Here is a 54,712-nt window from a genome sequence, read left to right as displayed (position 1 = left end):
GACGGGGTCGAGGAAGACGTGCAGTTCCACCGCGCCATCGCGCGCGCGGCGGGCAATCCGTTCATGATCAACACGCTCGATTACCTGGCGCAGTTCCTCAAGGGGGCGACGCGGGTCACACGGGCGAACGAGGCCCGGCGCAGCGACTTTTCGCGCGCGGTCACGCAGGAGCACGAGCACATCGTGCAGGCCATCGAAGCCGGTGACGCGGTGGCCGCGCGCAGTGCGGCGGCCGAGCACATGCGCAACGCGCTGGCGCGCATCGCGCAAGCGGACCCCGGGTTCTGGACCCAGGACGGGGCCCGCCTGGCCGAGCCCTTGCTGGCGGCGGCCCCCGCAACGCCGCGGTAGTCACAGACCGCTGGGGTTTAGGGTTAACCCTTGGCGATCAGGGTGGCTAAATTTGTATGATAACCAGTCTAACGTACAAATAAGACCGCTTTCCCGATCGCGGCCAATCCATCGGAAACCTCTCGCATGTCCACCCTCGCGCTTCTCGGTATTGGTGCCGGCAGCATTGCCCTGCTGCTTCTGCTCATTGTTCGCTGGAAGGTCCACGCCTTCGTCGCCATGATGCTGGTGAGCCTTCTGGTGGCGCTGGCCACCGGCATGCCGACGGGCGACATCATCGGCACGCTGGTGGCCGGCATGGGCGGCACGCTGGGGTCGGTGGCGATTCTGGTGGCGCTGGGCGCCATGCTTGGCCGCATGATCGAAGTCTCGGGCGGTGCCGCCAGCCTGGCCAACCGCTTCACGCAACTGCTGGGGCCGAACCGCGTGCCCATGGCGCTCACGGCGTCGGCGCTGGTGCTGGCGATTCCGGTGTTTTTCGACGTCGGCTTCATCATCCTGGTGCCCATCGTCTACGGCTTCTGCAAGGCGGCGGGCGTCAACCCGGTGAAGTTCGGGCTGCCGGTGGCGGGCATCATGCTGGCCACGCACGTCGTGGTGCCGCCGCACCCGGGCATCGTGGGCGGTGCGGCCATCGTGCAGGGCGACATCGGCTGGATCACGCTGATCGGCCTGGGCATCTGCATCCCGCTGGCGGTGCTGGCCCAGTATGTGTCGGGCTGGCTCAACCGCAAGGGTTACGCCATGCTGCCGGCGACGGCGGAGCAGTTCGCTGCCTTTGGCAGCAGCGAAGAAAGCGCCGCCTCGGCGAAGCGCCAGACGCCCGGCGTGGGCACCGTGCTGGCGCTGATCCTCATCCCGCTGCTGCTGATCATGGGAGGCACCACCGGCGCCACCGTGCTGCCCAAGGGTGACGCGCTGCGCAATCTGCTCGGCTTCATCGGCTCGCCCATCTTCGCGCTGATGGTCGCCGTGGGCCTGGCCATGTTCCTGCTCGGGCGCCAGCAAGGCTGGAGCCGGGACCGCACCAACGCCGTCATGGAGTCCGCGCTGCCGCCGGCGGCGACCGTGATCCTGGTGACCGGTGCCGGCGGGGTGTTCGCCAAGGTGCTCACCGCCAGCGGCATCGGCGTGGCGCTGTCGCAGAGCCTCGCGGCGACGCAACTGCCGCTGATCCTGCTGGCCTTCTGCATGGCGCTGGCCCTGCGCGCCGCGCAAGGGTCGGCGACCGTGGCCATCATCACCACCTGCGGCCTGCTCAGCGACGCGATCACCGGCGGCGGCTATTCGCCCGTGCAGGTGGCGCTGCTCACGGTGGCCACCGGCTTTGGGGCCCTGGGCCTGTCGCACGTCAACGATTCGGGCTTCTGGATCGTGACGCGCTACCTCGGTCTGAGCGTGGGCGACGGCCTGCGCACCTGGACCGTGCTGACCACGGTGCTCGGCCTGGCGGGCTTTGCCTTCACGGCCCTGCTCTGGGTGGCCGTCGCCTGACCTGTTTTCCCTGCGTACGAAAGACCTTGTCATGACCCAACCTTCCGTCGGCATCATCGGCCTGGGCGCCATGGGCGCCGGTATCGCCAAGACCCTGCGCCAGAACGGCTTCCCTCTCCATGTGTGCGACGTGCGACCCGGTGTCGCCGAGGCCTTCGCGGCCGATGGCGGCACCGCCCACGCCACCCCGGCCGCGCTGGCGGCGGTGAGCGATGTGGTGGTGTCGGTGGTGGTGAACGCCGCGCAGACCGAAAGCGTGCTGTTCGGCGAGCACGGCGCTGCGGCCGCCATGCGCCCGGGCAGCACCTTCGTGATGTGTTCCACCGTGGACCCGAACTGGTCCGTGGCGCTCGAAGCGCGGTTGAACGCGCTGGGCCTGCATTACGTGGACGCGCCCATTTCGGGCGGCGCGGCCAAGGCCGCCTCGGGCCAGATGACGATGATGACCTCGGCCAAACCCGAGGCCTATGCCGCTGCCAACGCCGTGCTCGACGGCATGGCCGGCAAGGTGTACCGCCTGGGTGATGGCGCGGGCGCGGGCAGCAAGGTCAAGATCATCAACCAGCTGCTGGCGGGCGTGCACATCGCCGTGGCCGCCGAAGCCATGGCCCTGGGCCTGCGCGAGGGCGTGAAGGCGGAGGCACTGTACGAGGTCATCACGAACAGCGCCGGCAACAGCTGGATGTTCGAGAACCGCATGGCCCACGTGCTGGCGGGCGACTACACGCCGCTGTCGGCGGTGGACATCTTCGTCAAGGACCTGGGCCTGGTGCTCGACACGGCGCGCGCCAGCAAATTCCCGCTGCCGCTGGCGGCCACCGCGCACCAGATGTTCATGCAGGCCTCGACCGCCGGCTTCGCCAAGGAAGACGACAGCGCGGTGATCAAGATCTTCCCCGGCATCACGCTGCCCGAAGGAAAGGACAAGGCATGACGCGCGCACTGCTGGGCTGCATAGCCGACGACTTCACCGGCGCCACCGACCTGGCCAACAACCTGGTGCGCGCCGGCATGCGCGTGGTGCAGGCCATGGGCGTGCCCATGGCCCCGCTCGATGCCGAGGCCGATGCCGTGGTGGTGGCCCTCAAATCGCGCACCATTCCGAAGGACGAAGCCATCGCCCAGTCGCTGGACGCGCTGCGGTGGCTGCAGGCGCAGGGCGCCGAGCAGATCTACTTCAAGTACTGCTCCACCTTCGACAGCACGGCCGCAGGCAACATCGGCCCCGTGACCGATGCGCTGATGCAAGCCCTGGGCACCGACTTCACCATCGCCACGCCCGCCTTCCCCGACAACCAGCGCACGGTGTTCAAGGGCTACCTGTTCGTGGGCGACGTGCTGCTGAACGAGAGCGGCATGCAGAACCACCCGCTCACGCCCATGACGGACCCCAACCTCGTTCGTGTGCTGCAGGCGCAGACACCCAGCCGCGTGGGCCTGATCGACCACGCCGTGGTGGCGCAGGGCGAGGCGGCCATCAGCGCGCGCATCGACCAGCTCAAGGCCGAGGGCGTGCGCATGGCCGTGGTCGACGCGGTGTCCAACGCCGACCTGCTGCGCCTGGGCCCGGCGCTCAAGGACCTACCGCTGGTGACCGCCGGCTCGGGCGTGGCCATCGGCCTGCCGGGCAACTTCGGCGTGGCGCCCAGCCACGAGGCCGCCCGCCTGCCCGCGCCGCACGGGCTGCAGGCCATCGTGTCGGGCAGCTGTTCGGTGGCGACCAACCAGCAGGTGCTGCACTTCATCCAGTCCGGCGGGCCGGCGCTGGCCATCGACCCGCTGCGCATCGCCGCCGGCGTGGACGTGGCCGCCGAAGCCCTGGCCTGGGCCGAAAGCCACATTGGCCAAGGCCCGGTGCTGGTGTATTCCACCGCCGAGCCCTCGGCCGTGCGCGCTATTCAAGGCAAGCTGGGCTCTGAAAAGGCCGGTGCCATGGTGGAGGACACCATCGCCGCCATCGCCCGCGGCCTGGTGCAGCGCGGCGTGCGCCAGCTCATCGTGGCCGGTGGCGAGACCTCGGGCGCCTGCGTGCAGGCCCTGGGCATCACGCAAATGCGCATCGGTGCGCAGATCGACCCGGGCGTGCCGTGGTGCCACGCCGTGGCGCCCGATGCCACGGACGGCCTGCACATCACCCTGAAGTCGGGCAACTTCGGCAGCACCGACTTTTTCACCAAGGCTTTTGCACAATCGCAGGCATGAGCACCGCCACCGCCTTCATGGACGAAGCCCCGGCCCGCGCCGAGATCTGCCGCGTGGGCCGCAGCCTGTTCGAGCGCGGCTACGTGCACGCCACGGCCGGCAACATCAGCGTGCGGCTGGCCGACGGCTACCTCATCACGCCCACCGACGCCTGCCTGGGCACGCTGGCGCCCGAGCGCCTGGCGCGGCTGGATGCGCAGGGCCAGCAAACGGCGGGCGACCGCGCCAGCAAGACCATCGCGCTGCACCGGCAGATCTACGACGCCACGGCGGCGGCCGGCCAGCCGGCGCGTTGCGTGATCCACACGCACAGCACCCAGCTCGTCGCCTGCTCGCTGGCGGCCGACGGTGCCGCGGGCGGCCAACTGGCGGACGACGCCGAGCTGCTGCCGCCCATCACGCCTTACTTCGTCATGAAGGTCGGCCGGGTGCCGCACATCGCCTACCACCGGCCGGGCGATCCCGCCGCGGCCGAGGCCGTGGCGCGCACCATCGCGCGCCATGCGGCGCAGGGCCGGCGCCTGCGCGCCGTGATGCTGGCGCGGCTGGGCCCCAATGTCTGGCACGACACACCGGCCGAAGCCATGGCCGTGCTGGAGGAGCTGGAAGAAACCGCCCACCTGCACCGCCTGAACTCCCATGTGCCGCCGCTGGCCGAAGCCCGGATCGACGAGCTGCGCCAGGTCTTCGGCGCCAGTTGGTGACGGCCGACGGACCGCTTCGCTGATCCCCGACCGCACCGCCCGAACCGCACCGCGCCAGGAGCCTTTGTGACCGACCGCGCCGCCGACCCGTACCCGACGCCCCGGCAGGCCGAATGGGGGGTGAGCGACTTCCGCTTCCACACCGGCGAAGTCCTGCCGGCCCTGCGGCTGGCCTACACCACGGTGGGCGATCCGGCCGGCGAGCCGGTGCTGGTGCTGCACGGCACCAACGGCTCGGCCGAAGCCCTGCTGAACCCGGCCTTCGCCGGCACGCTGTTCGGGCCCGGCCAGCCGCTGGACGCGCGCCGGCACTTCATCGTGCTGCCCGATGCGATCGGCACCGGCCGCTCCAGCAAGCCGTCCGACGGGCTGCGCACCGCGTTCCCCGCCTACAACTACGACGACATGGTGCGGGCGCAGCACCGCCTGCTGACCGAGCACCTGGGCATCCGCCACCTGCGTGCCATCGTGGGCTACTCCATGGGTGGCATGCACACCTGGTTGTGGGCGCAGCACCACCCGGATTTCATGGACATCGCCGTGCCCTTGGCCGCGCTGCCGGCCCCCATGTCGGGCCGCAACTGGCTGCTGCGGCGTCTGGTGATCGACGCCATTCGCCACGACCCCGCCTGGCAGGGCGGCCACTACACGCAGCAGCCGCGCAGCCTGCAGGTTGCCTCGGTGTTCTACGGCCTGGCCACCAACGGCGGTCATCTCGGCCTGCAGCAGCTCGCGCCCACGCGGGCTGCGGCCGATGCGCTGCTCGACCAGCGCCTGCAGTCGCCGTTCAAGGGCGACGCGAACGACCACCTCTACCAGTGGGAGGCCTCGCGCGACTACGACCCGGAACCCGGCCTGGACCGGATCACGGCCCGCGTCCTGGCCATCCTGTCGGCTGACGACGAACGCAACCCGCCCGAACTGGGTGTGCTGGAACGGGCCATCGCCCGCATCCCGCACGCCGAAGCCCTGGTGATCCCCACCGGGCCCGACACCACCGGCCACGCCACGCTGGGCCAGGCGCGCTTTTACGCGCAGGCCTTGGCCCAGGTGCTGGCCACCGCGCCCCGGCGCTGAACCCTGTTTCAGAAGAGGAAACCCCCATGCCCCGTTTTGCCGCCAACCTGTCCATGCTCTACAACGACGTGGACTTCCTTGACCGTTTCGCCGCCGCCGCCCGCGACGGCTTCCAGGCGGTCGAATACCTGTTTCCGTACGCCCATCCGGCGCCAGAGCTGGCCGAGCGCCTGCGCGCCCACGGCCTGCAACAGGTGCTGTTCAACGCCCCGCCCGGCGACTGGGACGCGGGCGAGCGCGGCCTGGCCTGCCTGCCCGGCCGCGAGGCCGAGTTCCGCGCCGGCATCGCCCAGGCGATCGAATACGCGCAGGCCCTGCAGTGCCCGCGCATCCACGTCATGGCCGGCCTGGTGCCCCAGGGCGCCGATGCCGCAGCCGTGCGCGCCACCTACGTCGCCAACGTGCGCCACGCGGCCGAGCAGGCTGCGCCGCACGGCATCCGCATCCTGCTGGAGCCCATCAATGGGCGTGACATGCCGGGCTTCTTCCTGAGCCGCCAGGACCAGGCCCACGCGCTGGTTGCCGAGATCGGCGCCACCAACGTGCAGGTGCAGATGGACCTCTACCACTGCCAGATCGTGGAAGGCGACCTGGCCATGAAGATCCGCCAGTACCTGCCCACCGGCCGCGTCGGCCACCTGCAGATCGCCGGCGTGCCCGAGCGGCACGAGCCCGACGTGGGCGAGCTGAACCACCCCTACCTGTTCCGGCTGCTCGACAGCCTGGGCTACGACGGCTGGATCGGCTGCGAATACCGCCCGGCGCGCGGCGCCGCGACCCACGCCACCAGCGACGGCCTGGGCTGGCTCAAGCCCTGGCTGTAAAAGAAAACGGCGCCCCGCAGGGCGCCGTTTTTTTATCTCCTCGGCTCCGTGTGATCGTCAGGCCGCAGCCTTCACCTTCAGGCGCCAGGCGTGCAGCAGCGGCTCGGTGTAGCCGCTGGGTTGTTCCTTGCCCTTGAACACCAGGTCCAGGGCGGCCTGGTAGGCCTTGCTGGTTTTCACGTTGCCAGCCATCGGCTGGTAGAGCTTGTCGCCGGCGTTCTGCTTGTCCACCTTGGCGGCCATGCGCTCGAAGGTTTCGCGCACCTGCTTTTCAGTGACGACGCCGTGCAGCAGCCAGTTGGCCACGTGCTGGCTGGAAATGCGCAGCGTGGCGCGGTCTTCCATCAGACCGATGTCGTTGATGTCGGGCACCTTGGAGCAGCCCACGCCCTGATCGACCCAGCGCACCACGTAACCCAGGATGCCCTGGATGTTGTTGTCCAGCTCGGCCTGCTTCTCGGCGGCGCTCCAGTTGGCCTCGGCGGCCACGGGCACGGTCAGCAGGCCGGTCAGCAGGGTTTCGCGTTCCTTGTCGGCCTTGATCGTTTCCAGTTCCTTCTGCACGTCGGACACCAGCACCTGGTGGTAGTGCAGGGCGTGCAGCGTGGCGCCGGTGGGCGAGGGCACCCAGGCGGTGTTGGCGCCGGCCTTGGGGTGGCCGATCTTCTGCTTCATCATCTCGGCCATCAGGTCGGGCATGGCCCACATGCCCTTGCCGATCTGTGCCTTGCCGCGCAGGCCGCAGGACAGGCCCACCAGTACGTTGTTGCGCTCGTAGGCCTGGATCCAGGCGCTGGTCTTCATGTCGCCCTTGCGGATCATCGGGCCGGCCCGCATGGCGGTGTGCATCTCGTCGCCGGTGCGGTCGAGGAAGCCGGTGTTGATGAAGGCCACGCGGCTGGCGGCGGCGGCGATGCAGGCCTTGAGGTTGACGCTGGTGCGGCGTTCCTCGTCCATGATGCCCAGCTTGACGGTGTCGGCCGGCAGGCCCAGCACCTGTTCGACGCGGCTGAACAGCTCGGCGGCGAAGGCCACTTCGGCCGGGCCGTGCATCTTGGGCTTGACGATGTAGACCGAGCCCTTGCGCGAGTTGCGGATGGCGTCCTTCTTGCCCTTCTTCAGGTCGTGGATGGCGATGGTGGTGGTCACCATCGCGTCCAGGATGCCTTCGGGAATCTCTTTGCCCTCGGCGCCCCACAGGATGGCGGGGTTGGTCATCAGGTGGCCGACGTTGCGCACGAACATGAGCGAGCGGCCGTGCAGGCGCACGGTCTTGCCGTTCGGGCCGGTGTACTCGCGGTCGGCGTTGAGGCCGCGGGTCAGGGTCTGGCCACCCTTCTCGAAGGATTCGACCAGCGTGCCTTGCAGGATGCCCAGCCAGTTGCTGTAGGCCAGCACCTTGTCTTCGGCGTCGACCGCGGCCACGGAATCTTCCAGATCGAGAATGGTCGACAGCGCGGCCTCGACCACCAGGTCGCTCACGCCGGCGGCGTCGGTCTTGCCGATCGGGGTCTCGGGGCGGATCTGGATCTCCAGGTGCAGGCCGTGGTGCTTGAGCAGCAACGCCGAGGGCTTCTTGGCTTCGCCCTGGAAGCCGACGAACTGGCTCTTGTCGGCCAGCTTGCTGGTGCCGCCTTCGGCCAGGCTCACCACCAGCTCACCGTCCTTGTTGACCTTGTAGCCGGTGGAGCCGACGTGCGAACCCTTCTTCAGCGGGGCGCAGCGGTCGAGCACGTGGCGCGCGTAGTCGATGACCTTGGCGCCGCGCTTGGGGTTGTAGCCGCCCTTCTTGCCGACTTTCTCGCAGCCCTTGTCTTCGCTGATCACATCGGTGCCGTACAGCGCGTCGTACAGGCTGCCCCAGCGCGCGTTGGCGGCGTTGAGCGCGTAGCGGGCATTGAGGATGGGCACCACCAGTTGCGGGCCGGCCTGCGTGGCCAGCTCGTCGTCCACATTTTTGGTCGTGGCCTTGACCTTCTTGGGTACGGGCACGAGGTAGCCGATCTCTTCCAGGAAGGCGCGGTAGGCGGCCTGGTCGGCCACCGGGCCCGGGTGGGCGCTGTGCCACTGGTCCAGCGCGGTCTGCAGGCGGTCGCGCTCGGCCAGCAGGACGGCGTTCTTCGGTGCCAGGTCGGCCACGATGGCGTCGAAGCCCTTCCAGAACGTGGCGCTGCTCACGCCGGTGCCGGGCAGCACACGCTGCTCGATGAAATCGTAGAGCTCGGTGGCAACCTGCAGGCCGTGAACGGGGGTGCGCGCGGTGGTGGCGGTCATGGGAAACCTCGACGGATGAAAAAGGTGGTGTGGGGCGGCCGGCTGGTGGCCGCCGTGCGGGAAGGGTGGTGCGGGGCCACAAGGCGGCGCGCGCACGGGAGCTTCGGGCACCCTGATGTTATTCGATACCTCGATCGGTATTAAGTAACTGCATTTCTCTGGGGCTGTGACTGAAATGGATGTAATGAAGGGCGGTGCCCGCCTTCGTACCCGCATGGCGCAGTACAGTGCGGGCTGCCGGGTTCGCGCAGCAACGCCATGACGACAGACACAGAGACACATACCCCCCCATCCTCCCAGCACGCACTGCCCCTGGCCGGGCTGCGTGTGGTCGAGTTCACGCACATGGTCATGGGCCCCACCTGCGGTCTGGTGCTGGCCGATCTGGGGGCCGAGGTCATCAAGGTCGAGCCGCTGGACGGTGATCGCACGCGCTTCCTGCTGGGTGCCGGGGCGGGTTTTTTCCCGATGTTCAACCGCAACAAGAAGAGCATCGCCATCGACCTGCACACGCCCGAAGGCGCCGAGGTGGCGCGGCGCCTGGCCGCCAGCGCCGACGTGGTGGCCGAGAACTTCAAGCCCGGCACCATGGCCAAGTACGGGCTGGACTACGCGGCGCTGTCGGCGGTGAACCCGCGGCTCATCTACGTGACGCACAAGGGCTTCCTGCCCGGCCCCTACGAGCACCGCACCGCGCTCGACGAGGTGGTGCAGATGATGGGCGGGCTGGCCTACATGACCGGGCGCCCGGGCGACCCGCTGCGCGCCGGCACCAGCGTCAACGACATCATGGGCGGCATGTTCGGCGCCATCGGCGTGCTGGCCGCGCTCATCCAGCGCGGCATCACCGGCCGGGGCCAGGAGGTGCAGAGCGCGCTGTTCGAGAACAACGTGTTCCTGGTCGGCCAGCACATGCTGCAGTACGCCATGACCGGTCAGCCCGCCGCGCCCATGCCGGCCCGCATCAGCCCCTGGGGGCTCTACGACGTGTTCACCGTGAAAGACGGCGAGCAGATCTTTCTGAGCGCGGTCAGCGACGCGCAGTGGGCCACCTTCTGCCAGGCGCTGGGGTTTGCCGATCTCCAGAGCGAGCCGCGCTACGCCGACAACAACCGGCGCGTGCAGGAGAGGCCCACGCTGCTGCCGTTGCTGCGCGAGCGCCTGGCGGGCTGGCGGGCGGCCGACCTGGCGGCCCTGTTCGAGCGCGTGGGGCTGCCCTACGCACCCATCCGCCGGCCGGAAGAGCTGCTGGACGACGAGCACCTGCTGGCCACCGGCGGGCTGGCCGACATGACGCTGCCCGATGGCGAGCGCGCGGGCCAGACCGCCAAGGCCACCTTGCTGCCGTTCACGCTGGATGGGCAGCGCCTGGGGGTCTACCGCAGCCCGCCGCCCCTGGGCGACGCCACCACCGAGCTGTTGTCGGCCCTGGGCTACGACGCCGCGGCGCAGGTCGCGCTGCGCAGCGCCCACGCGGTGGGCTGATGGCGCTGTCGCCCTCGGTCTGTGACCGATTGGGTGGGAATAGGCAGGTTTGCTGATTGATTTGTGTCTCGATAGGCCCTAATCTGCCGGCGTGGACAAATTCAAGCAACTGGAGACTTTCGCGGCCGTGGCCCTGCGCGGCAGCCTGACCGCCGCCGCCAAGGCCGAAGGCGTGGCGCCGGCCATCATCGGGCGCCGGCTGGACGCGCTGGAGGCGCGCCTGGGCGTCAAGCTCATGGTGCGCACCACGCGCCGCATCACGCTCACCCATGAAGGCAGCGCTTTTCTGGAGGACTGCCAGCGCTTGCTGACCGATCTGGCCAATGCCGAAGCCAGCGTTAGCGCGGGCGGCGTCAAGGCCAGCGGCCACCTGCGGCTGACGGCCCCGGCCGGATTCGGCCGCCGCCACGTGGCGCCGCTGGTGCCCCGTTTTCGCGAACTGCACCCGGAGGTGACGATCTCGCTGAACCTGAGCGACCGGGTGGTCGACGTGGCCGGCGAGGGCTACGACTGCGCCGTGCGCGTGGGCGATCTGCCCGACTCCTCGCTGGTCAGCGTGCGCCTGGCCGACAACCGGCGCCTGTGTGTGGCCACGCCGCGTTACCTCCAGCAGCATGGCCGGCCGCAGACGCCAGCCGATCTGGTGCGCTTCGACTGCCTGACGCTTTCGTCCGACGCCTCGCAGACGCGGGGCTGGGCCTTCGCCATGCCGCGCGACGCGGACGGGGGTGGTGCCAACGCGCGCGAACTGGTCTACCTGCGCCCGGGCGGTCCGCTGGACTGCTCCGACGGGCAGGTGCTGCGCGAATGGTGCCTGGCCGGTTACGGCATCGCCTGGCGCAGCACCTGGGAGGTGGAGTCCGACATCGCGGCCGGGCGTCTGGTGACCGTGCTCGACGACTACGCCGCACCGCCCAACGGCATCTACGCGCTGTTCCCGCAGCGCAAGCACCTGGCGCTGCGCGTGCGGCTGTGGATCGACTTTCTCAAACACCACTACGCACAGCCCGATTTCTGGGGCAGCGCCGCGCCGGTGGCCGGCGCGGTCTGAGCGTCATTCGGGCTGGATACCGGCGGCGCGGATCACCTCGCCCCACTTTTTCGACTCGGCGGTCTGGAACTGCGCCAGCGCTTCGGGGCTGCTGAAGGTCACCTCGCCGCTGGTCTTGGCCTGGAAGCCCTTGACCTCGGGCGCCTCCGAGGCCTTGGCGAAGGCTTCGTTCAGGCGCTGCACGATCGCCGGGGGCAGGCCGGCCGGTCCGTAGATGGCGAACCAGAAGGTCATGTCGTAGCCCTTGACGCCCGCCTCGGCCACCGTCGGCACGTCCGGCGCCGCGCCCAGGCGCGTGGCACCGCTGGCGGCCAGCGCGCGCAGCTTGCCGCCCTGCACCTGCGGCACGGCGGTGGGCGCGTCGGCAAACATGAAGTCGATCTGCCCGCCGATCAGGTCGGTGATCGCCTGCGGGTTGCTCTTGTAGGGCACGTTGGTGACGTTGACGCCGGCCATCTGCTTGAGCAGTTCGCCCGCCACCTGGCTGGACGAGGAGCCGCTGCCGAAGTTGAGCTTGCCCGGGGTCTTGCGGGCCGCGGCCAGCAGATCGGCCAGCGACTGGTAGGGCGCGTTGGGCTGCACCAGCAGCAGCATCTGGCCCTTGGCCAGCAGCGCGATCGGGGTGAAATCCTTGACCGGGTCGTACGGCAGCTTCTTGAACAGGTGCGGGTTGGCGACCTGCGTGGTGTTGGTCGTCATGAACAGGGTGTAGCCGTCGGGCGCGGCCTTGGCCACCTGCTGCGCGGCGATGAAGCCGCTGGCGCCGCCCTTGTTGTCGACCACCACCGGCACCTTCAGGTGTTCGGCGATGGCCTGGCCGTAGATGCGCGCCGACTGGTCGGTGCCGCTGCCGGCCCCGAACGGCACCACGATGGTGATGGACTTGCTGGGATAGGCCTGGGCCCAGGCCTGGGGCACTGAGAGCAGCGCAGCGGCGCTCAGGCCCAGGGTGATGGCAAGCCGGCGGTGCGGGCGGGTTTTTGTCATGGTGTGGTCTCCTGTCGGGGTGGAACGGGGAAAAGGGACGCCTCGTGGCGGGCGTTGTCGGCACCGAGCTGCGGCGCGAGGCCGCGCACCAGCGGCCGCTCGCCGTCGATGCGCAGGGGCAGCGCGGTGAGGGTGGCGTCGGCGCCCGCCACCGGGGCCTGCATGCCCAGGGCCTGTACCTGCGGGTGCGCCAGCGCTTCGGGCACCGAATGCACGGGCGCGCAGGGCACGCCGGCGGCTTCAAAACGGTCGGTCCAGTCGGCGCGGGTGTGGGCGCGCAGGAGCGGGGCGAGCTGCTCGAACAGCGCCGCCTTGTGTTGCAGGCGGGCGCGGTTGGTGGCGAAGCGCGGGTCGTCGATCCAGTCCGGCCGCGCGAGCGCGTGGGCCAGCTTGGCAAACAGGCGGTCGTTGCCGCAGCAGATCAGCAGCGGTCCGTCGGCGGTGTCGAACGCCTCGTAAGGCACGAAACCCGGGTGGCCCGAACGGTGCCGCAACGGCAGTTGGCCTTCGTTGGTCCAGGCGTCGCTCTTCTGCGCGTTCCAGGCCAGCGCGGTCTCCAGCAGCGAGGTGGTCAGCAGGCCGCCGCGGCCGGTCTGTGCCCGCCGGTGCAGCAAGGCCAGCACGCCGATCACCAGCCACATGCCCGAGCCCTGGTCGCACACCGACGCGCCCGAACGCATCGGCGGATCGCCCTCGCCACCGTTGGTGCTCGACAGGCCGCTGAACGCCTGCAGCAGCGGTTCATAACCGGGCCGCATGGCCATCGGGCCGATGGGGCCGAAAGCCGAAATCTCGCCGTAAATCAGGCGGGGGTGGCGCGCGCACAGGGTGGCGCCGTCGATGCCCAGGGCCTCGGGCACACCGGGTCGCAGGTTGTGGATGAAGACGTCGGCCTGCGCCGTCAGGCGCTCCAGGTGCGCGCGGCCGGCCTCGGTCTTGAGATCCAGCGCGACCGACTGTTTGCCGCGGTTGAAGATGTGGAAATTGAGCGCGTCGCCGTGCCGGAAGGCCGGGCCCATGCGGCGCGCGTCGTCGCCGCCTTCGGTGCGCTCGATCTTGATCACCTCGGCCCCGAGGTCGGCCAGGATGGCGCCCGCAAACGGCCCCGCCAGCACCTGCCCCAGCTCCAGCACACGCACGCCGTCAAGCACGCCGGCCATACCGATCACCCATGGGTCTTGTCTCCTGTGTCTTTCGGGCTCAGTCTAGGCAGGCGGGATTGATCTGGGAAGCGATACATTCCTATTTCTGTGATAACCAAACTGGATCAATCGGATGCGCATCGATCTCAGCGTGCGGCAACTGGAAGCCTTTGTGCAGGTGGCCTCGAGCGGGAGCTTCCGCCAGGCCGCGCTGCAGCTCGGGCAGTCACAGCCTGCGCTCAGCAGCGCCATCCGGCGTGCCGAACAGTCGTTGGGCGCGCGCCTGTTCGACCGCGACACGCGCCATGTGCGCATCACCGCGACGGGGCAGGAACTGCTGCCCATTGCGCGCCGCGTGTTGCGCGACTTCGACCACGCGCTGGGTGACCTGGGCGAGTTCATGGCCGGGCGCAGCGGCCGCGTCACGGTCGCTGCGCTGCCGTCCACCAGCGTCTCGCTGGTGCCGCGCGCCATGGCCGCTTTCCTGCGCGCGCATCCGCAGGTGTCGCTGTCGCTGATCGAGGCGCCGGCCGACGCGCTGCTGGCGCTGGTGGAGGAGGGGCGTGCCGACCTCGGGCTGAGCGTGCGGCCGCAGCCGCGCCAGCGCCTGCAATACCGCCATTTGCTCGACGATCCGTTCGTGCTGCTGTGTCGCCGCGACGATCCGCTGGCTGCACGCGCGTCGGTGCCTTGGTCGGTGTTCGCCACGCGCCCGTGCCTCGTGAGTGCGCCGCACAGCAGCATCCGGCAAATCACCGACGCGGCCTTTCTGCGCCTGCGCAGTCCGGTGCGGCCGCTGATGGACTTTCCCAGCGTGGCCGCCTGCGGCGCCATGGTGGGGGCGGGCCTGGGTGTCGCCGCCCTGCCGGTGCTGGCGCTGGAGCTGGTGAACATGGCCGAACTGGCTGCGGTGCCCCTGGCGCGGCCGGGGGTGACGCGGCCCATCGGACTGGTCACGCGCGTGGGGCGCTCGCTGCCGCCGGCAGCCCGCGCCTTCATGGACAGCCTGATGCCGGACGCCCTTGCGTCTGGCCCTGCGTGAGCGGGGGTGCGAGGGCGCGGCCGGTGTGCGCCAATCCGGTGCTTTACATTACATTACGAACTTTTTTGGGGAGGACCGAATGCAGTGGATGGATATGCGCAAAGCGCTCGCTGGCCTGTGTGGTGTGGTGCTGGCCGCCTGTGGCGGTGGCGGCGGGGATGGCGGTGGGGTGACCGACTCCAAGCGCTACGACAACCAGCCCCAGCTCACCCTCCCGGCAGCCACCGTGTTGTGCGAAAGCCAGGGCATGACGCCCAAGATCGTGAACGGCACGGCGTGTGTGGCACCCGAGGCATCGCCGGTCGTGCTGTTGGTGATCCAGGAGCCTTCCGGGGCGACGTCGGCCTGTTCCGGGGTGCTGGTGACGCCCACCTCGGTGGTGACCGCTGCCCACTGTGTCGAAGGCAAGATCTCGCGCATCGTTGCGGCGCAGTGGAAGGGTGACGGCACGGCCGACCCGATCGACGCCAGCAGTTGGGTGCCGCACCCGGGGTATTCGTACACCGACGGGCGTCTGCTCAACGACCTGGGCGTGGTGCATCTGCGCAGCCCGCTGTCGAACCCGACCATGCCGGTGCTGACCAGCCAGCGTCTGTCGACGGGCCAGTCGGCCTACATCTCGGGCTGGGGCCGCCCGTCGTACGAGCTGTCGGTGGGGCTGGTCCGGGTCGATTACGTCGAGGATTCCCGGGCCGGGTTCGTGTTCGATGAAAAGCTCAGCAACACCTGCATGGGCGATTCCGGTGGCCCGATGTACCGCGTGATCAATGGGCGCGCCGGTGTGGTGGGGGTGACTTCGGGGGGCACGTCGGCCAACTGCGCCGTGGGCGAATGGTCGGTGTTCACCAACCTGCAGGCCGGCTCGATGATCGACTTCCTGCGCGGGCAGATTCCGGGCCTGCCGGAAATGTGAGCCCGTCCCGCTTCAGCCGGTGCGGGGCTGGCTGAGCGCGGCGTACAGCGCCGGTCGCCGGTGGGGACGCTGGTCGTGCGCCAGCGCCGTGCGGCGTTGTCCGGCGGCCAGGGTGACGGTCTGCAGGGCCTGCCCCCGCCCGGCGGCCAGCAGGGCGCGGCCATCCGGGCCGCACACCCGGCTTTCACCGCCATACACCGTGGCGCCCTCGGCGCCGCAGGCGTTGGCGTAGGCCACGAACAGCCGGTTTTCGCAGGCGCGCGCCGGCACCAGGATTTCCGGGACCTCGTCGAAGCCGGTCATGTTGGCGGTGGGGACCAGCACCGCATCGGCGTCCTGCAGCGCGAGCGCACGCACCGTTTCCGGAAACTCCACGTCGTAGCAGATCAGCAGGCCCAGCGTCCAGCCGCGCCAGGTGAAGGCCGTGGGGGCGGTTTCGCCCGGGCTGAACTGGGCGGCGTCGAGCGCGCCGAACAGGTGGCTCTTGCGGCCGTTCGCCAGCCGCTGACCGTCGGCGCCGATGGCTTGCACCGCGTTGAACGGCCGGCCCTGCGGATGGCGCTCGGGATACCCGTAGACGATGGCCAGGCCGTGGCGGCGCGCGATCACGGCCACAGCCTGGGCCAGTGGGCCGTCGGAGGCTTCGGCGAGCGCGGCCACCCGCTCGGCGCCGATGGCATAACCCGTGAGCGACATTTCCGGGCACAGCAGCCAGTCGGCGCCTTGTGCGCGGGCCTGTGCCGCTGCGGCGTCGAGCCGGCGCAGCGCTTCGGCGGTGCCGCCTGACGGAGGCGCATAGGGCGTTTGCCAGAGCGCGAGGCGCAGGTCGTGGTCGGGCACGTTCATGGCGGCACGGTACGCGAAGGTGGCGGGGGCGGCAAGGCGGTGGGGCGGCCGCGCGTCAGTCCGGCAGCGCGATGGGCCCGATGGCGGGATAGTGCTCGCCCGGCCCCGGATTGTCGGCCGGGCATTGGCCACCGAGCTGGTGTGCGATGCCCCAGACCGCGTTCAGCGCCGTTTGCACCGCGCCTTCCACCCAGGCCGGCGTGAAGGAGATGTCGTCGCCGGCCAGAAAGATGCCGCGTTCGGCGGCCGGCAGGCCGTCCTGCATGAAGTGGCCATACATGCGCTGGTTGTAGCGGTAGTGGCCGGGCAGGGCGCCCTTGAAAGCGCCCAGGAAGTAAGGGTCGGCTTCCCACGAGATGGTGATCGGGTCGCCGACGATGTGGCTCGCAATGTCCACGCCGGGGTAGATCTTGCGCAGCGCGTCGAGCGCGAGCTGCACGCGCTTTTCAGGCGGGTGCGGCAGCATCTTGAGCGCGTCGCTCATCCAGGCGTAGGAGAGACACAGCACGGCGGGCTGGTCCGGCCCGTTGTCGAACAGGTAGGTGCCGCGCGTGAGCCGGTCGGTCAGCGTCATGCTCATCGTGTCGCGACCGGTGGCGGGGTCCACGTCTTTCCAGAACGGGCGGTCGACCATGACGAAGGTCTTGCTCGACTGCATGTAGCGGGTACGGTCCAGCGCCATCCACAGCTTTTGCGAGAACAGGCTTTCCTGCACCGCGATCTGGGTGGTCAGCAGCCAGCTCTGGCAGGTCACGAGCACGACGGGGTAGGTGCGCTCGCTGCCCCAGGTGTCGGTCACGGCGATCCGGCCATCGCTGGCGCGGTGGATGGCGGTCACGCCCGGCCGCGTGGCGCCACCGTGCAGGCTGGCCAGCGTCGTGCCGGTCGGCCAGTGCGCGATAGATGCAGGTGCGTGTTGCCACAGGCCCAGCGGCACCTGCTGCGCGCCACCCACGATCAGGTGCTGGTTTTCGTCGCAGCCGGTCAGTACCACGCGCAGGATTTCCAGCAGGGTGTTGGGGAAGTCCGAGTCCCAGCCGCCGGTGCCGAAGCCGACCTGGCCGAAGATCTCGCGGTGGCGGAACGACAGCTTGGAGAACGCGGCCGACTGCGCCACGAAGTCGTAGAAGGTGCGGTCGTCCCACAGCGGAACGAGGGCGTTCCACAGCGCTTTCAGGCGGGGCACATCGCGCTCGCGCAGCGCCTGCTGCAGGCCGGAAAAACCCAGTTCTTCCAGCGCGTCGTTCCAGGCCGCGGCCACCTCGCGGAACACGGGCGGCAGTTCCTCCAGCGACCGCGCGTAGTGCGTCTGGCCTTCGAGGTCGATCACCGTGCTGCCGGCGGCGGGCGTGAGCGGGTTGGGAAAGGGGCGGGTCTGCAGGCCCAGCAGGTTCACGTAATGAAAGAAGGCGGTGGACGATGCCGGGAAGCGCATGCCGCCGAGTTCGGCGATCACGCCCTGGCCCCCTTCAAAAGCCTGTGATCGCAGGCGCCCGCCCATGCGCGAGGCTTCGTGCAGCACGGGCCTGAGCCCGAGCTTCATGAGTTCGTAGGCCGCCACCAGCCCGGCGACGCCGGCGCCCACGACCGCCACTTCTGTGCCATGTGCTGCCTCGGGCAGCGTGGCCAGGCCCCGGGGGTGCCGGAGCCAGTCGTCGTAGGCAAAGGGAAAGTCCGGCCCGAACAGGGTGACGGGGGCGTTGGCGGGGCGGGTGGGGCGCATGGAGCGGCTTTCTCAGAACAGGCTGCCGACCAGCACGGCGGCCGTGCCCCACATCATCAGGGCCACGGCACCGTCGAGCGCGCGCCAGATGCGCAGCGCGTTCAGGCGCCGGCCCAGCCAGAACGCGGCGGTGCCCAGCAGCAGGAACCAGACGATGGAGCCCGTGACCGCGCCCAGGCCGAAAACGGTGCTGCCCTGGCCGTAGGCCAGCGATGCGGTGCCGATCAGCACGGCGGTGTCCAGCCAGGCGTGCGGGTTCAGCCACGAAAAAGCCAAGGCCGAGAGCACTGCTTGGCGGCGCGAGACGTTCGCCCCCTGCGCGGCACCGTCGCCGATGGCGGTGGCCGGGCGGGCTGGCTGGCGGAAGCGCTGGAAGGCCTGCCAGCCGTAGACGCCCAGGAACAGCACGCCGGCACCGATCAGGGCGCCTTGCAGCTTGTCCGACAGGCCGCCCAGCTGGGCGAGCCCGAGCACGCCCAGCGCAATGAGGGCCATGTCGGCCAGTGCGCACACCGCCACGGTCAGCCACAGGTGCTGGCGCTGCAGGCCCATGCGCAACACGTGCGCGTTCTGCGGGCCGATGGCCATGATGAGCGACAGGCTCAGCACCATGCCGGCGGTGAAGGTGGGGAAGGCGAGGGTCATGGGGTCTTCTCGGCGGTGGATCGCGGTTTGATGTGGCCGGGAGTGTGCAGGGCGACAGCTTTCTTTTAAACAGAGTTAACTTAAACTCTGATCAGTCAATAAAAATTAAACAGAATGCTCGACGCCCGCCAACTCGAAGCCCTGGCTGCCGTGGCCGAACACGGCAGCTTCGGGGCGGCAGCCCAGGCCCTGTCGCTCACGCTGGCGGCGGTGTCGCTGCGCATCAAATCGCTGGAAGCGGCGCTCGGTCAGCGCCTGCTGGTGCGCGGCAAGAGCGTGCGCGCCACGGCCGCGGGGCAGGCGCTGCTGGCGCACACCAAGCAGGTGCGGCTGATGGAAGCCGACCTGCTGGCAGGCCTGCAAGGAGGGGCGCCGGTGCGCGCTGGCGCGGCCTGGCAGAGCCTGAGCGTGGCGATCAACGCCGACTCGGTGGCGAGCTGGTTCCTGCCCGGCGTGGCGCCGTTGCTGCAGCGCCACCGGCTGTTGCTGGAAATCCTGATCGACGACCAGGACCATACGCACGACGCGCTCAAGAGCGGCGATGTGATCGGCTGTGTGACCACACTCGCCGATCCCATGCGCGGCTGCGTGGCCGAACCGCTGGGCGTGATGCGCTACCGCTGCGTTGCGGCGCCGGCGGTGGTGGAGCGCAGCCGCACGCCGCGTGGGGCGGTGTCGCCGCACCGGCTGCTGGCGCATCCGGCGATCATCTTCAACCGCAAGGACGCGTTGCAGGACGCCTTCCTGCTGCAGCACTTCGGGCTCAAGCAGCCGCACTATCCGCGCCATTACGCGCCCGCGGTCGAAGCGTTCGAGACCGCCATCGAACTCGGTCTGGGCTGGGGCATGGTGCCCGAGCAGCACCTGGCGCAGAGACCGGCGCTGCAGGAAGTGCTGCCTGGTGCGACGGTGGATGTGGCGCTGTTCTGGCAGCACTGGGCGCGCGAGCCGGCGTCGGCGCAGCGCCTGACGGCGGCGGTGAAGGCCGCCGCGGCCAAGCACCTGCATCCCTTTGGGCCGCACGGAGAGGCATAGAGGAAATCGGCCGCCCTTTCGGGCACGCCCCAATCCCTCTCACTCTCAGCCTCTGCGCTCGGTGCCGGGCGCGTTCATGCGTGCAGTTGCCGGCCACCGCCGAACGACCAGTTCTCCCAGGCGGTTTCCTGCAGGACGACCATGACCTGTTCCGTGTCGATGCCCAGGGCGTCCAGGCGCTGCATGAGGTCGGCGAGCAGGGCGCGTTTGATCCGCACGCTGCGGCCGACCGACCAGAGGATCTCGATCAGCAGGGCGTCGTCGGTGCGCGGGCGTGGCAGGTCGGGGTACCAGGGGTCCATGTGCGCGTCGGCGGCCTCCAGGGTGAATACGCGCTGAAAGCGGTCCGCCTCCGGGATGCCCGCCTGGACCAGTGCCGCGTGGATGGCGTCGAGCACCGCCTGTTTGAACACCGCCGGCCGGCGTTGTCGCAGGGTGAGGGTGACCAGGGGCATGGCGGCGGCTTTCAGGAGGCCAGCAGGTGCTGCTGCCGGCGCTCCAACCGGGCCTGCAGGCGCCGGGTGCTGCGCATCAGGCGGGCGTTGGCGTCCAGTTGCACGCGGGTCCACATGCTGTCGGCCTGGCGCCAGAGGCCGTCGAGGTGTTCTCGCCGCTCGTGCTCGGCCTGGTGGCGCTGGGCCGCCAGGTCATGGGGGTCGGTGTGGAAGAGGGGCATGTCCGTCTCCAGAAAAAGGATGGATTGACTCTAGGTGCAATGCCGGAAGCCGGAAACGGCGATTCAGATGAATGGGTATTGCAAAATAAGCAAAACCAAGCCGGAGAACCCCATGCACCTCGATCTGGACGATGCGGCCCTGTTTCTGCGGGTGGCCGAACTGGGCTCGCTCTCGGCAGCGGCGCGCGAGCGCCACGTGCCCGTGAGCCAGGTGTCTCGGGCGCTGGTGCGCATGGAGGCCCAGTGCGGCGTGCGCCTGATGCACCGCACCACCCACGGCCTGAGCCTGACGGACGAAGGCGACACCTTCGCAGCGCACGCGCGGCGCCTGGTGGATACCCGCGACGAGCTTGCCGCGGCCTTGCGCCTCAAGCGCGCCGGGCCCAGCGGCTGGGTCCGGGTCGCGGTCAGCCCGGTGCTGGCCGAAACCGTGATCGCGCCCAGCCTGCCCGCGCTGTACGACACCCACCCGCAGTTGCAGGTGGAGGTGCTCGCCGACGACCGCATGAGCGACATGGCGCGCGAGGGGGTGGACATCGCCATCCGCACCGGCACGCCGGCCGGTGACCACCTGGTGGCACGCCGCATCGCCGAGCATGGCCGGCGCCTGTGCGCCGCGCCCGCGTACCTGCAGCGCTTCGGGGTGCCGCAGCATCCCGACGACTTGGCCCGCCACCGGCTGATCACCAGCACCTCCAGCCCGGTGCTCAACCGCTGGCCGTGGACGCCGCAGGCAGGGCGCCCAGTGGGAAGCGTCTACGTGGCCCAGGGCCACACGCGCAGTGACAACACCGCGGTCACGCTGGCGCTGGCGGTGCAGGGCGTGGGCATCGCAAGGCTCAACGACCTGCTCAGCCGGCCGCATCTGGCCAGCGGTGCGCTGGTGCCGGTGCTGGACGACTGGTTCGAACGCGACCGGGTGCCGATCTATGCGGTCATGCTGCCCGAGCGGCACCGCCTGCCCAAGTTGCGCGCCTGTATCGACCACTGGGCCCGCTGGCTGTCCGGTCCTGAGGGGGTCGGCGCCGCCGGGGAGGTCTGAGCCTCAGCCCTTCAGGCAGGTGCCCATGAACTGCTTGCGTGCGTCGCCTGTGAGCGCCTTGGCGGTGGCCTCGGTGTTGCAGCTTTTCATGCGCTCCTGCGGCGTGGCCGGGGCGTTGCTCAGGCACTTTTTCATGAATGCCTTGCGTTCGTCGCCCTTGAGCGCCTGCGCGCCGGCATCGGCATTGCAGGCCTTCATCCGTTCCTGCTGGGGCGTGCCGGCGGTGGGCTCCGTCTCGCCCTTGAGGCAGCGGCTCATGAACTGTTTGCGCTCATCGCCCTTGAGGTCGGTTTCCCCCGCGCTCTGGTTGCAACGGGTCATCCGCGCCTGCTGCCCGGTGGGCGCCTTGTCCGGCGGGGTTGGGGCCTGGGCCGACGCCATGGTGGCGCACAAGGTCAACAGAATCAGCAGCGGTTTCATGGGGTTCCTTGCAAACGGTGCGTGGACGGGGCCCGCCAGCGCGGGTGGCGCAACGATAGCGCAGCCGCAGCCCTGTCGGCGCACAGGGTCGGCGCGCCCGCCTAAAATTCCGCCCCTATGCTGAAAATCAAACAAGAACTGCTGGCCGGGCTGGCCCAGGCCCTGGAACAGCTGTCGCCGGGTGCCGGCGAGAAGGCCGCCTTCGAATCGCCCAAGGTGGCGGCACATGGTGACTTCGCCGTGACCGCGGCCATGCAACTGGCCAAGCCGCTCAAGGCCAACCCGCGCCAGGTGGGCGAGCAGCTCAAGACCGCGTTGCTGGCTCAGCCGGTGTACCAGCAGTGGGTGGCCGAGATCGATATCGCCGGCCCGGGGTTCATCAACATCCGCCTCCAGCCGGCAGCGAAGCAGCAGATCGTGCGCGAGGTGCTGGAGGCTGGCACGGGTTTCGGCGTGCAGCCGGCCAACGGCCAGCGCCTGATGGTCGAGTTCGTGTCGGCCAACCCCACCGGCCCGCTGCACGTGGGCCACGGCAGACAGGCCGCGCTGGGCGACGCGATCTGCAACCTCTACAGCACCCAGGGCTGGGCGGTGCACCGCGAGTTCTATTACAACGACGCGGGCGTGCAGATCGGCACGCTGGCGACCAGCACCCAGCTGCGTGCCAAGGGCTTCAAGCCCGGTGACGAACAGTGGCCCGAGGCCGCCTACAACGGCGACTACATCCAGGACATCGCCAACGACTTCCTGGCAAAGAAGACGGTGCACGCCGATGACCGCGAATTCACCGCCAGCGGTGACGTCGACGATGCCGACAACATCCGCCAGTTTGCCGTCGCCTACCTGCGCAACGAGCAGGACAAGGATCTGCAGGCTTTCCAGGTCAAGTTCGACCACTACTACCTCGAATCCAGCCTCTACACCAGCGGCCGCGTCGAGGCCACGGTGAACCGGCTCATCGCCAACGGCAAGACCTACGAGCAGGACGGCGCGCTGTGGCTCAAGTCGACCGACTACGGCGACGACAAGGACCGCGTCATGCGCAAGGGCGATGGCACGTACACCTACTTCGTGCCCGATGTGGCCTACCACATCGCCAAGTGGGAGCGCGGCTTCACCAAGGTCATCAACATCCAGGGCACCGACCATCACGGCACCATCGCCCGCGTGCGCGCCGGCCTGCAGGCCGCCGAGGTGGGCATCCCGCAGGGCTACCCCGACTACGTGCTGCACACCATGGTGCGCGTGGTGCGCAACGGCGAAGAGGTCAAGATCAGCAAGCGCGCCGGCAGCTACGTCACGCTGCGCGACCTGATCGAGTGGACCAGCAAGGATGCCGTGCGCTTCTTCCTGCTCAGCCGCAAGCCCGACACCGAATACACCTTCGACGTCGATCTGGCGGTGCAGAAGAACAACGACAACCCGGTCTACTACGTGCAGTACGCGCACGCGCGCATCTGCTCGGTGCTCGCGGCCTGGGGCGGTGACAGGGCCGCTCTCCAGGACACCGACCTGTCGGCGCTGGAGGGGCCGCAGGCCCAGGCACTGATGCTGCTGCTGGCCCGGTACCCGGCCATGCTCACGGCCGCAGCGGCCGATTTCGCTCCGCACGATGTGACCTTCTATCTGCGCGAACTGGCGGCGGCCTACCACAGCTACTACGACGCCGAGCGCATCCTGGTCGATGACGAAGCCGTGAAAAAGGCCCGCCTGGCGCTGGTCGCGGCGACCGCCCAGGTGCTGCACAATGGCCTGGCGGTGCTGGGTGTGGACGCACCGCAAAAAATGTAAGGCACGAGTTCCGGATGAAACATTCTCCCCGGCCGCAGCGTGGCGGCACCCTGATCGGTTTTGTGGTGGGCGTTCTGGTCGGTCTGGCCATCGCCCTGGCCGTGGCGATGTACGTCACGCGCGTGCCGGTGCCCTTTGTGGACCGGGGCGTTTCCCGCTCGGCGGCGCAGGACGCGGCCGAGGCCGAGCGCAACAAGGGCTGGAACCCGAACGCCGGCCTCGCCAGCAAGGCCCCGCTGCCTGCGGCGGCGCCGGCGCCCGAATCGGGCGATCCCGCCGTGACGGCACCGGGCGTTGCCCCCGCTGCTGCGCCTGCTGCACCCGCCAGCTCGGCCGACCCGATCGGTGACCTGGTGCAGTCGCGCCTGGGCTCGCCGGCGCCCGCAGCCCCTGGCACGGTGACGGTCACCGTCACGCGCGACACCTCGGCACCAGCGTCCGCAGCCACCGTGGGCGGTGCCGAGCCTTTTGTCTACTTTGTGCAGGCGGGGGCTTTCCGCAGTCCCGAGGAAGCCGAGTCACAGCGTGCGCGTCTGGCCATGATGGGGTTTGCCGCCAACATCACCGAGCGCGAACAGGCCGGGCGACCGGTGTTCCGGGTCCGTGTGGGACCGTTCCAGCAGAAGGTGCCGGCCGACGCGACCCGCGAGCAGCTCGAGTCCGGCGGGGTGGAGGCGGCGCTGGTGCGCGTGCCGCGCTGACACCCCGCGTCCGCGGGAACTTTGCCGCGGCGCCGGCCACCAACCCGCTCATCACAGGAGTCCTTACATGCAACGTCGTCAGTTTTCCGCTTCCCTGCTGGCCTCCGGCGCGGGCGCCGTATCCGGTGCCTTGTGGTCCCCGCTGGCGCAGGCCCAGGTCGGGGGCTTCAAGGAAGGCAACGAATACCAGCGCCTGGGCCGCCCCGCGCCGGTGGATGCCCCGAACGGGCAGGTGGAGGTGATCGAGTTCTTCGCCTACACCTGCGTGCACTGCTTCAACTTCGAGCCCATCTTCAGCGCCTGGATTCAGAAGAAACCGGCCCACGTGACCGTGCGTCGTATGCCTGTCGCGTTCAGCGAAGCCTTTGTGCCGCTGCAGCGGCTGTTCTACGCACTCGAAGCGATGGGCCAGCTCGATGCCTTGCACGAAAAGGTTTTCAAGGCCATCCACGTCGAGCGGCAACGCCTGACCACCGCCGAGACCATCACCGCCTGGGTCGGCAAGCAAGGGCTGGACACCGCCAAGTTCACCGAGAACTACAACGCGTTTTCGGTGGCGGGCAAGGCGCGGCGCGCGGCCCAGATGCAGGAAGCCTATCTGGTGGAGGCCACCCCGTCGCTGGGGATTGGAGGACGTTTCTACGTCCCGGGTCAAGGTCCCAAGACCCTGCAGGTGGCCGACGCACTGATCGCCGATCTGCGCAAGGGCTGACCGGGTTTGGGTCACCTGGTGGCGGGGCCGGTCAAAGGCCCCGCAATTTGTTCGGCCATGCGCGCCGAACGCCGGCCGGTGAAGGCTACAATGAATGCAAGTTTCGTGCCCTCACCTGCCATGCCCGTGCTTCAAAACCCCCGCTTCCCGATCCGCTCCCTGTTGCTGGCCTTGGCCTGCGCGTTGCCCGTGGGCGCCGTGCATGCGGAGTTGGCCGACAAGGACAAGCCGTTGAACATCGAGGCCGACAGCCTGCGCTATGAAGATGCTAAGCAACTGAGCGTGTTCACCGGCAAGGTGGTGGCCACCAAGGGCACGATCATCATGCGCGGTGCGCGCATGGAGGTGCGCCAGGACCCGCAGGGCAACCAGTTCGGTCTGCTCGTCGGGGGACCGAATGCCTTGGCTTTCTTCCGGCAGAAACGCGAAGGCGTGGACGAATGGATCGAGGGTGAGGGCGAGCGCATCGAATACGAAAGCGCCTCCGAAACCGTGGTGTTCACCGGCAAGGCGGTGATGCGCCGTTACCGGGGCACCCAGCTCAACGACGAGAGCTCGGGCACCCAGATTACCTACAGCAGCGCCACCGAGGTCTACACCGTCAAGGGCGGCGCTGCCGCCACCGCGTCCAATCCTTCCGGCCGTGTGCGGGCCATGCTGACCCCGATCCCGGACGAGCAGGCGAAGCCGGCACCCGCCACAGCGCCCGCCCAACTGCGGTCCACCAACACCCTTCCCGAGCAGAAGCAGTGACGGCGGCGGAGGCCCCGGCGCCGATGGCGGTCCGCAGCCGGCTGGAAGCACGCGGCTTGCGCAAGGCCTATGGCAGCCGCAAGGTGGTCAAGAACGTCTCGCTCTCGGTCGACAAGGGCGAGGTGGTCGGTCTGCTGGGCCCCAATGGCGCGGGCAAGACCACATCGTTCTACATGATCGTGGGCCTGCTGCGGGCCGACGGTGGCGAAATCGAACTCGACGGCATGCGCATCGAGCGCCTGCCCATCCACCGGCGGGCCCGCCTGGGCCTGGGCTATTTGCCGCAGGAAGCCTCGATTTTTCGCAAGCTCACGGTGGCGCAGAACGTGCGCGCGGTGCTGGAGCTGCAGCACGATGTGAACGGCGAGCCGCTGTCGGCGGTCGATATCAACGACCGTCTCGACGAACTGCTCAAGGAATTGCGGGTCGACCACTTGCGCGATTCGCCCGCACCGGCGCTCTCGGGTGGGGAGCGTCGCCGCGTGGAAATCGCGCGTGCGCTGGCCACCCGGCCGCGCTTCATCCTGCTGGACGAACCCTTTGCCGGTATCGACCCGATCGCCGTGCTCGAAATCCAGCAGATCATCGCTTTCCTCAAGGACAAGGGCATCGGTGTCCTGATCACCGACCACAACGTGCGCGAAACCTTGGGCATCTGCGACCACGCCTACATCATCAGCGATGGCCAGGTGCTGGCCAGCGGGACCACGGCCGAGATCGTCGAGAACGCCGACGTGCGTCGGGTGTATCTCGGCGAACACTTCCGGATGTGAGGCCAGCATGCGGATGACCGGACCTGGCGGACAGCTTCCGACGGGCATGCGCCCGGCATGGCGTGATGCGGAGCGGGCGGCGGCATGAAACAGTCGCTCTCCCTGCGGGTTTCGCAGCACCTGGCCCTGACGCCGCAACTGCAGCAGTCGATCCGGTTGCTGCAGCTGTCCACGCTCGAAATGGCGCAGGAAGTCGAGCAGATGCTCGACGAGAACCCTTTCCTGGAGCGCACGGAAGAAAGCGCCGAGCGCGAGGAGTTTGGCCTGTCGGCCACCGACGCACCGGTCAGCGCGGGCGAACAGCTCAGCGAGTCGGGGAGCGGTGCGGATGATGGCGCCGCCGCTTCGGCGGGCGAGCGCCTGTCCGCCTCGGATGAAAGCGCCCCGGCCGACGACCTGGAAGGCCGGCTCGACGGCTCGGCCCCCGTGGAAGAAAGCTGGGAAGGCGACGGCACGGTCGAAATCGCGCCCGATGACAGCGAATGGGGCGGTGACGCGCCGCCGCGCAACGGCGCGTCGGACGACGACGAAACCGCCAGCGCGGCCGAGCTGGCGCGCAGCCTGATCAGCCTGCAGGACCACCTGCACGAACAGGCGCGCATGCTGCGCATCGGGGACGACGACGCGGCCGCGCTGTTCTTCCTCATCGAATCGCTGAACGATGACGGCTATCTGGATGGCGATCTGGGTGATCTGGCCCGCGCGTGGTGGCGCCTGGCCCATCCCGACACCGGTTTGCCGTCGCTTGAAGAGGCCGAGGAGGCCGAAGAGCAACTGCGCATCGCGCTGGGCTGGCTGCAGGCGATGGAGCCCGCTGGTGTGGGGGCGCGCGATCTGGCCGAATGCCTGCGGCTGCAGATCCAGGAACTGCGCAACACCCCGGCAGCCCGCATCGCGCTGGCGATCTGCCAGCAACCGCTGGAGCTGGTGGCCAAGCGTGACATCAAGCGCCTGTGTGCGCTCACGGGGGCGGACGACGAGACGGTGCGCGCCGCCCTGGGCCTGATTGCCGGGCTTGAACCCAAGCCGGGGCGGCGCTTTGTCGACGTGGAGCGCAACATCGTCGTGCCCGACGTGATCGTGCTGCGTGCCGGGCGCGGCTTCAAGGTGGTGCTCAATCCCGACGTCATGCCCCGCCTGCGCGTGCACGATGTGTACGCCAACGCGCTGCGGGGCCAGCGCGGAGGGCGCGACAGCGAAGGCGGCCACGCGGCGATGCAGCAGCGCCTGCAGGAAGCGCGCTGGTTCATCAAGAACATCCAGCAACGCTTCGACACCATCCTGCGCGTGTCCAGCGCCATCGTCGAGCGCCAGCGCAATTTCTTCATGCACGGCGAACTGGCCATGCGCCCGCTGGTGCTGCGCGAGATCGCCGACGAACTGGGCCTGCACGAGTCGACCATCAGCCGCGTGACGACGGCCAAGTACATGTCCACGCCGTTCGGCACCTACGAGCTGAAGTACTTCTTCGGTTCTTCGCTGGGCACGGAAACCGGCGGCAACGCGTCGAGCACCGCGGTGCGCGCGCTCATCAAACAGTTCATCTCGGCCGAAGACACCAAAAAACCGCTGTCGGACAACCAGCTCTCGGACATGCTCAAGGAGCAGGGCATCGAGTGCGCGCGCCGCACCGTGGCCAAGTACCGCGAGGCGCTGCGCATCGCCCCGGCCAATCTGCGCAAGGCGCTCTGACAGACCCGAAAAAACGCCGCCCAAAGGGCGGCGTTTTGGCAGGCAGGGCGCTCGGTGCGTGCTCAGGCAGTGCGCGTGCGCAGCGTGGTGGCGGGTGCGCCGCGGCTGGCCAGGCCCCACACCACCTGCCAGGCCATGGCCACGGCGCCAACGATGAACACCACGTCACCGAAGGTGCGCACCCAGCGCAGCGTCTGCAGCAGCGGCTGCTGCAGGAAGGCTTCGCTGCGGGCGTACCACAGGCCCTCGCTGACACTGGCGTGGAACTGCAGGATGCCGATGGGCAGCAGGCTGGTGGCGATCATCAGCACCAGGCCGACGTTGAGGCCCCAGAACGCGGTTGGCATCAGGACGGGGCTGAAAACGAACTGCGGGCGAAGGTAACGCAGCACCAGCAGTGTGAAGCCCAGTGCCAGGAAGCCGTACACCCCGAACAGGGCGGCGTGTGCATGCACCGGTGTGGTGTTCAGACCCTGCACGTAGTACAGCGAGATGGGCGGGTTGATCATGAAGCCGAAGACGCCCGCGCCCAGCATGTTCCAGAAGGCCACGGCCACGAAGCACATCAGGGGCCAGCGCAGGTTGTCCATCCAGGGCGCACGGGTCTTCAGGCGCCAGTTGTCCCAGGCTTCGTGGCCCAGCACGATCAGCGGCACCACTTCCAGCGCGCTGAAGGCCGCCCCCACCGCCATCACCGGCGTGGTGGTGCCCGCGAAGTACAGGTGGTGGAAGGTGCCCGGAATGCCGCCCAGCAGGAACAGCGAGGCCGAAGCCAGGCTGGCGGTGGTGGCCATGGGGCGCGAGACCAGGCCCATGCTGCTGAAGACGAAGGCCAGCGCCACGGTGGCGAAGACCTCGAAGAAACCTTCGACCCACAGGTGCACCACCCACCAGCGCCAGTACTCCATCACCGTGAGGCTGGTGCGCTCGCCGTAGAACAGGCCGGCGCCATAGAACAGACCGATGGCCCCGACCGAAGCGGTCAGCAGGGCGAGCAGGTTCTTGTCTTCGCCATCAGAACTGTTGGCCCCCAGGTCCAGGCTTCGCCCGGCCCGTCCCCCAAGGGGAGCAGAAGAGCTTGGGGCGGCCCGGCGCTCTCCTGACAGCAGCGCCGGCAGCACGCCGCGCAGCATCAGCACCAGCCACAGCAGGATACCGACCCACTTGAGAATCTGCCACAGGCGCCCGAGGTCGACGTATTCGTAGCCCTGGTGGCCGAGCCAGAAGCTCCAGGCTGGTGGCAACTTCTGCGCGATGGCCAGGTAGTTACCGATGAAGGAGCCGACGCACACGAACACCAGCGCCCAGAACAGCACATCCACCCCGAGCTTCTGGAACTTCGGGTCCTTGCCGCCGTTGATGACGGGCGCCAGGAACAGGCCCACGGCGAGGAAGCCGGTGGCGATCCAGAACAGGGCGCTCTGGATGTGCCAGGTGCGGGTGAGCGCGTAGGGAAACCACTGCGACACGTCGATGCCGTAGAAGTGCTGGCCTTCGACCGTGTAGTGCGCGGTGAACCCGCCAATGAAGACCTGAAACACGAACAGGGCCACCACCAGGAAAAGGTACTTGCCCAGAGCCCGCTGCGACGGGGTGAGCGCGCTCAGCGTCAGGGGGTCGTGTGTCGGCGCTGTGGGCAGCGGCGCCTCGTACGCGCGCAGGAAGGACCAGCCCCACACCAGGAAACCGATGCCGGCCAGCAGGATCACCACGCTGGCGACCGACCAGACCACGTTCTCGGCGCTGGGGGCGTTGCCGATCAGCGGCTCGTGCGGCCAGTTGTTGGTGTAGGTGACCGCCGAGCCGGGGCGTTCGGTGGCCGCGGCCCAGGCGGTCCAGAAGAAAAAGTGTGTCAGGTCCTGGCGCCGCTCGGCGCTGGGCAGGGTGTCTTCTTTCATGGCGTAGCTTTGGCGCGTGCCACGCAGCGCCGGATCGGCGGCGAACAGGCGCTCGTAGTAGGCCGCGGTGGCGGCCATCGCCTGCGCGCGCCGGGGACTGACCACCAGGCGCTGCGCGGCGTCGACACCGTTGCCGCGGTACTCGGCGCGCAGTTGTGCTTGCAGGGCGCCCTGGGCGGTGGTATCGAGTTGCGCGAAAGACTGACCGTGCGCTGCCTGCGCGGCCAGGTCCAGCCAGGCCGTCAGCTCGCGGTGCAGCCAGTCGGCCGTCCAGTCCGGCGCCTGGTAGGCGCCGTGACCCCAGATGGAGCCCAACTGCATGCCGCCCACCGACTGCCACGCCGTCTGGCCGTCGAGGATGTCGTCGCGGCCGAACAGCACCTGGCCGTCGGTGCTGGCCACCTGGGCCGGGATCGGCGGGGCCGAGCGGTAGACGTCGGCGCCGAAGTAGCCGAGCAGCGAGAACATCGCGATGAGCACGCCGATCAGCGCGAACCAGTGTTTCTTGTACGGACCCATGTCGGTGCTCCGGTTTCAGTGCGCGAGTGCGGGCGCGAAGCGCTCGAACAGCACGTTGTTTTCGAGGTGGATGTGGACCATCAGGTCGGCGCGGAAGGTGGCCAGGCCCAGGTAGAGAGCGCGCCAGGTGGTGCAGGCGCCGCGTGGGGGCGTGATGTCCTGCGTCAGCGCCATCAGATGCTGCAAAGACTCGCCGTGGTGGTCGTGTTCCCGCCGCATCACGCCGATGGGCATGCGCGCCAGCGTGCCCTGGCCGCGCGCGAACATCGGGAACAGCACCTGCTCTTCCTTCTGCATGTGGCTTTCCAGCGCCTGCTGCATGGAGCTGAGGTGGTCGGCCAGGCCGGTGGGGCAGTCCGGGCGGTCGCCGTGAACCTGCTCCACTTTGCGCGCCAGCCGCACCAGCTCGGGCAACTGTTCGCGGTGCACGGCGTGGAAGCGGGTCAGGAGGTGGTCGACCAGTTCGGTCGGGGTGGCGCTGTTCCAGTCGCGCTCGCCGGTGGGCGTGCCCAAGGCGGCGACGGCTTGCAGCGCCTGGGCAATCGGCTGCGGGTCGAGCCCGCGCGAGGTGGCGGCCTCGCGCAGTGTGTGGCGGCCGCCGCAGCAGAAGTCCAGGCCATGGGCGTCGAACACGCGCGTAGCGCCGGCGATGCGGCGGGCCAGTTGGCCCAGGGGTTGGTCGATGAAGGCATCCATGAGGTTCTCCAGGTCTTGGGATGCTCAGGACAGTGCGAATGGTGTGCCTGGAAAAAAACGTGCAAATTCAATATGCTGGGGCCATGAATGGTCATAATCACCGCATCTGATTGGGGTTGATTCAACCCTTTAAAGGTATAAATAACCGTGGATGCCGTCTTGTCGCTGCTGCTGACCGACCTGGCTGCCGAGTTGCCGCCGGCGGTGCGCCTGCAGCGCTTGGTGAGCAGCCTGCGTGAGCACTTCGGCTGTGGTGCCGTGGCCTTGCTGCAGCGCGAGGCCGAACATCTGCGCCCGGTCGCGGTCGACGGGCTGGTGCGCGACGCGTTGGGCAGGCGTTTCGAGTTGCAGGCGCATCCACGCCTGTCGGCCATCCTGGCCCGCTCGGGCGTGACCTGCTTCCATCACGACAGCACGCTGCCCGATCCCTACGACGGCCTGATCGACGAACACGCGGGCGAGCCGCTGCCCGTGCACGACTGCATGGGCGTGCCGGTGGCGGTTGAGGGTGAGTCCTGGGGCGCGCTGACGCTGGACGCCCTGCGGGTGGGCACCTTCGATGCCCGCGCCCAGGCGGATCTGCAGGCGCTGCGCCCGCTGGTCGAGGCGGCGGTGCGCATGTCGCGGCTGGAGGCCCAGGCGCGCGCACTGCGACTGGGCGGCGTCGACACGGCCGAGCGCCCGGTCGGCGAGGAGGGTGACATCCTCGGCCAGAGCGAGGCCATCGCGCGGTTGCTGCACGAACTGGCGGTGGTGGCCGACTCCGAACTGCCGGTGCTGCTGCTGGGCGAAACCGGGGTGGGCAAGGAGCTGTTCGCGCACCGCCTGCACCGCTTGTCGCGCCGCCACGGTCGCTCGCTGGTGCATGTCAACTGCGCGGCGCTGCCCGAATCGCTGGCCGAGAGCGAGCTGTTCGGGCACGTCAAGGGCGCGTTTTCCGGTGCGGTGAGTGATCGTCCCGGCCGCTTCGAGGCCGCCGAAGGCGGCACGCTGTTCCTGGACGAGGTCGGTGAGCTGCCGCTGGCGGTGCAGGCCAAGCTGCTGCGCACCCTGCAGAACGGCGAGATTCAGCGCCTGGGTGCCGACCGGCCACGGCGCGTCGACGTGCGCGTGGTGGCGGCCACCAACCGCAGCCTGCGCGAGCTTGTGCGCGACGGCGGCTTCCGCGCCGATCTCTACCACCGCCTCTCGGTCTACCCGATCCCGATCCCGCCCCTGCGCGAACGCGGCCACGACGTGCTGCTGCTGGCCGGACGATTCCTGGAGCGCAACCGCGCGCGGCTGGGCCTGCGCAGCCTGCGCCTGAGCACGGCGTCCGAAGAAGCGCTGCGACGCTATCCCTGGCCAGGCAATGTGCGCGAGCTCGAACACGTGATCAGCCGCGCCGCGCTCAAGGCCGTCAGCCGCGGCGCGGTGCGCACCGACCTCGTCACGCTCGGGCCGGAGCTGCTGGACCTGGAGGCCGCCTCGGCCGTGCTGGACCCGGTGCCCCCGGTGGCGGCGGAGGGGGCCGTCGCAGCGCTCCGGAGCGGTAGCCTGCGCGAGCAGGTCGAAGCCTGCCAGCGCCAGGCGGTCCGCACCGCGCTCGATGCCCACGCGCAGAACTGGGCCCAGGCCGCGCGCGCCCTCGGCTTGGACGCCAGCAATCTGCACAAGCTCGCCCGTCGCCTCGGGCTCAAATGAGGATGCGCCGAGCCCGGGGGCGCCGGTGCGCCAGGGTCTGGACGACAATCCGGGAATGAACCATCTCTCGCTTTTCCTGCCTTGCGCCGCTGGCGTGGAGGACTTTCTGGCTGCCGAGGTGCAGCGCATCACCGGCAGCACCGACGTGCGCAAGTCGCGCGCCGGCGTGGGGCTCATGGGGGCCTGGCGCGACGCGCTGGCGCTCAATCTGCACAGCCGGCTGGCCCAGCGTGTGCTGGTGCAGCTCTGGCACGGCCCCTACCGCAGCGAGCAGGATCTGTACACCGCCGCTGGCGATGTGGCCTGGGAAATCTGGTTCACGCCGCAGCAGACCATGAAGGTTGAGGTGACGGCGCAGCACAGCCCGCTGCAGAGCCTCAATTTTGCGGCGCTCAAGATCAAGGACGCGGTGTGCGACCGCTTCCGCGCCAAGCGCGGCGAGCGCCCCAGCGTCAACACCACCTGGCCCGACGTGCGCCTGTACGCCCACCTCACGGCCGAGACGCTGAGCCTGTACATCGACACCTCGGGCGAGCCGCTGTTCAAGCGCGGCTGGCGTGAAGACAAGGGCGACGCGCCGCTGAAGGAAACGCTGGCGGCGGCGATGATCGCGGCCACCGGCTGGAACGGGGCCGAGGCCGCGTCGCTGGATGACATCGCCCCGCTGTACGACCCCTGCTGCGGCAGCGGCACGGTGGTGATCGAGGCGGCGCAGATGGCGCTGCGCATCGCGCCCGGCCTGCAGCGCCGCTTCGCGTTCGAAAAGCTGTTGCCCTTCCAGCCGCACGTCTGGCACGGGCTCAAGGACGCCGCCGCGAAGCAACGCCGCGAATGGCCTGCCGGGCACAAGCCCATCGTGTTCGGCTCCGACGTGGCCTTCCGCATGGTCGACTTTGCCCAGCGCAACGCCGAGCGCGCTGGGGTGGCTTTCGCCATCGAGCTGCGCGGTGGCGACGCCCTGCAGCGGTTGCCCCCGACGACTCAGCCCGGCGTGCTGCTGCTCAACCCGCCCTATGGCGAGCGCATCGCAGCCGCCGGCGTGGCGGGCCAGAACGCCCAGTCGCGGGCGGCCGAACGCGGCGGGCGCGCACCGCGCACCTTCACGGTCGGCGCCAAGGCCGCCCCCGAGCCGGGACTGGGGCGCGAGAGCGCCCAGATGGCCGATGGCAGCGACGGCAGCGATTTCTTTGAGCGCCTCGCCGCACACTGGAAGAGCCATTACACGGGCTGGAGTGCCTGGCTGCTCACGCCCGACCTCAAGCTGCCGGGCAAGATGCGCTTCAAAGAATCGCGCCGCGTGCCGCTGTGGAACGGCCCGATCGAATGCCGGCTGTTCCGGTTTGACCTGACGCCGCGCCGTTCGCCGCCGCCTGCTGCATGAGGGCCGACGCATGAGGGCCGGCGCACTGGTGCTCGACACCAACATCGTGCTCGACCTCTTTGTCTACGCCGATCCCGCCGTGGCGCCGCTGTACGAAGCGCTGGCGCAGGGCAAGGCGCACTGGCACGCCACCGCCGCCATGCGCGAAGAGCTGGCGCGGGTCCTGACCTATCCGCACATCGTGCGCCGCCTGGAACGGCGGCCCGTGACCGCGTCGGCCGTGCTGGCGGCCTTCGACGAGCGGGCGAAGATCGTGCCGGCAGCGCCCAAGGCCGCCTACACCTGCAAAGACCCGGACGACCAGAAGTTCATCGACCTGGCCGCCGCCCTCGCCACCCCGCAGGGCGCGACCCTGCTGAGCAAGGACGCCGCCGTGCTGTGCATGGCGCGGCGTTTGGCGACGCTGGGCGTGGAAGTCGCGAGGGCCTGACGCCGGCCGTTCCGCGTCGCTGACGCGCGATCCGCTCGCTGTGGCTGTGGGAAAAGACGCGCCCTGACGGAGCTGTCCCAAGGAGGGAGACCCCGCGTCACCCACCTACACACTGCGTCGACAAAGGGCAGCCCAGCCCCACGGCCCTTCCGGCGCGAAGTGTCTTCACGAGCAGGGCAACGAGGGTCCGGCTCCGCCGGCCCAAGCTGCCGTCCCCCCTCCCAGCGGCGCAGCCGCGCCAGAGAGGGGGGAAGCCGCGTCAGCGGCGCAGGGGGGTGTCAGTGGACACTCCCGCCATCGATCAGCAGGTTCTGCCCCGTCATGTAGCCGGCGTAGCGGGACGCCAGGAAGGCACACCAGGCGCCCAGTTCGTCCGGGTCGCCGAAGCGGCCGGCCGGGTTGGCCGCTTCGCGGGCTTTCCAGAGGTCGGCAAAAGGTGTGTCCGTCTGGCGCGCGCTGTGTTCCAGGTGCACGCGCTGGGCGTCGGTGGCGAAGGGGCCGGGCAGCAGGTTGTTGATGGTCACGTTGTGGCGCACGGTTTCGCGGGCGAGCGCGTTGGCGAAGCCCACCAGGCCGGCGCGCGCGCCGCTGGACAGGCCCAGGCGCAGGTCGGGTGCGCGCACGCTGCGCGAGACGATGTTGACGATGCGGCCGAAGCGCCGGTCCATCATGCCGTCCACGGTGCGGCGAATCATCTCGATCGGGCCGACCATCATGGCGTCGAGCGCTGCGTGCCATTCGGCCGGCGCCCAGTCGCGGAAATTGCCGGGCGGCCAGCCGTCGGCGTTGTTGACCAGGATGTCGGGTGCCGGGCTGGCCTGCAGGGCGGCGTCGCGCCCTTCGGGCCGGGTGATGTCGGCGACCACGTACTGCACGGGGCGGCCCGTGGCCTCGCCAAGCCGGCGTGCCGCTTCGATGAGGGTGGATTCGGTGCGTGCGGCGATGCACACGTTCACGCCCGCAGCGGTCAGGTGCTGCGCACACGCGTAGCCCAGACCCTTGCTGCCACCAAAAACCAGCGCGCTGCGCCCGTCAATGCCCAGATTCATCGTGTGTGGCTCTCGTGTGTGACTGACCATTGGGGGCGCTGCGTCAGCGCGGCTGGAAGACGAAGCTGTCGCTGTAGATGTGGTCGACGCTGGCGCCGCGACCGATGAAGGCGGCCTTGGCGTCGGCGATCATGGCGGGCGAGCCGCAGAGGTAGAACGCGGGTTCGGACAGGTCGTCCAGATCGGCCAGCACGGCGTCCTGCACGTAGCCGGTGCGGCCGTTCCAGCCGCTGCCGGCGCGCGAGAGCACGGGCACGTAGCGGAACTCGTACAGGCGCTCGGCCCAGGCGGCGATCGCGTCGTGCAGGTAGAGGTCGTCCGGCGTGCGCGCGCCCCAGTAGAGGTGCACGGGCGGGCAGTCGTCGTCGTCCATCAGCGATTCGAGCATGCTCTTGATGGGCGCCAGGCCGGTGCCCGTGGCCACCATCACCAGCGGGCGCTCGTCTTCTTTGTGCAGGCGAAAGCTTCCCAGCGGGATCTCCACCGGCAGCCGGTCACCGGGCCGGAGCGCGGCGATCTGGCCGTCGGTGAAGTGACCGCCGGGAATGCGACGCACGTGAAAGTCCACGCGCTGCGCGTCGGGCCGGGAGGCCATGGAGAAGCTGCGGCAGCGCCCGTCGGGCAGGTGCACGTTCATGTACTGGCCCGGCTGGTAGATCAGTTCCTGGCCGTCCGGCAGTTGCAGTTGCAGGTGCGTCACATCGTGGCCCAGGGATACCACCCCGAGCACCGTCGCCTCCACCTGCACCGGGTCGCTGCAGTGGCCGGGCGGCATGACGCTGATCACCAGGTCGCTGCGCGGGCGGGCCTGGCAGGCCAGCCCCACGCCCCGTGCGACCTCGTCTTCGGTCAGCGCCATGGGCAGCTCTTCGTAGTCCACCGTGCCATCGCGCACCTGCATGCGGCAGGTGCCGCAGCCGCCGAACGTGCATTCGTGCGGCAGTGCGACGCCCTGGCGCAGCGCCGCGTCGAGCACGGTTTCGTCCGGGGCGACCTCGAAGCGCGTTTCGCGCTCGATCCACAGTACCTCGAAGCCCATGAGCTGCTCTCCTGTGCCGTGTGGCTTACTTCTTGATGTCGGCCTGCACCAGGACGTCCAGGCCGTCGGCGGCCAGCAGGTCCTTCAGAGCTTGCAGCGCGGCCACGCCGCAGGCGGTGTCCTGCTCGCCGTTGCCGCCGCTCAGGCCGACGCCACCGACCACTTCGCCGTTGACCACGATGGGGAAGCCGCCGACGAACACGGCGAACTTGCCTTCAAAGCTCCACTGGATGCCGAAGGCTTCGTTGCCGGGCAGGGCGGGGCCGTTGGGCGGCGTGTTGAACAGGTGGGTGGAGCGCTTGTGGCCGGCGGCCGTGAAGGCCTTGTTCCAGGCAATCTGCGGGCCGGTCACGCGGGCGCTGTCCATGCGTTCGAGCACCAGCGGGAAGCCGCCTTCATCGGTGATGCACACGGTTTCGGGCACACCCAGTTCCTGGGCTTTGTCGAGGGCGGCGGCGGCCATGCGGCGCGCTTCGGGCAGTTGCAGTTTGAGGCTGGATTTCATGGTTGTCTTTCTTTCTGTGAAGCAGGGCGTGGGCGACGCGGCGATGGCTCAGAGGCCGCGGTAGATCACCTTGGTCTGGGTGAAGAACTCCAGGCCGACGCGGCCGGACTCGCGGAAGGTCGAGGTGCTGGAGTTCTTCATGCCGCCGAAGGGCGCGTTGACCAGGTTGCCGGTGGTGGTGCGGTTGATCTTCACGGTGCCGGACTGGATCTCGTTGGTGAAGCGGTGGATGTAGCGCACGTTCTGCGTGGCGATGGCTGCGGACAGGCCGTACTCGCTGTCGTTGGCCATGGCCAGCGCGTGCTCGAAGTCCTCGGCTTCGATGATCGCGATCACGGGGCCGAAGATCTCTTCGCGGGCGATGCGCATCTTCTGCGTCACGTTGTCGAAGATCGCGGGCATCACGTAGTAACCGTGCTCGTACTCGCCGGTGTGCAGGTGCTCGCCGCCGCACAGCAGGCGCGCTTCCTGTTTGCCGACCTCGATGTAGGACAGCACGGTGTCGAGCTGCTTGGCCGTGGCCAGCGGGCCCAGGTCCATGCCGGGCTGGTCGCCCCGGCCGATCTTGAGTGTCTTGACCTTGGCCACCAGCTTGGCGGTAAAGGCTTCGCGCACGGCCTTGACCACGATCACGCGGCTGGTACCGGTGCAGGCCTGCCCGGTGAGCGAGAAGCCGCCCTTGATGGCCAGGTCAACGGCCTTGTCGAGGTCGGCGTCTTCCATCACCAGCAGCGGGTTCTTGCCGCCCAGCTCCATCTGCAGCCGGGTGGTCAGGTGCACCGTGCGGTGGATGTGCATGCCCGCCTGGGTGGAGCCGGTGAAGGAGATCGCGCGGATCGCCTGCGAGGTGGTGATGATCGGGCCCACGTCGCCGGCCTTGCCGGTGACGTAGTTGATCACGCCCTTGGGCAGGCCGGCGTGGATCAGCGCTTCGACCAGGCGCAGGCCGCTCAAGGGCGCGTCGGACGAGGGCTTGAACACCACGGTGTTGCCGGTGACCAGGGCCGGCGCGATCTTGCGCGCCGGGATCGAGGCCGGGAAGTTCCAGGGCGAGATGACCGAGACCACGCCCAGCGGCTCGCGCTGGCTGAACACGGCCATGTCGGCGTCGTCCTGGGGGTAGCTTTCACCACCGAAGGTCTGGCCTTCGGTGGCATAGAAGCGGAAGGTCTGGGCAGCACGCAGGAATTCGTCCTTGCCGAGCGCGACGGACTTGCCCTCTTCACGGCTGAGCTCTTCACCGAAACGCTGGGCGTTGTCTTCCAGGTAGTCGGCGGCCTTGTTCAGCAGGCGCGCACGCTGGCCGATCGGCGTCTTGCGCCAGAGTTCGAAGGCGGTGGACGCTGCGTTGACGGCGTCTTCGGCGTCGAGGGCCGACGACGACTGGAAACGGCCCACCACCTCGCGCGTGTCGGCGGGGTTGATGTTGTCGAAGGTGCGGCCGTTGCGGCACCGGATCCATTCACCGTCGATGAAGTTCAGGAATTCTTCTGTCTGCATGGCGTGCTGCTTGGGAAATCGAGGGAGGGGCAGCCGGGTGGCGCGCGGCCTGCGCGGAAGTGCTGTGCCGCACCGCGCGCCACCCGGTTGCATCAGGCGGCCAGGGCCGGTTCTTCCTTGGCGACGTAGTCGTTGTAGAGCGCGGTGGTGTAGAGCAGGCGCATCTGGGCACCGATCTCGCAGATCTTCAGGCAGCGCTGTTGCAGCTCGACCGTGTTGGCGTGCTCCAGCACGATCTGGTAGCCGCGCTCGCCGTGGATTTCGTCGGACACGATGTGCAGGTCGAAGAATTCGACCTCTTCATCGGTGAAGCCGTACTTCGCGCGCAGCGTGGGCGTCTGCTTGCGGTAGATGGAAGGCACCTGCGATTCCAGGCCCACCACCAGGCCGGCGACGGCCACCACGGGGTCTTCACGCATCGCCACGGCGTAGCACCAGGCTTGCAGGCCCCGGGTCGTGGGCGACATGTTGTCGGGGTCGACCACGCGCTCGCGGGTGGTGCCGCAGGCTTCGGCGAAGCGGATCAGCAAGTCGGTGTGGCGGTCGCCACCGATTTCCTCTTCGTACATGTTGGCCAGCAGGAAGTCCTTGGCCTCGGTCATGTGATCGGGCGTGCGGGCGTACAGGTACCCCAGGTAGTCGGCGAAGGGGCCGACGTAGTGGTAGTGGTTCTCGGCCCAGCGGGCGAGGTGGTCACGGCTGAGCGTGCCGCCGGCCCAGGCGAGGCTGAAAGGCGACTGGTTCGCGCTCTTGCCCTTGATGGCGTTTTCGAGGGCGGTCCGGAATTCGTCGCGGTTCATCAGTTGAGGCATGGAAGGACTCCTTGACAGAGGGTGGTGGGGTGGGGGGCGCTGCCGGTGCCGGGAGGCGATGGGATCCTAGCAACGTATACAGTATACAAATATACCTGGCGAAGTCGAGCGGTGACAGTGAATCCCGGGGAAATGACGGTCAGCGCTTGGACGTCGTTAAAGTATACTGTATACTGAAACCTTGCAGACGCCAAGAATTCTTTCAATCCCGGAGTGATTCCATGCCCATCGTCACGTTTCACAAGAACGGCCAGGTCTACCGCGACGAAGTCAAGAGCGGCGCCAACCTCGTCGTGCGCGCCGGCATCCGGGAGTTCCCGTTTCCGCACCTCAAGTACGAATGCGGCATGGGCAAGTGTTCCAAGTGCGCGACGCGCGTGCTGGCGGGTGCCGAGCACCTGCCGCCGCCCAACTGGAAAGAGAAGAAGCAGTTGGGCGACCGCCTTGCCGAGGGTTACCGCCTGACCTGCCAGCTCTGGCTGGAGCACGACATCGAGCTGGCCCAGGACTGAGAGGCCGAGAGGGAATCGATCGCGCCCTTGCGGGCAGGCCCCATTCCCTCCCGGCCTCTGAGCGCCACCGGATTCCCCTTCCCCACCTTCCAGGACATTGCCATGTATGTGATCTTGACTTCCAAGCCCGGACAGTTCCGCAGCGAACCCAGCGAAGGGCTGGTGCCGGTGGAGGCGTACGACTACGTTTTCTACGGCCGCGTGAAGGCGCGTTTTCTGGTGGCCGAGTTGCTGCAGCCGACCCGCATCCGGGTGATCGACGAGACCGAGCCGGTCACCATCAACAGCGTGCCGACCAAGTTCCTGGAACGTTTTGAAGACTTGGACAGCGCGCGCCGCGAGCTGCGCCATCTGTGCGCCTTCGGCAGCATGAAGGCCGAACTCGCGCCCATCGATCCGGCACGCTTCGCTGAACGGGTGGTGGCATGAGCACGGTGCAGATCACGTTCCTGACGAATGCGGGCAAACAGGTCCAGGCGCCGGAGAACAGCAACCTGCTGCGCGTGTCGCTGCGGGAAAAGGGCGGTATTCCGTTCAAGTGCGGGGGCGGCCTGTGCGGCACCTGCAAGTGCCGCATCGAGGAGGGCCTGGCGAACACCGACGACGTCAAGGCCAAGGAGCGCAAGCACCTGAGCGAAGCGGACCTGGCCGCGGGCTACCGCATGGCTTGCCAGACCTTCGTGAAGGGCGACATCGCCGTGTCGTGGTGATGGCCATGGACTGGCTGTCTGCCGAAGTGGCCCAGGGGGTGAGCGGTGGGCACTACCTGGCCGCCGGGGTGCTGGTGCTCATCGGCGCCTGCCTACAGGGCGTGAGCGGGTTGGGCTTTGCCATGTTCAGCGCGCCGCTGGCCGCGATGTGGTTTCCGGAGCTGGTGCCGGGCCCGCTGCTGGTGCTCAGTTGCCCGCTGGCGCTCATGGGCGGCCTGCGCGATCGCGAAGCGATCGAATGGCGTCTGGCCGGCATGGGCGTGGCCGGGCGGCTGGGCGGCACGGTGCTGGCGGCGGCCTGCCTGGTGTTGCTGTCGGTGAAGACGCTGTCGCTGATGTTTGCGCTGCTCATCCTCACCGGCGTCAGCCTGAGCCTCACCGGCTGGCGCGTGCTGCCAACGCGGCGCAGCATGGCCATGGCCGGCCTCGCTTCGGGAATGATGGGCACCATCACCTCGGCCGGCGCCCCCCCGTTCGCCATCGCCATGCAGAACATGGGCGCGGCGCAACTGCGCGGCACCATCGGCGCCATCTTCTTCATCGGCTCGGTGGTGTCCATCACCGTGCTCACGGCGGTCGGGCGCATGGGGGCGCACGAATACCTGCTGAGCGCCCTGCTGATGCCCTGGATGTTCGCGGGCTTCTTCGCCTCCAACCCCATCAAGCGGCACGTGCCGGCTCCGCTGGTGCGCAGGCTGCTGCTCGCCATGGCGGCCGCCGGGGCGCTGGTCGTGCTGTTCCGTACCTTGTTCGCAGCCTGAGGATTTCTGCCATGCAACACATTACCGACGCCATCGTCGACGCCACCATCACCCCGGAAGACGCGCAGGTCGTGCTTCAGGACGCTTTTGAACGCTTCGGCCGCAGCGAAGCGGCGATGCAGGAGCGTGTGCGCACCGAAGCCCAGGGCATCAAGCTGTCGACGCTGGGGGCGGTGATTCCTGGGCAGCAGGTGGCTGGCGCGAAGGTCTACACCACCATCCAGGGCCAGTTCACTTTCGTGATTCTGCTGTTCTCGACCGAGGACGGTCGCGCGCTCGCGTCCTTTGACGCGGGGGCCATCACCCGTCTGCGCACCGCGGCCTGTTCGGTGATCGCGGCGCGCCGGCTGGCGCGTGCCGATGCCAAACGGCTGGCGCTGTTCGGCGCGGGCGTGCAGGGCCGCATGCACGCGGTGCAGATGGCGGGGGCGTTTGCGCTGGAAGAGATCCGCGTGTTCGACCCCTACGCGCCGGCGGATCTGGTGCCGCAGCTCGAAGCCGCCTGCGGCACGGCGGTGCGCCTGGCGACCCCGGAGGAGGCGGTGGCCGGCGCCGACATCGTGGTCACCGCCTCGCGTTCGACGACGCCGCTGTTCGGGGGCGACCAGCTCGCGCCCGGCAGCTTCGTCGCCGCCATCGGCTCCAGCCTACCCCACACACGCGAACTGGACGACCGCGCGCTCGAACGGGCGAGCTGCATCGCGGTCGAGTGGCGCCCGCAGACCCTGCGTGAAGCGGGCGATCTGGTGCTCGCCGCCCCGGGCCTGGTGCGTGACGACCAACTGGTGGAGCTGGGCGAGCTGCTGACCGGCGTGCACCCGGGGCGCCGCCATGCCGACGAAATCACGCTCTACAAATCGGTGGGCGTGGGGCTGGAAGACATTGCGCTGGCCGGTCTGGTCTGGAAAAGATTGAGCTCCCCCCTGCGCCGCTGACGCGCATTCCCCCTCCCAGCGACAAAGGCGTGCCAGAGAGGGGGAAGGCGCGTCAGCGGCGCAGGGGGGGCTTCAAGGCTCCATCTGCGCCGCGTTGTACACGTGGCGCATGGCGAGCAGCGACGCGAGTTCGGCGTCGCCCTTGATCACGGCGCGCAGGATGGCGGCGTGTTCGTCCCAGTTCTGCTGCCCGCGCTCGCGGTTGAGCGGGGTGAACAGCAGCGCCGTGCGGTCGCGCAGCGAGCGCATGATGTCCTGCAGCACGGAATTGGCGGCGATGCTGCCCAGCGCGTCGTGGAAGCGCTGGTTCATCAGCAGCAGCGTGGCGTGATCGGCCGAGGTGGCCAAGCGCGTGCCTTCGGCCAGGATCGTTTCCATGTCGGCAATCTGCCGCTCGTCGTGGCGCTGGGCCGCGAGTTTGGCGTTCAGGCCTTCGAGCGTGGCACGCACCTCGACCAGTTCGCGCACCTGCTCGGGGCTGAAGGCGGTGACCGAAGCGCCGCGGCGCGGCTCGATGGTCACCAGGCCTTCGGCGGCCAGTTGCCGCAAGGCTTCACGGACCGGCATGCGGGAGACGCCCAGCTCGTCCGAGAGACGGCTCTCCACCAGCCGTTCACCCGGGGGAATGGCGCCGCTGAGGATGCGCTCGCGCAGGGCCTGGACCACCAGGGTGGTCAGCGGCGAGTGCGCTGCCCCCAGGGTTGCCTCCTTTTTGGGTAGGTTCATGGAGCCTTCGATGAACGTTCGAGAGTCGGGACGGGGCAGCCCATGCCGGCGCCGTCTTGGATACTGAATTCTATGCGAGCACCCGCTCTGCGCTCAGGGCTGGCGGTACCGTGAAGGATGACGAAAATCATGGGCCCATAAAAAAGACCGCGCCGGAAAGGCGCGGTCAAACGGTCATGAAAAAGAAAGCTGCGTGCCGGAAGCGGCTCAGAACATGTGCAGCAGACCCAGGGCGAAGACGTCACCGTCCTTGTCGGCGGCACCCGGGGTCTTGATCTTGTTGGCGCGGTAGCCGCCGTAGACCGAGGTGCGCTTGCTCAGGCTGTAGAAGGCCGCGATGCTGTAGCCGGTGCGTTCCATTTCGGGGCCGACGTTGACGAGCTTGCCGGTGTAGTTGGCGTCGCCGCTGAAGCCGGTGATCTCGCCCTTGGAGCGGGCCAGGCCGCCGGAGAGCAGCCAGCCGCCACCCAGCGGCACGTCGGCGCCGAACTGCCATTCGGTGGTGCTGGCATCGGCGAAGGCGACGCGGCCGTAGCTGGCCAGCAGCTTGGCCATGCCGAGGTCGTAGGAGCCGCTCAGGCGGGTGTACTTCAGGGCCGTGGCGTCGCCGTTGGCCTTTTCGGTCTGGTAGCCCAGGGCGGCAAACACCGGACCGTTGCCGTATTTGACGTTCAGGCTGGCCACGGAACCGCGGCCGGCGCCCGCGCTGGCGTTTTCGCGGCCGTAGCTGACGGCGCCGCTGACGCCGCCGAATTCGGGCGTGGCGTAGTACAGGCCGTTGTCCGGGTTGTCCTTGTACGAAGTGGTCAGCCAGGTGCCCTGGTTCGGGGCCAGCAGAGAGTTCTTGGCCGCCAGGGTCGAACCGCTGATGTCGTCGAACGCGCTCCAGGCGCGGCCGGCGCGCACTTCACCGAAGGCGCCCGAGAGGCCGACCCAGGACTGGCGGCTGAAACCGGTGCTGCCGGCGCCGCCGTTTTCCAGCGCGAAGCCGTGTTCGTACTGGAAGTTGGCCTTGAGGCCGCCGCCCAGGTCTTCACTGCCCTTGAGGCCGAAACGGGTCTGGTAGACGCCGCCGCTGGACATGGCGGTGGTGCGGTCGCCGGTGTCGGCGTCCTTGCGGCTGGCGACGTAGACGTCGGCCAGGCCATAGAGGGTCACGCTCGACTGGGCAAAGGCTGCGCCGGAGGCCAGCAGGGCGGAGGCAAGCGCCAGGTGTTTTTTCATGATGGAAGCGTCCTTGAAAGGGAGGGGATGGGAAAAAGGGGAAAACAGCGGAATGGGGTCAGAAGATCAGCACCCCGGCCACGGTGGCCACGGACAGGCCGATCAGCACAGGCAGGGTGAGTACGCGCACGAGGTCGGTGACCGAGACGCGGGCGAAGCCGGCCACAGCAATCAGCGACGACCAGGCGATCAGCGTGCCGCCGCCGGTCCAGATCGCGCCCATCTGGCCGATGGCGGCCAAGGTGGTGCTGTCGATGTTGGAGACCGGGCCCAGGGCGCCGGCCAGCGCGCCGGTCAGCGGCAGGCCGGAGAAGCCGGAACCGTCGATGCCGGTGACCATGCCCACGATCAGCAGGCCGAAGGCGACGAACAGCGGGTTGTGCGGAATCCAGTCCTGCACGCTGCGCACCAGATCGAACAGCAGGCTGGGGGTGGCGCCGGCGTCGCCACCGAAGATGGCGGCGGCGGTTTCGCTGGCACCCAGGAAGAAGAAGCCGGCGATCGGCAGCACCGAGCCCATGGCACGGAAGGCGAACACGAAGCCGTCGGTGACGTGGTCGGCACTGGCTTCGAGCATCTGCCGGCCGCCCTTCATGGCGAGCGTGGCCAGGATCATCAGCAGGGCGGCTGCGCCCCCCACCAGCGAGGCACCGGCGCCGCCCTTGAAGTCACCCAGCGGCACGCCCAGCTTGGGCAGCACCATCAGCACGATCACGGTCAGGAAGACCAGCGGCGTCACGACGGCAAACAGCTGGGACCACTTGAACTCTTCGGCCGGCACGCTCTTGAGCTCGCGCTTGAGGTCCTGGCTGGTCACGGGCTGGTGTTCGCGGCTGGTGCCCTGGGCAATTTCGGCCTTGTGCGTGGTGCCTTCGTGCGCGTGCTCGGCCAGTTCGCCCTTGACGGCGAGTTCCTGCCAGCGCTCCAGGTGGGTCGCGCTGGGTGCCTGGAACTTGCGGCGGTGGAAGACGAAGATCAGGGTCAGAGCGACCAGGCCGGTGATGACCGAGAGCGCGAGGGCACGGTCGGCCACGATGGCCGCGGCGACACCGGCGGCCTTGGCGCTGATGCCGGGGGCGACACCGATCACGTAGTCCGAAGACAGGGCCATGCCCTGGCCGGCGACGGCGATGGCAGCGGCACCGACGATGGGTGGCAGGCCGGCGGCAATGGCGGCGGGCAGCAGCACGGCGCAGACCAGTGGCACGGCAGGCGTGGGCCAGAAGAACAGCGAGATGAAGTAGGTGATGCCTGCCAGCAGCAGGTACGACACGGGGCCGTTCTTCATCAGCAGGCGGAAGGGCCGCACCATCAGGATGTCGGACTTCAGCGCCTTCAGTGAGTTGAGCAGCGCCGTCATCAGCGCGATCACCAGAAAGATGCTGAACAGCTCCTTCGCCGCGACCAGGCTGGCGCCGTAGATGCTGCCCAGGCCGGCCAGCGGATTGCCGGTCCAGGCGACGCCGACGAGAAAGGTGGCGACGATCGACGGCACGAGCACGTTGGCGCGGAACATCATCGTCACGATGATGCTGACCACGCCAATCAGGTACATCCAGTGCGCCGCTGTGAGGGTTACGTTGGAATCCATGGTTGTCGTTCAGTGGGGTGGCCCTGCCAGGGGGCGGGGCGGGGTTGATACACCGGGTGGGCGGCCGGGTCAGGACCGTCTACCCCGAGCTCCTCGAAGAACCCTTGCTAGTCGGGGCTGTGTCTCTGTCGGACCCATGCCCTCGGTGTCTTCCCTGGTTTCGTCTTCGGTGCATGCGCCCTGATTTGGGGCGTGACCGTCGACAGAACTGATCGTATACAGAATACAAATAAGCCGGATACAGGGTTTTCCCATGGCTGATTTGTGCTGCTTTGGGGCTCTTTTAGGGATCTTGTTGGACGTCTTGGTGCATATCAGGCCTCGTTTCTGTTGTTTCCTGTTCTTTATGGATACGGTATACCGTTTCCTGTTCAGGTCATATGCAGGGATCGTGCCAGGTGTTAGATGGGGCTCTCTTGGTGAAATTCGGGTGTCGGTGGGATATGGCATCCTGGGTTCGGTAGGGGTCTGGTGGGCTGATAGTTCATTTCGTATACTGTATTCATCAAACAGTGGAGAAGACCATGCATGCTTCCAACCTCCTGGCGAAGGCCGGGGTGTCCAGTGCCTCGGCCATGGTGGCCACGGGCCATCCTCTGGCGGCCGCCGCTGCGGCGGCCTTGCTCAGCGAAGGGGGCAGCGCGGTCGATGCGGCCATTGCGGCCGATGCGGTGCTGGGCGTGGTCGAGCCGATGGCGACCGGTATCGGCGGCGACCTGCTCGCGATGCTGGTGCCCCCAAATGGGGCGCCCGAAACCTACAACGGCACGGGCCGCTCGCCAGCGGCGCTGAGCCCTGATGGCCTGGCCGGGCTGCCGGGTGGCAAGCTGCCCGAGCGGCACGCGCTCACGCACACCGTGCCGGGGGCGGTGCAAGGGTGGTGGGATCTGCATCAGCGCCATGGGCGGGCGCCCTGGCCGCGCCTGTTCCAGGCCGCGATCGAATGCGCCCGCGACGGCTTCGCGGTGGCGCCGGTGGCGGCCCGGGAGTGGGCCCTGTTCGAACCCGTGATCGCGGCGGATCCGGTGTCTGCCCGTCTGTACCGGGCGGGTGCGGTGCCGGTGGCCGGGGAGCGATTCAGCAATCCGGAACTGGCCGGCGTCCTGGCGGCGGTGGCGGCCGACGGGCCGCAAGCCTTCTACCGCGGCGTGCCCGCACAGGCCGCGGCGCGGGCCAGTCAGTCCCGTGGCGGGGTGCTCGCGGCGGCCGACTTTGCGGCCCACCACGGGCATTTCGATGTGCCTTTGCGTGCGCGCTTCCGGGGGCTGGATGTGCTGGAGTGCCCGCCCAACACGCACGGGCTGGCGGTGCTGCACGCGCTGGAAGCGCTGGAGCCGCTGCCACTCGATCCAGGCGACCCGGCGACGACGGTGGCCATGGTGGACCGCATGGGCGAGGCGCTCGCCCACGCCAAGCGGGTGGTGGCCGATCCGGCCGGCAACACCGTGTGCACCGTGGTGGTGGACGCCAGCGGCCTGGCGATCACCCTGATGAGCAGCGTCTTCAAGCGCTTCGGCAGCGGCGTGGGCGTGGCCGGCTGTGGTTTTGCGCTGCAGAACCGCGGGTTCGGCTTCTCGGCGCCGGGCCACATCAACGGGCTGGCACCGTCCAAGCGGCCCTACCACACGGTGGTACCGGGGGCGGCGCTGCGCGATGGGCGCTTCCACGCGGGCTTCGGTGTCGTCGGTGGCGCCATGCAGCCGCAGGGCCATGTGCAACTGCTGACGCGCATCGCTGCGTGGGGTGAACCGCTGCAGGCGGCGATCGACGCGCCCCGCTGGCGCCTGGAGGCCGACCGGGCGCTGGCCACCGAAACCGGGATGCCCGCTGCGGTGGTGCAGGCCCTGCGGGCCGCCGGCTACCGCGAACCCGACGGGCTGGGCGAACTGGGCGGCCGCAGCGACTTCGGCGGTGCCCAGGTGGTGCTGCGCCAAGCCGACGGCACGTTGCTGGGCGGCTCCGACCGCCGCAAGGACGGCCTGGCCCTCGCCTGCTGAAGGCGCCCGCGCCTGATTTCCATTCCCTGACTGCCGCCGTACCTTTATGACCCTCAAGATTTATGGCATTGCCGCGTCCCGAGCCCTGCGCCCCCTGTGGGCGGCGGAAGAGCTGGGCCTGCCCTACGAACACATCCGTTACCACTTCAACGGGCCGGAAACGCGGGAGCCGGCCTACCTGGCGCTGAACCCGAACGGCACCGTGCCGGTGATCGACGACGAAGGCCTGGTGGTCTTCGAGTCGCTGGCGATCACGCTGCACCTGGCGCAGAGCCGCGCACAAGGGGGGCTGTGGGCGCAGACCCCGGCCGGCGTGGCGCAGATCTATCAGTGGACGCTGTGGGCGGCGACCGAGGCCGAGACGCTGGCGCGCCAGTGGTTCCAGCACACGAGCTTTCTGCCGCCCGAAAAGCGCCTGCCGGCGCTGGCTGAAGAAGCGCTGGACCGCCTGCAGGGGCGGCTGCGTGTGCTCGACCAGGCCCTGCAAGGCCGTGACTACCTGGTCGAGGACCGCTTCACCGTGGCCGACCTGAACGTGGCGGCCGTGCTGCAGCGCTTCGAAGTCATGGCGCGCGAAGACTTCCCGGCGGCATTGGCCTGGCACCGCCGCTGCCTGGCGCGCCCGGCATCGCAACGCGCCTTTGCGTTGCGCCAGGCCGGCTGAGGCGCTGTCTGCGGGAGCGGCGCGATGGTGGCCGGCGGGTCAGGTGATGGCGAAACTGTCGGCGCGGGCCGAAGGCCAGTAGAAGCCGAAGACGTTGGACAGGTTGGACGCGCCTTGGAGCAGGGCGCCAGGGGGCACCGAAGGCAAGAGGGTGGCGAGCAGCCGGACCTCGTTCTCGCTGAGGCGCCGCACGATGTGGTGGGCGCTGATCTCGCTCGGGTGGGTCAGGCCGGCGGCCTGCACCAGTTCGAGCAGCGCCTTGAGGGTGTTCTGGTGGAAATGGAACACGCGATCGGCCTTGTCCGGCACCACCAGGGCCTGCTGGCGCACCGGGTCCTGCGTCGTGACCCCGGTCGGGCAGTGGCCGGTGTGGCAGTTCTGCGCCTGGATGCAACCCAGCGCGAACATGAAGCCGCGGGCGCTGTTGCACCAGTCGGCGCCCAGGGCCATGGCGCGCGCGATGTCGAAGGCGCTGACGATCTTGCCGGCCGCACCCAGGCGGATGCGGTCGCGCAGGTTGACGCCGACCAGGGTGTTGTGCACCAGGCGCAGCCCCTCCTGCAGCGGGGCACCGACGTGGTCGGTGAATTCGAGCGGTGCCGCACCGGTGCCGCCTTCGGCCCCGTCGACGACGATGAAGTCGGGCGTGATGCCGGTTTCCAGCATGGCCTTGACGATGGCGAACCACTCCCAGGGGTGACCGATGCAGAGCTTGAAGCCGGTGGGCTTGCCGCCCGAGAGCTCACGCAGCCGGGCGATGAACTGCATCATCTCGATGGGGGTCGCGAAAGCGCTGTGCGCCGAGGGTGACACGCAGTCGACACCGACCGGCACGCCGCGTGCGGCGGCAATTTCGGGCGACACCTTGGGCCCCGGCAGCACGCCACCGTGGCCCGGCTTGGCGCCCTGGCTGAGCTTGAGCTCGATCATGCGCACCTGGGGATCGAGCGCGTTGGCCTTGAAGCGTTCCTCGCTGAAGCGGCCGGCTTCATCACGGCAGCCAAAATAGCCCGAGCCGATCTCCCAGATCAGGTCGCCCCCGTGCAGGCGGTGCCAGGACGAGATCGAGCCTTCGCCCGTGTCGTGCGCAAAACCGCCGCGCTTGGCACCGGCGTTCAGGGCCTGGACGGCGTTGGCCGAGAGCGCGCCAAAGCTCATGGCGGAAATGTTGAACACGCTTGCCTCGTAGGGCTGGGTGCAGGCGGGGCCACCGATGGTCACGCGAAAGTCGTGCGAGCCGACCTGGGTGGGCGCCAGCGAGTGGTTGATCCACTCGTAGCCCTCGGTCTTGACGTCGAGCTGGGTGCCAAAAGGGCGCTTGTCCATCTCGCTCTTGGCGCGGGCGTAGACCAGGCTGCGCTGGCTGCGCGAAAACGGCGTGGCCTCGGTGTCGCTTTCGATGAAGTACTGGCGCATCTCGGGCCGGATGTACTCGAGCATGAAGCGCAGGTGCCCGATCACCGGGTAGTTGCGCAGCACCGAGCTGCGCGTCTGCCACACATCCCAGGCGCCCAGCGCCGAGAGGCCACCGAACAGCAGCAGCCAGCCGCCACCGAGGCCGAATCCGACCAGGGTGAACAGGCTCAGGATGGCGCAGAGCACACACAGGGCGAGCACGGTGTAGCGGATGGGGTAGAGGGCGTTCAGTCGTTCAAGCATGGGCAGGAAAGGATGGCAGGCACGCGGCTACACTGCCCCGCATCTTAATGAACCGCCCGCCGGACCATGAGCATCGAAACCCTGAACGCCCCCATGGAAAGCGCCGACTTCGACGCGCTGGAAGACATCCTCGACGAACTGCGCAGCCGCGACGAGAACGTCCCGCAGTGGGAATTTCTCGAAGGCGCCATCGCGGCGCTGGTCTGCACGCGCCGCGTGGTGCCGCCCAGCGAGTACCTGCCGGTGCTGATTGGTGTGGGCAGCGACCAGCCCAACCTCTTTGCCGACGGTGCGCAGGCCGGCCGCTTCATGGCCCTGTGGACGCGGCGCTGGAACGAGGTGGCGAGCGCGCTGGACACCCAGGTCGAGACCCTGGAAGACGAACGCACCTACCACCCCGAGGTGCTGGACGTGCGCGGCGCCATCGCCATGCTGCCCGAGGCCGAACGCGAGGCCGCGTCGGCCGAGCCCCTGCCGTCCTTCGGGCAGATCTGGGCGCTGGGTTTCCTGTCGGTGGTGGAGGACTGGGCGGACGACTGGGCCCCGCCGCGCGACAAAGAGGCTGCTGGCTGGATCGAAGACGCGCTGGACTGCATGGCCGAACTGGCGGGCGACGACACCGGCGAACCGGCGTTCAACATGCACGCCGAGGACGGCCCGCCCAGCGTGAGCGAGGCCCGCGCCAATGCGTATGGCGAAGCCATCTGGGCGGTGTACGACCTGCGCCAGGTCTGGCGCAGCCTGGGCCCGCGCACCGAGCCACTGCGCAAGAGCGCCGAGCCCGGACGCAACGATCCCTGCCCTTGTGGCAGCGGCAAAAAATACAAGAAGTGCCATGGCGCCTGAGGCGCTGCAGCGACCCCTGCGGGGGCCGTCGGCGCTCAGCCCTGTTGCAGGGTGCGCAGCAGGTCCAGCACGCGCAGGCGTTCCCGTTCGAACGCGGTGTTGAGCAGCGTACAGGCCTGATCGGTTTGGCCTGCGCGGTTGAGCTGCAGGGCCTGTTGCGCCAGGGTGTGCAGTTGGCGCTGGGCCTGGATCAGTTCCGCGAACCGGGGGTGTCGACCCAGTGGCTGCGGTGCCATGCGCACGAACCACAGGCCCAGGTCGCTCAGGTCTGCGTTCATCCAGTCGGGCAGGGTTCGCTGCTCGCCAGGGGGGAGCGTGAGCAGGTTGTTGAACTGCACGCACCACTCCAGGTGGTGGATGACCGCCGACTGCAGGTCCAGGCGTTCCGAGCGGGTCAGGGGTTTGTCCGGCGCGGGCGGCGGGCTGGCGGGCGGCGCGGTGGTCGGTGCTTTGCGGGTGCGCCGCCAAGGCAGGAATCGGTTCAAGGGCATGGCGCCGGCAGCATAGGACGCGTGAGCGGCCTGCCGATGCCCTGGCTGTCGAGATCGGGCTCGAGGGGTGACTTGCATCACGCCGGTGTTGCGGTCATGCCTCGCCCCATTCTGGGGTCCGCTCAGGCGGGCAGGAGCTCGAACACGGCTTCGGCCACGACCTGGCCGTTGATCTGCAGCTCGATCCGGTGTTCGCCCGGGTACAGGGTGCGGGTGGTCACGGGCCGCAGGCTGTGGCGTTTGGTCAGCGCGCGCTGTTCGCCTGGCGCCAGCGTGAGTTTCCAGCCCTTGAACACCTTGGGGGCGCTGCGGCCGTTGGCTTTGCGGTGGTGGACCGCGTAGTCGATCACCAACGCCTGCTCGCCCGGCGCGCGGCTGTGCAGCGCGACCTGCAGGCCGATGTCTTCGCCGATGCGGGCCTGTGATGCGTCCAGGCTGAGCGTGGCGCTGCCGGTCAGGCCCTGGGCCAGGCCCCAGGCGGCGAGTGTGGGCGCGTGACCCTGTTTGACCAGGCCGCGGCTGGCGTGGCGCAGCAGCGCCTCGCGCTGGGCGCTGGCACCGCGCCGGTGCCGCACCACCCAGTCGGCGATCAGGTCGGGGTGGTCCTTGGCAATGTCGTTGAGGTGGTTGGCCACGCTGCGGCGCACATAGCTGCTGGGATCGTCCTGCAACGCCAGCAGCAAGGGCAGGGTGGGCGAGGGGTCGGCCACCAGGGCCTGCAGGCGCAGGCCCCAGGGCAGGCGCGGCCGGCTGCCTTCGCTGACCAGGCGCCGCACGTGCGCACTGGGGTCGTGCTGCCACTGCGCCAGCGTGGCCAGCACCGCAGCGGGCTGGTCGCGCAGGAACGGCCGGATCGCGAACTCGGCCGAGAAACGCTGCGTGAGGGCGTGCAGGCATGCCAGGGCGCGGGCCAGATCGTGCTGGCCGTGGCGGGCCACGTACTCGCCCATGGCCCAGACCGTCCAGCCGGAGATGCCGAGTGCGCTCTGGGCGTTGCTCAGACCCGTGGGTTCGCCCTCGGCATCGATCGCGATCGGCGGCGCCAGGCTGGCTTCGAGCACGTCGGCGGCGGCCGCGAAAGGTGCGGGCAGCGTGGCGCCCAGGGCGTTGGCCAGTTGCATGGCGCGGGCCTTGAATTCCAGCGCGTCCAGGCCGTCCAGGGCCAGGCGTTCGAAATGGTGGCGATCGAATGCCGGCCAGGCGCGCTGCAGGTGGGCGCCGGCCTGCTGCACCGTGCCGGCGTTGATGAGGTTCTTGAAAGGTTCGGCCATATCGGGAAAGTCAGTCAGTCAGGCGGTCCAGCAGTCCTTGCAGGGCGCGCTGCACGGTGGCCTGGCGCACGGCGTCGCGGTCGCCGTCGAAGCGGTGGTGTTCGGTGAACACACCTTGGGGCGTGGCCCAGCCCAGCCAGACGGTGCCCACGGGCTTGTCGGCGCTGCCGCCCGTGGGGCCGGCGATGCCGGTCACGGCGACGGCGCAGTCCACCGGGGCGTGGGCCAGGGCCCCCGCTGCCATGGCGCGGGCGACAGGTTCGCTGACGGCGCCGTGGGTGTTGATCAGGGTGGCCGGCACGCCCAGCAGGTCGGTCTTGGCCGCGTTGGAGTAGGTGACGAAACCGCGTTCGAACCAGTCGCTGGACCCGCTCAGGGCGGTGCAGGCGCCCGCGATCAGGCCGCCGGTGCAGCTCTCGGCCGTCGCCATCCGGGCGCCGCTTTGCCGAAGCCGGGCGGCCAGGGCGTCGACGAGTTCGGGAACGGTCGGGCTGTGCATGGTCAGAACCTCCAGAAGGCGAGCACCAGCAGCGTGCAGAACGCCGCCGCAAAATCGTCCAGCAGGATGCCGAAGCCGCCCCGGGGGCCGAAGCCCTTGAAGCGCTGGTCGGCCCAGGCCATGGGGCCGAACTTCACCGCGTCGAAGAACCGGAACAGGCCAAAAGCGGCCAGCTCGGCCATCAGTCCCTGCGGCGCCGCCACCCACAGCACGAGCCAGAACGCGACGATTTCGTCCCAGACGATGTGGCCCGAATCGGCCACGCCCATGTGCCGGGCGGTGACGGTGCAGGCCCACCAGCCCACCAGGGTACCCAGGCCGATGAGGGTGGCCCAGGCGGCGTCGCCGAACCAGGGTGCGAGCACGGCGTGCAGCGCCCAGGCCCAGAGCGTGCCCACGGTACCGGGGGCCAGCCGCGACAGGCCGGAGCCGCCACCCAGCGCGATGAAATGGGCCGGGTGCGAGAGGGCAAATCGCCAGCCCGGGCGCAGCAGGGGAGGCGGGGATGTTTCGGTGCGGGGCGCGTCGGCAGGGGCCGTCAGATTCATGCGGCGATTATCCCGGGGCGATCCGTCCCGTCGAAATGGTCGTGGCCGCGCAGCGGGATGTCGGTCACCGTGCCGTCGGTCTCCACCCCCCGCAGGCCTGGCGCGGCGTCGATGTGGCCGATGCGCTGCACCGGGGTGCCTGCCTGGGTTGCGGCAGCGGCGACCGCGGCGCGCGCATCAGCGGGTGCGGTGAACAGCAGCTCGTAGTCGTCGCCGCCGTGCAGCAGGCATTCGCGCCGCCATTCGGGCGGCAGGTCCGCCAGGGCCGGCGGCACCGGCAGCCGGGCCAGTTCGAGCGTGGCGCCGACCCGGCTGGCCTGCAGCATGTGCCCAAGGTCGCCGGCCAGGCCATCGCTGATGTCCAGCGCCGCGTGGGCGATGCCGGCCAGCGCGCGGCCCAGCGCCAGGCGC

Annotated in this window: 55 protein-coding genes (1 of these 55 cut by a window edge); 30 read left to right on the top strand and 25 right to left on the bottom strand. The window is 69.0% G+C overall.

Features of this window, described 5'->3' with window-relative positions:
* From QQK43_RS13465 to otnI, 7 genes are all read left to right on the top strand, one after another.
* Positions 1-351, top strand: the 3' end of a protein-coding gene (locus QQK43_RS13465; RefSeq protein ID WP_284308184.1) for a FadR/GntR family transcriptional regulator. Its footprint begins 429 nt before the window's first position; 351 of the gene's 780 nt are visible here — the last part of the coding sequence; the start codon falls outside the window, past its left edge; it ends in the stop codon at positions 349-351.
* A gap of 126 nt (positions 352-477) precedes the next feature.
* Positions 478-1,845: a GntP family transporter gene (locus QQK43_RS13460; protein ID WP_284308183.1), complete on the top strand. Its 1,368-nt coding sequence runs from the start codon at positions 478-480 to the stop codon at positions 1,843-1,845.
* 31 nt (positions 1,846-1,876) lie between these two features.
* Positions 1,877-2,779, top strand: a complete 903-nt coding sequence (gene ltnD / locus QQK43_RS13455; RefSeq protein ID WP_284308182.1) for an L-threonate dehydrogenase — start codon at positions 1,877-1,879, stop codon at positions 2,777-2,779.
* Positions 2,776-4,047, top strand: coding sequence for a 3-oxo-tetronate kinase (otnK, locus tag QQK43_RS13450; RefSeq protein WP_284308181.1), 1,272 nt, complete (start codon positions 2,776-2,778; stop codon positions 4,045-4,047). Before ltnD ends, otnK begins: the two co-directional genes overlap by 4 nt.
* Before the next feature lie 17 nt (positions 4,048-4,064).
* A complete protein-coding gene (locus tag QQK43_RS13445; RefSeq protein ID WP_284308196.1) occupies positions 4,065-4,751 on the top strand; it encodes a class II aldolase/adducin family protein in 687 nt (228 codons plus the stop codon).
* A 66-nt stretch (positions 4,752-4,817) separates the two neighbouring features.
* Positions 4,818-5,828, top strand: a complete 1,011-nt coding sequence (locus QQK43_RS13440; RefSeq protein WP_284308180.1) for an alpha/beta fold hydrolase — start codon at positions 4,818-4,820, stop codon at positions 5,826-5,828.
* Positions 5,829-5,854: 26 nt separating this feature from the next.
* A complete protein-coding gene (gene otnI, locus QQK43_RS13435) occupies positions 5,855-6,652 on the top strand; it encodes a 2-oxo-tetronate isomerase (RefSeq protein WP_284308179.1) in 798 nt (265 codons plus the stop codon).
* A 57-nt stretch (positions 6,653-6,709) separates the two neighbouring features.
* On the opposite strand, the gene QQK43_RS13430 is transcribed toward otnI, so the two are convergent.
* A complete protein-coding gene (locus tag QQK43_RS13430; protein WP_284308178.1) occupies positions 6,710-8,926 on the bottom strand; it encodes a malate synthase G in 2,217 nt (738 codons plus the stop codon).
* A gap of 258 nt (positions 8,927-9,184) precedes the next feature.
* Here QQK43_RS13430 and QQK43_RS13425 point away from each other — a divergent pair, with 258 nt between their 5' ends.
* Both QQK43_RS13425 and QQK43_RS13420 read left to right on the top strand, forming a co-directional pair.
* Entirely contained in the window at positions 9,185-10,411 is a 1,227-nt protein-coding gene (locus QQK43_RS13425; RefSeq protein WP_284308177.1) for a CaiB/BaiF CoA transferase family protein, read from the top strand.
* Positions 10,412-10,502: 91 nt separating this feature from the next.
* Positions 10,503-11,462: a LysR family transcriptional regulator gene (locus QQK43_RS13420; protein WP_284308176.1), complete on the top strand. Its 960-nt coding sequence runs from the start codon at positions 10,503-10,505 to the stop codon at positions 11,460-11,462.
* A 3-nt stretch (positions 11,463-11,465) separates the two neighbouring features.
* Here QQK43_RS13420 and QQK43_RS13415 read toward each other — a convergent pair whose 3' ends face one another.
* Complete coding sequence (locus QQK43_RS13415) at positions 11,466-12,449, bottom strand: Bug family tripartite tricarboxylate transporter substrate binding protein (RefSeq protein WP_284308175.1); 984 nt, start codon at positions 12,447-12,449, stop codon at positions 11,466-11,468.
* On the bottom strand, positions 12,446-13,609 hold the full coding sequence (locus QQK43_RS13410; protein ID WP_284308174.1) for a CaiB/BaiF CoA transferase family protein: 1,164 nt from the start codon (positions 13,607-13,609) through the stop codon (positions 12,446-12,448). The genes QQK43_RS13415 and QQK43_RS13410 overlap by 4 nt, the downstream gene beginning before the upstream one ends.
* 115 nt (positions 13,610-13,724) lie before the next feature.
* Here QQK43_RS13410 and QQK43_RS13405 point away from each other — a divergent pair, with 115 nt between their 5' ends.
* Complete coding sequence (locus QQK43_RS13405; protein WP_284308173.1) at positions 13,725-14,633, top strand: LysR family transcriptional regulator; 909 nt, start codon at positions 13,725-13,727, stop codon at positions 14,631-14,633.
* Between the two features lie 88 nt (positions 14,634-14,721).
* On the top strand, positions 14,722-15,546 hold the full coding sequence (locus QQK43_RS13400; protein ID WP_284308172.1) for a S1 family peptidase: 825 nt from the start codon (positions 14,722-14,724) through the stop codon (positions 15,544-15,546).
* A gap of 12 nt (positions 15,547-15,558) precedes the next feature.
* Here the strand turns inward: QQK43_RS13400 and QQK43_RS13395 are convergent, their stop codons facing one another.
* From QQK43_RS13395 to QQK43_RS13385, 3 genes are read right to left on the bottom strand one after another with little or no spacing between them, the layout of a single operon-like run.
* On the bottom strand, positions 15,559-16,392 hold the full coding sequence (locus tag QQK43_RS13395) for a carbon-nitrogen hydrolase family protein (protein WP_284308171.1): 834 nt from the start codon (positions 16,390-16,392) through the stop codon (positions 15,559-15,561).
* 55 nt (positions 16,393-16,447) lie between these two features.
* Positions 16,448-18,115, bottom strand: a complete 1,668-nt coding sequence (locus QQK43_RS13390; protein ID WP_284308170.1) for a flavin monoamine oxidase family protein — start codon at positions 18,113-18,115, stop codon at positions 16,448-16,450.
* A gap of 12 nt (positions 18,116-18,127) precedes the next feature.
* Positions 18,128-18,760, bottom strand: coding sequence for a LysE/ArgO family amino acid transporter (locus tag QQK43_RS13385; RefSeq protein ID WP_234264519.1), 633 nt, complete (start codon positions 18,758-18,760; stop codon positions 18,128-18,130).
* Between the two features lie 114 nt (positions 18,761-18,874).
* On the opposite strand from QQK43_RS13385, the gene argP reads away from it, so the two are divergent.
* Positions 18,875-19,795 (top strand): HTH-type transcriptional regulator ArgP, encoded by a 921-nt coding sequence (argP, locus tag QQK43_RS13380; protein WP_234264520.1) that lies wholly within the window; start codon positions 18,875-18,877, stop codon positions 19,793-19,795.
* A 74-nt stretch (positions 19,796-19,869) separates the two neighbouring features.
* Here argP and QQK43_RS13375 read toward each other — a convergent pair whose 3' ends face one another.
* Positions 19,870-20,250, bottom strand: coding sequence for a tautomerase family protein (locus QQK43_RS13375; RefSeq protein ID WP_234264521.1), 381 nt, complete (start codon positions 20,248-20,250; stop codon positions 19,870-19,872).
* Between the two features lie 11 nt (positions 20,251-20,261).
* On the bottom strand, positions 20,262-20,471 hold the full coding sequence (locus QQK43_RS13370; protein WP_234264522.1) for a hypothetical protein: 210 nt from the start codon (positions 20,469-20,471) through the stop codon (positions 20,262-20,264).
* A gap of 112 nt (positions 20,472-20,583) precedes the next feature.
* Between QQK43_RS13370 and QQK43_RS13365 the strand changes: the two genes are divergently transcribed.
* Entirely contained in the window at positions 20,584-21,513 is a 930-nt protein-coding gene (locus tag QQK43_RS13365) for a LysR family transcriptional regulator (RefSeq protein ID WP_284308169.1), read from the top strand.
* Positions 21,514-21,516: 3 nt separating this feature from the next.
* On the opposite strand, the gene QQK43_RS13355 is transcribed toward QQK43_RS13365, so the two are convergent.
* A complete protein-coding gene (locus tag QQK43_RS13355) occupies positions 21,517-21,933 on the bottom strand; it encodes a PsiF family protein (RefSeq protein WP_348533532.1) in 417 nt (138 codons plus the stop codon).
* A 117-nt stretch (positions 21,934-22,050) separates the two neighbouring features.
* Here QQK43_RS13355 and argS point away from each other — a divergent pair, with 117 nt between their 5' ends.
* The 6 genes from argS to QQK43_RS13325 all read left to right on the top strand — a co-directional run bounded on the left by argS (position 22,051) and on the right by QQK43_RS13325 (position 28,355).
* Positions 22,051-23,724 carry an arginine--tRNA ligase gene (argS, locus tag QQK43_RS13350; protein ID WP_284308168.1) on the top strand — a complete coding sequence of 558 codons (1,674 nt, stop codon included), beginning with the start codon at positions 22,051-22,053 and terminating at the stop codon, positions 23,722-23,724.
* 14 nt (positions 23,725-23,738) lie between these two features.
* Positions 23,739-24,425 carry an SPOR domain-containing protein gene (locus QQK43_RS13345; RefSeq protein ID WP_234267135.1) on the top strand — a complete coding sequence of 229 codons (687 nt, stop codon included), beginning with the start codon at positions 23,739-23,741 and terminating at the stop codon, positions 24,423-24,425.
* Positions 24,426-24,492: 67 nt separating this feature from the next.
* Entirely contained in the window at positions 24,493-25,137 is a 645-nt protein-coding gene (locus QQK43_RS13340) for a thiol:disulfide interchange protein DsbA/DsbL (RefSeq protein WP_234267136.1), read from the top strand.
* A 120-nt stretch (positions 25,138-25,257) separates the two neighbouring features.
* Positions 25,258-25,890, top strand: a complete 633-nt coding sequence (lptA, locus tag QQK43_RS13335; RefSeq protein ID WP_284308167.1) for a lipopolysaccharide transport periplasmic protein LptA — start codon at positions 25,258-25,260, stop codon at positions 25,888-25,890.
* A 23-nt stretch (positions 25,891-25,913) separates the two neighbouring features.
* On the top strand, positions 25,914-26,663 hold the full coding sequence (lptB, locus tag QQK43_RS13330; RefSeq protein ID WP_234267139.1) for an LPS export ABC transporter ATP-binding protein: 750 nt from the start codon (positions 25,914-25,916) through the stop codon (positions 26,661-26,663).
* 84 nt (positions 26,664-26,747) lie between these two features.
* A complete protein-coding gene (locus QQK43_RS13325) occupies positions 26,748-28,355 on the top strand; it encodes an RNA polymerase factor sigma-54 (RefSeq protein ID WP_284308166.1) in 1,608 nt (535 codons plus the stop codon).
* A 62-nt stretch (positions 28,356-28,417) separates the two neighbouring features.
* Here QQK43_RS13325 and QQK43_RS13320 read toward each other — a convergent pair whose 3' ends face one another.
* Both QQK43_RS13320 and ytfE read right to left on the bottom strand, forming a co-directional pair.
* A complete protein-coding gene (locus tag QQK43_RS13320) occupies positions 28,418-30,772 on the bottom strand; it encodes a nitric-oxide reductase large subunit (protein ID WP_284308165.1) in 2,355 nt (784 codons plus the stop codon).
* A 15-nt stretch (positions 30,773-30,787) separates the two neighbouring features.
* Positions 30,788-31,468 carry an iron-sulfur cluster repair protein YtfE gene (gene ytfE / locus QQK43_RS13315; RefSeq protein ID WP_284308164.1) on the bottom strand — a complete coding sequence of 227 codons (681 nt, stop codon included), beginning with the start codon at positions 31,466-31,468 and terminating at the stop codon, positions 30,788-30,790.
* A 147-nt stretch (positions 31,469-31,615) separates the two neighbouring features.
* Here ytfE and norR point away from each other — a divergent pair, with 147 nt between their 5' ends.
* Genes norR through QQK43_RS13300 form a run of 3 tightly spaced genes read left to right on the top strand, consistent with a single transcriptional unit; the run spans position 31,616 to position 34,962 of the window.
* Positions 31,616-33,151 carry a nitric oxide reductase transcriptional regulator NorR gene (norR, locus tag QQK43_RS13310; RefSeq protein WP_284308163.1) on the top strand — a complete coding sequence of 512 codons (1,536 nt, stop codon included), beginning with the start codon at positions 31,616-31,618 and terminating at the stop codon, positions 33,149-33,151.
* Between the two features lie 55 nt (positions 33,152-33,206).
* Entirely contained in the window at positions 33,207-34,532 is a 1,326-nt protein-coding gene (locus tag QQK43_RS13305; RefSeq protein WP_234267147.1) for a THUMP domain-containing class I SAM-dependent RNA methyltransferase, read from the top strand.
* A gap of 10 nt (positions 34,533-34,542) precedes the next feature.
* Positions 34,543-34,962, top strand: a complete 420-nt coding sequence (locus tag QQK43_RS13300; RefSeq protein ID WP_284308162.1) for a putative toxin-antitoxin system toxin component, PIN family — start codon at positions 34,543-34,545, stop codon at positions 34,960-34,962.
* A gap of 278 nt (positions 34,963-35,240) precedes the next feature.
* Here QQK43_RS13300 and QQK43_RS13295 read toward each other — a convergent pair whose 3' ends face one another.
* From QQK43_RS13295 to QQK43_RS13275, 5 genes are all read right to left on the bottom strand, one after another.
* Positions 35,241-36,011 (bottom strand): SDR family oxidoreductase, encoded by a 771-nt coding sequence (locus QQK43_RS13295; protein WP_284308161.1) that lies wholly within the window; start codon positions 36,009-36,011, stop codon positions 35,241-35,243.
* A 43-nt stretch (positions 36,012-36,054) separates the two neighbouring features.
* A complete protein-coding gene (locus QQK43_RS13290) occupies positions 36,055-37,050 on the bottom strand; it encodes a 2Fe-2S iron-sulfur cluster-binding protein (RefSeq protein WP_284308160.1) in 996 nt (331 codons plus the stop codon).
* Positions 37,051-37,075: 25 nt separating this feature from the next.
* Entirely contained in the window at positions 37,076-37,555 is a 480-nt protein-coding gene (locus tag QQK43_RS13285) for a GlcG/HbpS family heme-binding protein (RefSeq protein WP_234267152.1), read from the bottom strand.
* Between the two features lie 48 nt (positions 37,556-37,603).
* Positions 37,604-39,055: an aldehyde dehydrogenase family protein gene (locus QQK43_RS13280; protein WP_284308159.1), complete on the bottom strand. Its 1,452-nt coding sequence runs from the start codon at positions 39,053-39,055 to the stop codon at positions 37,604-37,606.
* Between the two features lie 92 nt (positions 39,056-39,147).
* Positions 39,148-39,867: an iron-containing redox enzyme family protein gene (locus tag QQK43_RS13275; RefSeq protein ID WP_284308158.1), complete on the bottom strand. Its 720-nt coding sequence runs from the start codon at positions 39,865-39,867 to the stop codon at positions 39,148-39,150.
* Positions 39,868-40,088: 221 nt separating this feature from the next.
* Between QQK43_RS13275 and QQK43_RS13270 the strand changes: the two genes are divergently transcribed.
* The 5 genes from QQK43_RS13270 (at position 40,089) to QQK43_RS13250 (ending at position 42,785) form a co-directional block, all read left to right on the top strand.
* Positions 40,089-40,379 carry a 2Fe-2S iron-sulfur cluster-binding protein gene (locus QQK43_RS13270; RefSeq protein ID WP_234267155.1) on the top strand — a complete coding sequence of 97 codons (291 nt, stop codon included), beginning with the start codon at positions 40,089-40,091 and terminating at the stop codon, positions 40,377-40,379.
* 102 nt (positions 40,380-40,481) lie between these two features.
* Positions 40,482-40,808: a ferredoxin gene (locus tag QQK43_RS13265; protein WP_234267156.1), complete on the top strand. Its 327-nt coding sequence runs from the start codon at positions 40,482-40,484 to the stop codon at positions 40,806-40,808.
* Positions 40,805-41,089 (top strand): 2Fe-2S iron-sulfur cluster-binding protein, encoded by a 285-nt coding sequence (locus tag QQK43_RS13260; protein WP_234267158.1) that lies wholly within the window; start codon positions 40,805-40,807, stop codon positions 41,087-41,089. Before QQK43_RS13265 ends, QQK43_RS13260 begins: the two co-directional genes overlap by 4 nt.
* Before the next feature lie 5 nt (positions 41,090-41,094).
* Positions 41,095-41,850 (top strand): sulfite exporter TauE/SafE family protein, encoded by a 756-nt coding sequence (locus QQK43_RS13255; RefSeq protein WP_234267159.1) that lies wholly within the window; start codon positions 41,095-41,097, stop codon positions 41,848-41,850.
* An 11-nt stretch (positions 41,851-41,861) separates the two neighbouring features.
* Positions 41,862-42,785 (top strand): ornithine cyclodeaminase family protein, encoded by a 924-nt coding sequence (locus QQK43_RS13250; protein ID WP_284308157.1) that lies wholly within the window; start codon positions 41,862-41,864, stop codon positions 42,783-42,785.
* Between the two features lie 72 nt (positions 42,786-42,857).
* Here QQK43_RS13250 and QQK43_RS13245 read toward each other — a convergent pair whose 3' ends face one another.
* The 3 genes from QQK43_RS13245 to QQK43_RS13235 all read right to left on the bottom strand — a co-directional run bounded on the left by QQK43_RS13245 (position 42,858) and on the right by QQK43_RS13235 (position 46,326).
* On the bottom strand, positions 42,858-43,511 hold the full coding sequence (locus QQK43_RS13245) for a GntR family transcriptional regulator (RefSeq protein ID WP_284308156.1): 654 nt from the start codon (positions 43,509-43,511) through the stop codon (positions 42,858-42,860).
* Between the two features lie 207 nt (positions 43,512-43,718).
* The gene (locus QQK43_RS13240; protein ID WP_284308155.1) at positions 43,719-44,735 is read right to left on the bottom strand and encodes a porin; all 1,017 of its coding nucleotides are present in this window, start codon (positions 44,733-44,735) and stop codon (positions 43,719-43,721) included.
* Positions 44,736-44,793: 58 nt separating this feature from the next.
* A complete protein-coding gene (locus QQK43_RS13235; RefSeq protein ID WP_234267163.1) occupies positions 44,794-46,326 on the bottom strand; it encodes a hypothetical protein in 1,533 nt (510 codons plus the stop codon).
* Positions 46,327-46,850: 524 nt separating this feature from the next.
* Here QQK43_RS13235 and QQK43_RS13230 point away from each other — a divergent pair.
* Together QQK43_RS13230 and QQK43_RS13225 are read left to right on the top strand one after the other, a co-directional pair.
* Positions 46,851-48,323 (top strand): gamma-glutamyltransferase family protein, encoded by a 1,473-nt coding sequence (locus QQK43_RS13230; protein WP_284308154.1) that lies wholly within the window; start codon positions 46,851-46,853, stop codon positions 48,321-48,323.
* A 46-nt stretch (positions 48,324-48,369) separates the two neighbouring features.
* Positions 48,370-48,987 carry a glutathione S-transferase family protein gene (locus tag QQK43_RS13225; RefSeq protein WP_284308153.1) on the top strand — a complete coding sequence of 206 codons (618 nt, stop codon included), beginning with the start codon at positions 48,370-48,372 and terminating at the stop codon, positions 48,985-48,987.
* Between the two features lie 39 nt (positions 48,988-49,026).
* On the opposite strand, the gene QQK43_RS13220 is transcribed toward QQK43_RS13225, so the two are convergent.
* The gene (locus QQK43_RS13220; RefSeq protein WP_284308152.1) at positions 49,027-50,646 is read right to left on the bottom strand and encodes an FMN-binding glutamate synthase family protein; all 1,620 of its coding nucleotides are present in this window, start codon (positions 50,644-50,646) and stop codon (positions 49,027-49,029) included.
* Positions 50,647-50,712: 66 nt separating this feature from the next.
* On the opposite strand from QQK43_RS13220, the gene QQK43_RS13215 reads away from it, so the two are divergent.
* Entirely contained in the window at positions 50,713-51,492 is a 780-nt protein-coding gene (locus QQK43_RS13215; RefSeq protein WP_284308151.1) for a YecA/YgfB family protein, read from the top strand.
* A 35-nt stretch (positions 51,493-51,527) separates the two neighbouring features.
* Here QQK43_RS13215 and QQK43_RS13210 read toward each other — a convergent pair whose 3' ends face one another.
* The 5 genes from QQK43_RS13210 to QQK43_RS13190 all read right to left on the bottom strand — a co-directional run.
* Complete coding sequence (locus QQK43_RS13210) at positions 51,528-51,983, bottom strand: hypothetical protein (RefSeq protein WP_284308150.1); 456 nt, start codon at positions 51,981-51,983, stop codon at positions 51,528-51,530.
* Between the two features lie 122 nt (positions 51,984-52,105).
* A complete protein-coding gene (locus tag QQK43_RS13205; RefSeq protein ID WP_284308149.1) occupies positions 52,106-53,254 on the bottom strand; it encodes a DNA alkylation repair protein in 1,149 nt (382 codons plus the stop codon).
* A 10-nt stretch (positions 53,255-53,264) separates the two neighbouring features.
* Positions 53,265-53,753: a CinA family protein gene (locus tag QQK43_RS13200; RefSeq protein WP_234267170.1), complete on the bottom strand. Its 489-nt coding sequence runs from the start codon at positions 53,751-53,753 to the stop codon at positions 53,265-53,267.
* A 2-nt stretch (positions 53,754-53,755) separates the two neighbouring features.
* Positions 53,756-54,301: a phosphatidylglycerophosphatase A family protein gene (locus tag QQK43_RS13195; protein ID WP_234267171.1), complete on the bottom strand. Its 546-nt coding sequence runs from the start codon at positions 54,299-54,301 to the stop codon at positions 53,756-53,758.
* Positions 54,298-54,712 (bottom strand): thiamine-phosphate kinase (locus tag QQK43_RS13190; protein ID WP_284308148.1); only part of this gene is annotated, 415 nt, incomplete at its 5' end. The genes QQK43_RS13195 and QQK43_RS13190, both read right to left, overlap by 4 nt.

It is taken from the genome of Hydrogenophaga electricum (assembly GCF_030160815.1).
Taxonomy (GTDB): domain Bacteria; phylum Pseudomonadota; class Gammaproteobacteria; order Burkholderiales; family Burkholderiaceae_C; genus Hydrogenophaga; species Hydrogenophaga electricum.
The sequence above is the reverse complement of the archived record's forward strand: the minus strand, read 5'-3'. Positions and strand labels throughout refer to the sequence as shown.

Excerpts from the sequence above, each read along its gene's own strand:
- QQK43_RS13460 (WP_284308183.1), top strand. The coding sequence starts at position 478 with ATGTCCACCCTCGCGCTTCTCGGTATTGGTGCCGGCAGCATTGCCCTG.
- ltnD (WP_284308182.1), top strand. The coding sequence starts at position 1,877 with ATGACCCAACCTTCCGTCGGCATCATCGGCCTGGGCGCCATGGGCGCC.
- otnK (WP_284308181.1), top strand. The coding sequence starts at position 2,776 with ATGACGCGCGCACTGCTGGGCTGCATAGCCGACGACTTCACCGGCGCC.
- QQK43_RS13445 (WP_284308196.1), top strand. The coding sequence starts at position 4,065 with ATGGACGAAGCCCCGGCCCGCGCCGAGATCTGCCGCGTGGGCCGCAGC.
- otnI (WP_284308179.1), top strand. The coding sequence starts at position 5,855 with ATGCCCCGTTTTGCCGCCAACCTGTCCATGCTCTACAACGACGTGGAC.
- QQK43_RS13430 (WP_284308178.1), bottom strand. The coding sequence starts at position 8,926 with ATGACCGCCACCACCGCGCGCACCCCCGTTCACGGCCTGCAGGTTGCC.
- QQK43_RS13425 (WP_284308177.1), top strand. The coding sequence starts at position 9,185 with ATGACGACAGACACAGAGACACATACCCCCCCATCCTCCCAGCACGCA.
- QQK43_RS13415 (WP_284308175.1), bottom strand. The coding sequence starts at position 12,449 with ATGACAAAAACCCGCCCGCACCGCCGGCTTGCCATCACCCTGGGCCTG.
- QQK43_RS13410 (WP_284308174.1), bottom strand. The coding sequence starts at position 13,609 with ATGGCCGGCGTGCTTGACGGCGTGCGTGTGCTGGAGCTGGGGCAGGTG.
- QQK43_RS13405 (WP_284308173.1), top strand. The coding sequence starts at position 13,725 with ATGCGCATCGATCTCAGCGTGCGGCAACTGGAAGCCTTTGTGCAGGTG.
- QQK43_RS13400 (WP_284308172.1), top strand. The coding sequence starts at position 14,722 with ATGGATATGCGCAAAGCGCTCGCTGGCCTGTGTGGTGTGGTGCTGGCC.
- QQK43_RS13395 (WP_284308171.1), bottom strand. The coding sequence starts at position 16,392 with ATGAACGTGCCCGACCACGACCTGCGCCTCGCGCTCTGGCAAACGCCC.
- QQK43_RS13390 (WP_284308170.1), bottom strand. The coding sequence starts at position 18,115 with ATGCGCCCCACCCGCCCCGCCAACGCCCCCGTCACCCTGTTCGGGCCG.
- QQK43_RS13385 (WP_234264519.1), bottom strand. The coding sequence starts at position 18,760 with ATGACCCTCGCCTTCCCCACCTTCACCGCCGGCATGGTGCTGAGCCTG.
- argP (WP_234264520.1), top strand. The coding sequence starts at position 18,875 with ATGCTCGACGCCCGCCAACTCGAAGCCCTGGCTGCCGTGGCCGAACAC.
- QQK43_RS13375 (WP_234264521.1), bottom strand. The coding sequence starts at position 20,250 with ATGCCCCTGGTCACCCTCACCCTGCGACAACGCCGGCCGGCGGTGTTC.
- QQK43_RS13370 (WP_234264522.1), bottom strand. The coding sequence starts at position 20,471 with ATGCCCCTCTTCCACACCGACCCCCATGACCTGGCGGCCCAGCGCCAC.
- QQK43_RS13365 (WP_284308169.1), top strand. The coding sequence starts at position 20,584 with ATGCACCTCGATCTGGACGATGCGGCCCTGTTTCTGCGGGTGGCCGAA.
- QQK43_RS13355 (WP_348533532.1), bottom strand. The coding sequence starts at position 21,933 with ATGAAACCGCTGCTGATTCTGTTGACCTTGTGCGCCACCATGGCGTCG.
- argS (WP_284308168.1), top strand. The coding sequence starts at position 22,051 with ATGCTGAAAATCAAACAAGAACTGCTGGCCGGGCTGGCCCAGGCCCTG.
- QQK43_RS13345 (WP_234267135.1), top strand. The coding sequence starts at position 23,739 with ATGAAACATTCTCCCCGGCCGCAGCGTGGCGGCACCCTGATCGGTTTT.
- QQK43_RS13340 (WP_234267136.1), top strand. The coding sequence starts at position 24,493 with ATGCAACGTCGTCAGTTTTCCGCTTCCCTGCTGGCCTCCGGCGCGGGC.
- lptA (WP_284308167.1), top strand. The coding sequence starts at position 25,258 with ATGCCCGTGCTTCAAAACCCCCGCTTCCCGATCCGCTCCCTGTTGCTG.
- lptB (WP_234267139.1), top strand. The coding sequence starts at position 25,914 with ATGGCGGTCCGCAGCCGGCTGGAAGCACGCGGCTTGCGCAAGGCCTAT.
- QQK43_RS13325 (WP_284308166.1), top strand. The coding sequence starts at position 26,748 with ATGAAACAGTCGCTCTCCCTGCGGGTTTCGCAGCACCTGGCCCTGACG.
- QQK43_RS13320 (WP_284308165.1), bottom strand. The coding sequence starts at position 30,772 with ATGGGTCCGTACAAGAAACACTGGTTCGCGCTGATCGGCGTGCTCATC.
- ytfE (WP_284308164.1), bottom strand. The coding sequence starts at position 31,468 with ATGGATGCCTTCATCGACCAACCCCTGGGCCAACTGGCCCGCCGCATC.
- QQK43_RS13305 (WP_234267147.1), top strand. The coding sequence starts at position 33,207 with ATGAACCATCTCTCGCTTTTCCTGCCTTGCGCCGCTGGCGTGGAGGAC.
- QQK43_RS13300 (WP_284308162.1), top strand. The coding sequence starts at position 34,543 with ATGAGGGCCGGCGCACTGGTGCTCGACACCAACATCGTGCTCGACCTC.
- QQK43_RS13295 (WP_284308161.1), bottom strand. The coding sequence starts at position 36,011 with ATGAATCTGGGCATTGACGGGCGCAGCGCGCTGGTTTTTGGTGGCAGC.
- QQK43_RS13290 (WP_284308160.1), bottom strand. The coding sequence starts at position 37,050 with ATGGGCTTCGAGGTACTGTGGATCGAGCGCGAAACGCGCTTCGAGGTC.
- QQK43_RS13285 (WP_234267152.1), bottom strand. The coding sequence starts at position 37,555 with ATGAAATCCAGCCTCAAACTGCAACTGCCCGAAGCGCGCCGCATGGCC.
- QQK43_RS13280 (WP_284308159.1), bottom strand. The coding sequence starts at position 39,055 with ATGCAGACAGAAGAATTCCTGAACTTCATCGACGGTGAATGGATCCGG.
- QQK43_RS13275 (WP_284308158.1), bottom strand. The coding sequence starts at position 39,867 with ATGCCTCAACTGATGAACCGCGACGAATTCCGGACCGCCCTCGAAAAC.
- QQK43_RS13270 (WP_234267155.1), top strand. The coding sequence starts at position 40,089 with ATGCCCATCGTCACGTTTCACAAGAACGGCCAGGTCTACCGCGACGAA.
- QQK43_RS13265 (WP_234267156.1), top strand. The coding sequence starts at position 40,482 with ATGTATGTGATCTTGACTTCCAAGCCCGGACAGTTCCGCAGCGAACCC.
- QQK43_RS13260 (WP_234267158.1), top strand. The coding sequence starts at position 40,805 with ATGAGCACGGTGCAGATCACGTTCCTGACGAATGCGGGCAAACAGGTC.
- QQK43_RS13255 (WP_234267159.1), top strand. The coding sequence starts at position 41,095 with ATGGACTGGCTGTCTGCCGAAGTGGCCCAGGGGGTGAGCGGTGGGCAC.
- QQK43_RS13250 (WP_284308157.1), top strand. The coding sequence starts at position 41,862 with ATGCAACACATTACCGACGCCATCGTCGACGCCACCATCACCCCGGAA.
- QQK43_RS13245 (WP_284308156.1), bottom strand. The coding sequence starts at position 43,511 with ATGAACCTACCCAAAAAGGAGGCAACCCTGGGGGCAGCGCACTCGCCG.
- QQK43_RS13240 (WP_284308155.1), bottom strand. The coding sequence starts at position 44,735 with ATGAAAAAACACCTGGCGCTTGCCTCCGCCCTGCTGGCCTCCGGCGCA.
- QQK43_RS13235 (WP_234267163.1), bottom strand. The coding sequence starts at position 46,326 with ATGGATTCCAACGTAACCCTCACAGCGGCGCACTGGATGTACCTGATT.
- QQK43_RS13230 (WP_284308154.1), top strand. The coding sequence starts at position 46,851 with ATGCATGCTTCCAACCTCCTGGCGAAGGCCGGGGTGTCCAGTGCCTCG.
- QQK43_RS13225 (WP_284308153.1), top strand. The coding sequence starts at position 48,370 with ATGACCCTCAAGATTTATGGCATTGCCGCGTCCCGAGCCCTGCGCCCC.
- QQK43_RS13220 (WP_284308152.1), bottom strand. The coding sequence starts at position 50,646 with ATGCTTGAACGACTGAACGCCCTCTACCCCATCCGCTACACCGTGCTC.
- QQK43_RS13215 (WP_284308151.1), top strand. The coding sequence starts at position 50,713 with ATGAGCATCGAAACCCTGAACGCCCCCATGGAAAGCGCCGACTTCGAC.
- QQK43_RS13210 (WP_284308150.1), bottom strand. The coding sequence starts at position 51,983 with ATGCCCTTGAACCGATTCCTGCCTTGGCGGCGCACCCGCAAAGCACCG.
- QQK43_RS13205 (WP_284308149.1), bottom strand. The coding sequence starts at position 53,254 with ATGGCCGAACCTTTCAAGAACCTCATCAACGCCGGCACGGTGCAGCAG.
- QQK43_RS13200 (WP_234267170.1), bottom strand. The coding sequence starts at position 53,753 with ATGCACAGCCCGACCGTTCCCGAACTCGTCGACGCCCTGGCCGCCCGG.
- QQK43_RS13195 (WP_234267171.1), bottom strand. The coding sequence starts at position 54,301 with ATGAATCTGACGGCCCCTGCCGACGCGCCCCGCACCGAAACATCCCCG.